Origin of the sequence: Niveibacterium sp. COAC-50 (assembly GCF_013184235.1) — a bacterium.
In the GTDB taxonomy this organism is placed as follows: Bacteria; Pseudomonadota; Gammaproteobacteria; order Burkholderiales; family Rhodocyclaceae; genus Niveibacterium; species Niveibacterium microcysteis.
Genome location: NZ_JABCJM010000004.1, coordinates 168788 through 226458 on the forward strand (window position 1 = coordinate 168788; position 57671 = coordinate 226458).

56 protein-coding genes (2 of these 56 running past the window's edge) are annotated in these 57671 nt (G+C 66.0%); 34 read left to right on the forward strand and 22 right to left on the reverse strand.

What is annotated here, in order from left to right:
* The 3 genes in view from HH302_RS16340 to HH302_RS16350 are tightly spaced (at most 6 nt apart) and all read left to right on the forward strand, a layout consistent with a single transcriptional unit that may run on beyond the window.
* Positions 1–2, forward strand: partial view of a hypothetical protein gene (locus tag HH302_RS16340; protein WP_172203483.1) — a 2-nt sliver only. The gene continues 364 nt to the left of window position 1, outside the view; a 2-nt sliver of its 366-nt coding sequence is all that appears in the window; its start codon lies off the left edge, out of view; only part of the stop codon is in view: it crosses the left edge, with 2 bases visible at positions 1–2.
* 6 nt (positions 3–8) lie between these two features.
* Positions 9–1052: a 4Fe-4S binding protein gene (locus tag HH302_RS16345; protein WP_172203314.1), complete on the forward strand. Its 1044-nt coding sequence runs from the start codon at positions 9–11 to the stop codon at positions 1050–1052.
* A gap of 3 nt (positions 1053–1055) precedes the next feature.
* Positions 1056–3044, forward strand: a complete 1989-nt coding sequence (locus HH302_RS16350) for a nitric oxide reductase activation protein NorD (RefSeq protein WP_172203315.1) — start codon at positions 1056–1058, stop codon at positions 3042–3044.
* A gap of 42 nt (positions 3045–3086) precedes the next feature.
* Here the strand turns inward: HH302_RS16350 and HH302_RS16355 are convergent, their stop codons facing one another.
* Positions 3087–4817, reverse strand: coding sequence for a S9 family peptidase (locus HH302_RS16355; protein WP_172203316.1), 1731 nt, complete (start codon positions 4815–4817; stop codon positions 3087–3089).
* Between the two features lie 642 nt (positions 4818–5459).
* Here HH302_RS16355 and HH302_RS16360 point away from each other — a divergent pair.
* On the forward strand, positions 5460–7202 hold the full coding sequence (locus HH302_RS16360; protein WP_172203317.1) for a MalM family protein: 1743 nt from the start codon (positions 5460–5462) through the stop codon (positions 7200–7202).
* A 12-nt stretch (positions 7203–7214) separates the two neighbouring features.
* Here the strand turns inward: HH302_RS16360 and HH302_RS16365 are convergent, their stop codons facing one another.
* Complete coding sequence (locus HH302_RS16365; RefSeq protein WP_172203318.1) at positions 7215–7913, reverse strand: glutathione S-transferase N-terminal domain-containing protein; 699 nt, start codon at positions 7911–7913, stop codon at positions 7215–7217.
* A gap of 159 nt (positions 7914–8072) precedes the next feature.
* Here HH302_RS16365 and HH302_RS16370 point away from each other — a divergent pair, with 159 nt between their 5' ends.
* The 8 genes from HH302_RS16370 (at position 8073) to HH302_RS16405 (ending at position 14737) form a co-directional block, all read left to right on the forward strand.
* Positions 8073–8489, forward strand: coding sequence for a YciI family protein (locus HH302_RS16370; RefSeq protein ID WP_172203319.1), 417 nt, complete (start codon positions 8073–8075; stop codon positions 8487–8489).
* A gap of 88 nt (positions 8490–8577) precedes the next feature.
* Positions 8578–9063, forward strand: a complete 486-nt coding sequence (locus HH302_RS16375) for a VOC family protein (protein WP_172203320.1) — start codon at positions 8578–8580, stop codon at positions 9061–9063.
* A gap of 11 nt (positions 9064–9074) precedes the next feature.
* Positions 9075–9431: a YciI family protein gene (locus tag HH302_RS16380; RefSeq protein ID WP_172203321.1), complete on the forward strand. Its 357-nt coding sequence runs from the start codon at positions 9075–9077 to the stop codon at positions 9429–9431.
* A gap of 37 nt (positions 9432–9468) precedes the next feature.
* Positions 9469–9636 carry a hypothetical protein gene (locus HH302_RS16385; protein ID WP_172203322.1) on the forward strand — a complete coding sequence of 56 codons (168 nt, stop codon included), beginning with the start codon at positions 9469–9471 and terminating at the stop codon, positions 9634–9636.
* Between the two features lie 6 nt (positions 9637–9642).
* A complete protein-coding gene (locus HH302_RS16390; RefSeq protein ID WP_172203323.1) occupies positions 9643–10929 on the forward strand; it encodes an RNA polymerase sigma factor in 1287 nt (428 codons plus the stop codon).
* Positions 10930–11042: 113 nt separating this feature from the next.
* Positions 11043–12476 carry an alkaline phosphatase gene (locus tag HH302_RS16395; protein WP_172203324.1) on the forward strand — a complete coding sequence of 478 codons (1434 nt, stop codon included), beginning with the start codon at positions 11043–11045 and terminating at the stop codon, positions 12474–12476.
* A gap of 29 nt (positions 12477–12505) precedes the next feature.
* Positions 12506–13882 (forward strand): alkaline phosphatase, encoded by a 1377-nt coding sequence (locus HH302_RS16400; RefSeq protein ID WP_172203325.1) that lies wholly within the window; start codon positions 12506–12508, stop codon positions 13880–13882.
* Between the two features lie 168 nt (positions 13883–14050).
* On the forward strand, positions 14051–14737 hold the full coding sequence (locus tag HH302_RS16405) for a hypothetical protein (RefSeq protein ID WP_172203326.1): 687 nt from the start codon (positions 14051–14053) through the stop codon (positions 14735–14737).
* 36 nt (positions 14738–14773) lie between these two features.
* Here the strand turns inward: HH302_RS16405 and HH302_RS16410 are convergent, their stop codons facing one another.
* Positions 14774–16786, reverse strand: a complete 2013-nt coding sequence (locus tag HH302_RS16410) for a methyl-accepting chemotaxis protein (RefSeq protein WP_172203327.1) — start codon at positions 16784–16786, stop codon at positions 14774–14776.
* 265 nt (positions 16787–17051) lie between these two features.
* On the opposite strand from HH302_RS16410, the gene HH302_RS16415 reads away from it, so the two are divergent.
* A complete protein-coding gene (locus HH302_RS16415; RefSeq protein WP_172203328.1) occupies positions 17052–17777 on the forward strand; it encodes a uracil-DNA glycosylase family protein in 726 nt (241 codons plus the stop codon).
* Positions 17778–17861: 84 nt separating this feature from the next.
* Positions 17862–18320: a thioesterase family protein gene (locus HH302_RS16420; protein WP_172203329.1), complete on the forward strand. Its 459-nt coding sequence runs from the start codon at positions 17862–17864 to the stop codon at positions 18318–18320.
* Positions 18321–18337: 17 nt separating this feature from the next.
* On the opposite strand, the gene HH302_RS16425 is transcribed toward HH302_RS16420, so the two are convergent.
* Positions 18338–19738, reverse strand: coding sequence for an ATP-binding protein (locus tag HH302_RS16425; RefSeq protein ID WP_172203330.1), 1401 nt, complete (start codon positions 19736–19738; stop codon positions 18338–18340).
* A complete protein-coding gene (locus HH302_RS16430) occupies positions 19735–20400 on the reverse strand; it encodes a winged helix-turn-helix domain-containing protein (RefSeq protein ID WP_172203331.1) in 666 nt (221 codons plus the stop codon). The genes HH302_RS16425 and HH302_RS16430 overlap by 4 nt, the downstream gene beginning before the upstream one ends.
* A gap of 102 nt (positions 20401–20502) precedes the next feature.
* Between HH302_RS16430 and HH302_RS16435 the strand changes: the two genes are divergently transcribed.
* From HH302_RS16435 to HH302_RS16455, 5 genes are all read left to right on the forward strand, one after another.
* Complete coding sequence (locus HH302_RS16435; RefSeq protein WP_172203332.1) at positions 20503–20913, forward strand: DUF1924 domain-containing protein; 411 nt, start codon at positions 20503–20505, stop codon at positions 20911–20913.
* 1 nt (position 20914) lies between these two features.
* A complete protein-coding gene (locus HH302_RS16440; RefSeq protein ID WP_172203333.1) occupies positions 20915–21388 on the forward strand; it encodes a cytochrome C in 474 nt (157 codons plus the stop codon).
* A gap of 16 nt (positions 21389–21404) precedes the next feature.
* The gene (locus HH302_RS16445; protein WP_172203334.1) at positions 21405–22022 is read left to right on the forward strand and encodes a cytochrome b/b6 domain-containing protein; all 618 of its coding nucleotides are present in this window, start codon (positions 21405–21407) and stop codon (positions 22020–22022) included.
* Positions 22023–22127: 105 nt separating this feature from the next.
* The gene (locus HH302_RS16450) at positions 22128–23855 is read left to right on the forward strand and encodes a DUF1800 family protein (protein ID WP_172203335.1); all 1728 of its coding nucleotides are present in this window, start codon (positions 22128–22130) and stop codon (positions 23853–23855) included.
* Entirely contained in the window at positions 23852–25210 is a 1359-nt protein-coding gene (locus tag HH302_RS16455; RefSeq protein ID WP_172203336.1) for a DUF1501 domain-containing protein, read from the forward strand. Before HH302_RS16450 ends, HH302_RS16455 begins: the two co-directional genes overlap by 4 nt.
* A gap of 27 nt (positions 25211–25237) precedes the next feature.
* On the opposite strand, the gene HH302_RS16460 is transcribed toward HH302_RS16455, so the two are convergent.
* From HH302_RS16460 to HH302_RS16500, 9 genes are all read right to left on the reverse strand, one after another.
* Complete coding sequence (locus tag HH302_RS16460; RefSeq protein WP_172203337.1) at positions 25238–25801, reverse strand: DUF1415 domain-containing protein; 564 nt, start codon at positions 25799–25801, stop codon at positions 25238–25240.
* The gene (locus tag HH302_RS16465; RefSeq protein ID WP_172203338.1) at positions 25802–26362 is read right to left on the reverse strand and encodes a hypoxanthine-guanine phosphoribosyltransferase; all 561 of its coding nucleotides are present in this window, start codon (positions 26360–26362) and stop codon (positions 25802–25804) included.
* Positions 26363–26390: 28 nt separating this feature from the next.
* Positions 26391–26933, reverse strand: a complete 543-nt coding sequence (locus HH302_RS16470; RefSeq protein ID WP_172203339.1) for an adenine phosphoribosyltransferase — start codon at positions 26931–26933, stop codon at positions 26391–26393.
* Positions 26934–27064: 131 nt separating this feature from the next.
* Positions 27065–29143 carry a GGDEF domain-containing protein gene (locus tag HH302_RS22775; protein WP_172203340.1) on the reverse strand — a complete coding sequence of 693 codons (2079 nt, stop codon included), beginning with the start codon at positions 29141–29143 and terminating at the stop codon, positions 27065–27067.
* A gap of 57 nt (positions 29144–29200) precedes the next feature.
* Positions 29201–30490: an NCS2 family permease gene (locus tag HH302_RS16480; RefSeq protein WP_172203341.1), complete on the reverse strand. Its 1290-nt coding sequence runs from the start codon at positions 30488–30490 to the stop codon at positions 29201–29203.
* A 122-nt stretch (positions 30491–30612) separates the two neighbouring features.
* A complete protein-coding gene (locus HH302_RS16485; protein WP_172203342.1) occupies positions 30613–30933 on the reverse strand; it encodes a YqjK family protein in 321 nt (106 codons plus the stop codon).
* On the reverse strand, positions 30933–31319 hold the full coding sequence (locus HH302_RS16490) for a phage holin family protein (RefSeq protein ID WP_172203343.1): 387 nt from the start codon (positions 31317–31319) through the stop codon (positions 30933–30935). The genes HH302_RS16485 and HH302_RS16490 overlap by 1 nt, the downstream gene beginning before the upstream one ends.
* A 41-nt stretch (positions 31320–31360) precedes the next feature.
* Positions 31361–31672, reverse strand: a complete 312-nt coding sequence (locus tag HH302_RS16495; RefSeq protein ID WP_172203344.1) for a YqjD family protein — start codon at positions 31670–31672, stop codon at positions 31361–31363.
* A 95-nt stretch (positions 31673–31767) separates the two neighbouring features.
* A complete protein-coding gene (locus HH302_RS16500) occupies positions 31768–32568 on the reverse strand; it encodes an exodeoxyribonuclease III (protein ID WP_172203345.1) in 801 nt (266 codons plus the stop codon).
* Between the two features lie 76 nt (positions 32569–32644).
* On the opposite strand from HH302_RS16500, the gene pyrE reads away from it, so the two are divergent.
* The 10 genes from pyrE (at position 32645) to HH302_RS16550 (ending at position 44350) form a co-directional block, all read left to right on the forward strand.
* Positions 32645–33292 (forward strand): orotate phosphoribosyltransferase, encoded by a 648-nt coding sequence (pyrE, locus tag HH302_RS16505; protein ID WP_172203484.1) that lies wholly within the window; start codon positions 32645–32647, stop codon positions 33290–33292.
* On the forward strand, positions 33282–33905 hold the full coding sequence (locus HH302_RS16510; protein WP_172203346.1) for a hypothetical protein: 624 nt from the start codon (positions 33282–33284) through the stop codon (positions 33903–33905). The genes pyrE and HH302_RS16510 overlap by 11 nt, the downstream gene beginning before the upstream one ends.
* 50 nt (positions 33906–33955) lie before the next feature.
* Positions 33956–35242, forward strand: a complete 1287-nt coding sequence (locus tag HH302_RS16515; protein WP_172203347.1) for a hypothetical protein — start codon at positions 33956–33958, stop codon at positions 35240–35242.
* Between the two features lie 52 nt (positions 35243–35294).
* The gene (locus tag HH302_RS16520; RefSeq protein WP_172203348.1) at positions 35295–35681 is read left to right on the forward strand and encodes a hypothetical protein; all 387 of its coding nucleotides are present in this window, start codon (positions 35295–35297) and stop codon (positions 35679–35681) included.
* Positions 35682–35710: 29 nt separating this feature from the next.
* Positions 35711–36973, forward strand: coding sequence for a hypothetical protein (locus HH302_RS16525; protein WP_172203349.1), 1263 nt, complete (start codon positions 35711–35713; stop codon positions 36971–36973).
* Entirely contained in the window at positions 36939–37412 is a 474-nt protein-coding gene (locus HH302_RS16530; RefSeq protein WP_172203350.1) for a hypothetical protein, read from the forward strand. Before HH302_RS16525 ends, HH302_RS16530 begins: the two co-directional genes overlap by 35 nt.
* A 130-nt stretch (positions 37413–37542) precedes the next feature.
* The gene (locus tag HH302_RS16535; protein WP_172203351.1) at positions 37543–39642 is read left to right on the forward strand and encodes a molybdopterin-dependent oxidoreductase; all 2100 of its coding nucleotides are present in this window, start codon (positions 37543–37545) and stop codon (positions 39640–39642) included.
* The gene (locus HH302_RS16540; RefSeq protein WP_172203352.1) at positions 39639–41417 is read left to right on the forward strand and encodes a DUF885 domain-containing protein; all 1779 of its coding nucleotides are present in this window, start codon (positions 39639–39641) and stop codon (positions 41415–41417) included. Before HH302_RS16535 ends, HH302_RS16540 begins: the two co-directional genes overlap by 4 nt.
* 30 nt (positions 41418–41447) lie before the next feature.
* On the forward strand, positions 41448–42242 hold the full coding sequence (locus HH302_RS16545; protein WP_172203353.1) for a TIGR00266 family protein: 795 nt from the start codon (positions 41448–41450) through the stop codon (positions 42240–42242).
* 125 nt (positions 42243–42367) lie between these two features.
* The gene (locus tag HH302_RS16550; protein WP_172203354.1) at positions 42368–44350 is read left to right on the forward strand and encodes an acetoacetate--CoA ligase; all 1983 of its coding nucleotides are present in this window, start codon (positions 42368–42370) and stop codon (positions 44348–44350) included.
* Here HH302_RS16550 and HH302_RS16555 read toward each other — a convergent pair.
* From HH302_RS16555 to gatC, 8 genes are all read right to left on the reverse strand, one after another.
* A complete protein-coding gene (locus HH302_RS16555) occupies positions 44342–44770 on the reverse strand; it encodes a GNAT family N-acetyltransferase (RefSeq protein WP_172203355.1) in 429 nt (142 codons plus the stop codon). The two genes, HH302_RS16550 and HH302_RS16555, sit on opposite strands and share 9 nt — an antisense overlap.
* Positions 44771–44965: 195 nt before the next feature.
* Positions 44966–46123, reverse strand: coding sequence for an ABC transporter substrate-binding protein (locus HH302_RS16560; RefSeq protein ID WP_172203356.1), 1158 nt, complete (start codon positions 46121–46123; stop codon positions 44966–44968).
* Positions 46124–46457: 334 nt separating this feature from the next.
* Positions 46458–47918, reverse strand: coding sequence for an Asp-tRNA(Asn)/Glu-tRNA(Gln) amidotransferase subunit GatB (gene gatB / locus HH302_RS16565; protein ID WP_172203357.1), 1461 nt, complete (start codon positions 47916–47918; stop codon positions 46458–46460).
* A 57-nt stretch (positions 47919–47975) separates the two neighbouring features.
* On the reverse strand, positions 47976–48578 hold the full coding sequence (locus tag HH302_RS16570) for a hypothetical protein (protein WP_172203358.1): 603 nt from the start codon (positions 48576–48578) through the stop codon (positions 47976–47978).
* On the reverse strand, positions 48575–49204 hold the full coding sequence (locus HH302_RS16575; RefSeq protein ID WP_172203359.1) for a LysE family transporter: 630 nt from the start codon (positions 49202–49204) through the stop codon (positions 48575–48577). Before HH302_RS16575 ends, HH302_RS16570 begins: the two co-directional genes overlap by 4 nt.
* Positions 49201–50673, reverse strand: coding sequence for an Asp-tRNA(Asn)/Glu-tRNA(Gln) amidotransferase subunit GatA (gene gatA, locus HH302_RS16580; RefSeq protein WP_172203360.1), 1473 nt, complete (start codon positions 50671–50673; stop codon positions 49201–49203). The genes HH302_RS16575 and gatA overlap by 4 nt, the downstream gene beginning before the upstream one ends.
* A 27-nt stretch (positions 50674–50700) precedes the next feature.
* A complete protein-coding gene (locus tag HH302_RS16585; protein WP_172203361.1) occupies positions 50701–51687 on the reverse strand; it encodes an aldo/keto reductase in 987 nt (328 codons plus the stop codon).
* A gap of 13 nt (positions 51688–51700) precedes the next feature.
* Positions 51701–51988 carry an Asp-tRNA(Asn)/Glu-tRNA(Gln) amidotransferase subunit GatC gene (gatC, locus tag HH302_RS16590; protein WP_172203362.1) on the reverse strand — a complete coding sequence of 96 codons (288 nt, stop codon included), beginning with the start codon at positions 51986–51988 and terminating at the stop codon, positions 51701–51703.
* 233 nt (positions 51989–52221) lie between these two features.
* On the opposite strand from gatC, the gene HH302_RS16595 reads away from it, so the two are divergent.
* From HH302_RS16595 to rodA, 5 genes are all read left to right on the forward strand, one after another.
* Positions 52222–53265, forward strand: a complete 1044-nt coding sequence (locus tag HH302_RS16595) for a rod shape-determining protein (protein WP_172203363.1) — start codon at positions 52222–52224, stop codon at positions 53263–53265.
* A 105-nt stretch (positions 53266–53370) separates the two neighbouring features.
* Positions 53371–54285 (forward strand): rod shape-determining protein MreC, encoded by a 915-nt coding sequence (gene mreC, locus HH302_RS16600; RefSeq protein ID WP_172203364.1) that lies wholly within the window; start codon positions 53371–53373, stop codon positions 54283–54285.
* 1 nt (position 54286) lies between these two features.
* The gene (gene mreD / locus HH302_RS16605; protein ID WP_172203365.1) at positions 54287–54808 is read left to right on the forward strand and encodes a rod shape-determining protein MreD; all 522 of its coding nucleotides are present in this window, start codon (positions 54287–54289) and stop codon (positions 54806–54808) included.
* Between the two features lie 16 nt (positions 54809–54824).
* Positions 54825–56705 carry a penicillin-binding protein 2 gene (gene mrdA, locus HH302_RS16610; RefSeq protein ID WP_172203366.1) on the forward strand — a complete coding sequence of 627 codons (1881 nt, stop codon included), beginning with the start codon at positions 54825–54827 and terminating at the stop codon, positions 56703–56705.
* Positions 56702–57671 carry the 5' portion of a rod shape-determining protein RodA gene (gene rodA, locus HH302_RS16615; RefSeq protein ID WP_172203367.1) on the forward strand. 158 nt of this gene lie beyond the right edge of the window, so 970 of the gene's 1128 nt are visible here — the first part of the coding sequence; it begins with the start codon at positions 56702–56704; the stop codon falls past the right edge of the window. The genes mrdA and rodA overlap by 4 nt, the downstream gene beginning before the upstream one ends.

A 57671-nucleotide genomic window follows, 5' to 3' on the forward strand; every position in this document is an offset into this window, starting at 1 on the left:
GATACCCCATGAGCGCTCCCGCCGCCGCGCCACGCCGCGTGATCCCGATTGCCAGTGTCGACGCCCCGCGCCGCCACCGCCTGCAGACGCGTCGCACCCTGTTCCAGGCCGGCTTCTTCGTGCTGTTCATTCTCGCGCCGGTATTCAACCTGTTGCGGTACGACCTTGTTGCCGGTCATGCCTGGTTCCTCGGCATGCCGTGGCATATCGGCCTGGATGACTTCGCCGCGGGGCGTATCGATGCCGCGCAGGCTGCAGCGCAGGTGCTGCTCAAACTGCTGCTGCCGATCCTTGCCACCGCGGTGGCGGTGCTCGGTGTCGCATGGCGCTGGGGCCGGCTCTACTGCGGCTGGCTGTGCCCGCATTTCTCGGTGGTCGAAACGGTGAATCGCTTGATGCGCCGCGCCAGTGGCAAGCACAGCGTATGGGACGCCCACCCCGGCCCGCTGCTGCAAGACGGCGGCGAGCGCTGGCTGATCCGCCCGAACGGCAGCACCGAGCGGCTCGACGCGCGCTGGTGGTTCGTCGTCGTGCCATTCGCAGTCGGCTTCGCGTTCATCTGGGCGGTGGTGCTGCTGACTTATCTGCTGCCGCCCTTCGAGATCTATCACAACCTCTTCACTGCATCGCTGACCCGTAACCAGGCGCTGTTCATCGGCGTCGCCACGCTGGTGCTGACGGGCGAATTCCTCTTCGCGCGTCACCTGTTCTGCCGCTATGGCTGTGCGGTGGGCATGCTTCAAAGCGTGGCGTGGATCGCGAACCGCCGCGCCATGGTGGTCGGCTTCGCGCGCGAACGCGCGGCGGACTGCGCCACCTGCCCGCAAACGCTGGGGGCTGGTGAAACCGCGTGCGCCGACGTCTGCCCGATGCGGCTCAATCCGCGCGACCTCAAGCGCCGCATGTTCGCCTGCACACAGTGTGCGCAGTGCGTGGTGGCCTGCAGCGAAATCCAGGCCGACACCCCCCGCGGCAGCCTGCTCGAATGGACCAGCGGCGACGCCGCGGCGCACCGCGAAGGCGGCTTTGCCCACAAGAAACACCAGGAGTGAGCGATGGAAGAAGTCGTAGGCGCCGCATGGCACCGCTTCATCACCCGAATCGCGAACCGCAGCTACCCCGAGGCCGCGGTGCAACTCGACGAAGTCGCCAACCTTGCGGGCCCACTGCTGCGTGCATTCGGCGGCGAGCCAGGCCTGCGTGTGGCAAGTGCCGGCGAAACCCGCCACAGCGCACGTCGCCGCTTGATCGACCACATCGCCGCCACCGGCGACAAAACCACCCACGCCGCGCTGGACAGCGAAACCCTGCGCCTGCCGGAACACATCGCGCTGTTCCCGGAACGTGCCCGTAATCGCGAGCTCTACCTGTGGTTGATCGCACTGGCCGGCGAAGTCAGCCGCCAGCCCTTGTCGGCGCAGGCCGCCGCTGCGGACGCACCGGCACCCTCAGCCCGGCCCGATGCCACGCTCTGGGCTCGCGCCCGCGACATCGCGCGAGTGCTGGTGCTGATGCGCCCAATCGAATGGGACAAGGCCGACACCCGCACCCATGCCGCGCGCGACGCTTGGTTGCAGCTCAACCAGCAGGCCGTGGCGGCAGTCCTCGCGCGCTACCCGGGCCTCGCGGCGCGCTACTGCCGCCTGGTCGATGCACATCTCGCGCAGCGCCCAGATCCGGCCAAGCTGCCGCCGGACGAAGCCGCCGCCGAACACGCGATCCGCGCCGCGCTCCTCACGCCCGGCAGCGTCACTGCGCTGCCAGCTGCGACGCGCGACCCGCACCCGGTGCCCTTGTGGCTGATGCCCGCGCTGGACACGCCGCCCCCGCAGCCCCTGCACGCCGAATCCGAAGCCGAAGATGATGCGCAACCCGGCAACGAGGCAAACGCCGCGCTGCGCGAACGCAAGCAGGCGCGGCGCGAAGAACTGCCGGACGGCCGCGACGGCTTCGTGCTGCCCTTCCGCGCCGAGAGCCTGCTGTCGTGGGCCGAGTATGTGCGGGTCAACCGCGCCACCGACGAAGGCGATGAGGATGCTGCCAGCGCGGCGCGCGAGATGGACACCCTGGCCGTGGCGCGCGGCGGCGAAACCTCCACCGCCAAAGTCCGCTTCGATCTCGATCTGCCCGCCGCGGCGCAGGACGATTTGCCGCTCGGCCCCGGCCTTGCCTTCCCCGAATGGGACTGGAAGCGCCGCGCGCTGATCAGCGACCGCGTACGCGTGCAGCCCATGCGCGCCCGCGACGCCAGCAACACCGAACTGCCCGAAGCGCTGCGTCGCGCCGCGCGCCGGTTACGCGCGCAATTCTCCGCGCTGGCGCCGCAGCGGCGCTGGCTGCGCGGCCAGCAGGACGGCCCCGAGCTGGACCTCGACGGGCTGGTGCGCTGGCAGGCCGAACGCGCCGCCGGCTGCGTACAGCCGGAGCCCGGCGTGTACGCCGCGCCGGTGCGCGCCGCGCGCGACCTCGCCTGCCTCGTGATGGCCGATCTGTCGCTCTCCACCGATGCGCATGTCAGCGACACCCACAAGGTCGTGGACGTCGTACGCGAAAGCCTGCTGCTGATGGGCGAGGCCCTCGACGCCACCGGGGACCCGTTCGCCTTCTACGGCTTCTCGTCACTCAAGCGCAACCATGTGCGGGTGCACACCATCAAGGAGTTCGACGAGGAATACGACGGCGCCGCGCGCGGCCGCGTGCAGGCCCTCAAGCCCGGCTACTACACCCGCATGGGCGCCGCGCTGCGCTTTGCCACCAAGGTGCTCGGCGAACGCCCCAACGCCATGCGGCTGCTGCTCTTGCTGACCGACGGCAAGCCGAACGATATCGACCACTACGAAGGCCGCTTCGCGATCGAGGACACCGCCGCCGCAGTGCGCGAAGCCCACCGCGCCGGCCTGCGCCCCTTCTGCGTCACGATCGACCGCGAAGGCGCCGACTACCTGCCCCACCTCTTCGGCCCGCACGGCTTCGTCGTGATCCGCGACCCGCAGGAACTGCCGCAACGGCTACCGCAGCTCTACGCCCAACTCACCGCGGGTTAGCGACGAGCTACGGAGCCGCTGCACTCGGCAAAGCATTGGCCCTCAATGGGCTCCAGCACTTGGGGTGCCACGTAGGTTCTGATCCAGAAACTTTTCCACCCGCGACCAGAAGTCGATGCGTACCGGCTCGTGGAACCAGCCATGCCCCTCATCGGCGTAGAAAAGCCACTCGACCTTGTCGTTCACACCTCGTATAGCACTACGTAGCGCATTCCCGTGATCCACGGGAACTCGGCTATCAGCACCACCATAGGCCATCAACAAGGGCTGATGGATCTTCTCTGCTACCGAGACCGGCGACATGCTGATCAGCGTGTCCTTTTCGCTATCAGGATCTCCGACCAGAACAGGCAGGCCATACTCCCGCGTCTCGTCGCTCGCATCGGACAGTGTGTATCGGAACATGTAAGTGATGTCGGTCACTCCAAGCCACTCCACGCCGCAGCGGAATAGCTCCGGATTTTGAGCGAGCCCCATCAGTACTGCGTATCCCCCATAGCTCGCACCGGCAATACAAATCCGCTTGGGGTCCGCAAGACCTTGCGCGATCGCCCAGTTCGTAGCGTCGGCGACGTCACGTTGCATCGCCTTTCCCCACTGCTTCCAGCCAGCCTTGAAATGAGCGAACCCGAAGCCGGTGCTGCCTCTGAATTCGGGCTCGATGACCAGATAGCCGCGCGAAGCGAAAAACTGCGCCTCTGTTGACCACTCCCACGTCGCGCCACGGGCCCAAGGACCACCATGAACCAGAACGATGGCCGGGTGTGGGCCAGCCCCCCCGCCCGCAGGGCGCGTCACATACACCGGAATTGACAGGCCGTCCGAGGCCTTGAACCTTGAGAACTCCCGACTTCCGACCTGCTCGGGCTCGATATCCGGCAGAACGGATCCCAACGCGGTCAGACGGTCTGTTTTCGGATCAAACAAAAGGTACTGTTCCGGCTGGCGGTCAGATACCGACTCGACGAGATACACGGGCGTGGCCGCGCAATCGCCGCATCGCACGGTATTGATGGTTTGCGGAAGCTTCTCATCGACCCTGCGCTGAATTTCGACCATACCCGGATCGACCCACGTGGTGCTCCACGCATCACTTAAGTGGCGAACGCCAAGTAGCTTGCTCGTCTTCGCATCAAAAACGGGATGGCCGTCGAAGTCAAAACCTTCAATCTCAACAAAAGGCTCAGCGGCGGGGCGCAACGTGGCGGGATCGAGTTGATGGACCGCCGTCGTGCCGCCGCTTCGCTCCACGACTCCATAGACCTTCCCATCCATATCCACCGTAATGGGCGTAACGCCAACGCCCTTGTACATGTCGTACTCGGTGACTTTGCTCCACTGCTCATCAGCCCAACGGTAGATCGTCCGTATCCCCTTCCAGCTGCAGATAACGTACTTCACGGTGCCATCAACGCCAACAATCCAGGAACGAATATGCGGCGGCTGAGTTCCCGTCGTCATCGGGTATGAGCGTTCGTCCAGTGTGTCTAGCGCATAGAGCTTCGAACTATCGCTGCTCCAATCAAGATGATTGATGAGGTATTCCTTCATGATCACGTAGGAGCTGCCGTCCCCCTTGGTGCCGAGTATCCGGGCCGGTCCAAGTTGAATACGACGCTCGCGAGTGCCATCCCGATTCACCGCAAACACGCTGACGCCAAACGTATCCCCCTGCTTGTCCGCGGTGCGATAAAGCAATCGGTCATTGTTTATCCACTCAACGCTGATGACGTCCATATTGCGAAAGTTCGCAAGTGTCGTGGTCTTCTTCAAGTTCCCCGACTCGGCGACAGCAAGCGCAATCCTTCCATTTGCATTTCGGACGCGGAGTGCAAGGTAGTCCCCCGATGGAGAAATGGACGCACTGGACAGCGCCGGTACTGCAAAGAACGCCTCGACAGAAGGCTTTGCGGGCGGCTGTGCGGCAAAGGTGGGGGGGCTAGCCAATAGGGCAGCAAAGCCTGCCGCAAGGAAACGACAAATAGTCATGGGTAGCGAAACCGTTAGCGGAGTGGATGCCCGACAACTCAGGACTCCATAAATGGAATCAACCATACGCAGCACGGAAACAGAACCGGCTGCCTTTGCAGGCATAAAAGCTTAGCGCCGCCGCCAAGCCAATCCATCAAAGACGTATTCCCCTGTGCGGCATGGTGCACATTCGGCCTTAAGCGTTGCGGCAATTCCACTGAGTCTTTTTTGCGAATCACGATGGCGAGTCGTGGCGTTCGCTCACGCTGAACTGCCGTCGATCGAACGCCCGCCGAACGTCCACAAGAGGCCCCATTCAACGAGTGGAGCGCTCGGCCCCTCTGGCTGACCGCGCGCAAACCCGCTTTAAGCACGGCTTGTTCACCTAGGTTGGCGCTCCCAAAATGAAAGCGAAGCCTCGCTTTGGGGAATGAGGACAGAGCCGTGTGGCGCGGTGTGTGGGCGATGTTGATCGTGGGCCTTGCCGGTTGCGCTTCGGTCGATATCCGGCCGGGCAGCGACGGCGGTACCTTGTTCGAGACCCATGCCCGCGTCCCTGCCGAACTGACCGCGGCGCTGGCGGCAGCCCCTGACTGCTGCGCCTCACTCGCCAAGTTGCCTTACGCGACGCTCGCAGAGGCCGGCACACAGTCGCTGACGATCAGCCCCGCATCCCCCGCCCATGCCTTCGATAGCGGCAAGAGCTTCTTCGCCGCATTTCGTATCGCCGAGCTCAAACGCCCGGCCGAGATCGTGGTCGCGAGCCAACGCAGTGCGGAGCCGGGCTCAATGCTGCAGCGCTGGCCGGACTTTCGCATGCTCGCGTTCGAACCCACGCTGATGGTGCTTGACGCACAATTCCAGATCCGCCGCCGCATCACCGCCGCCGCACCCGACGGCGCCTGCGCCACCCAAGCCCTGGCCGATGTGTTCGCGGCGCGGTTGGATCTCATTGAGCCACCCGATGACGCCGCCTATCTGATCGTGCTCACCACCGCCGACGCGCTGGCGCGCGACGGGCAACAGGTGTGCGGCGTGGTGCGGCACGGTTTGAGCCCGGTCGGCACCCTGCGCGTTGACGTGAGTCGCATCGAGATCGACGAGCGCCAACTGCGTTTCCGCGTGCCGGTGAGCTGGCACCCGGGCTTGCGTGATGCCGGCGCACTCAGCTTGTTGGGCAGCCTGGTCGACGAGAGCGGCTGGCTGTGGTTGGGCGAGAAGCATCTCTACTTCCTGACCCGTCATGGCGACGTGCTACGCCCGCAACTGAGCCTGCCCTACACCGCATTGCGGCTGGCACACAGCGATGCGACGCAGCATCCGGCAATGCTGGTCGTAGCCACCGAAGAGGCCGGCAAGCTGCGCTTCGAGGGCTTCAGCGCCGCACCGGCGGCGCGCGATGCGCTGACAACGGCTGCGGCCTGGTTGGGCGATCAGGTGCCGCTTGGGCGCATTGACGAATCGGTCGCCATCAGCGTCGCAGATACATTGCCGGTGATTTCGGTGGAGCCGGGTTCAAGCGGATTCCTCTCACGCCTGAGCGATGCGGCACTGGTCGGCGGAAGTCTGGTCGCCTTGCCGTGTGCGTTGTGCCAGACCGGCGCCTGCACGCCGGAGATGCTGCTGTCCTGCGCGGCCTTGTTCTCGACCGGCGCGGTTGCAGGCGGCGTAGTCGCGAGCGGCCAGGAGTTGCTCGAGCGTGCGCAAGGGCGCAGCCAGGGGCCGGCCGAAGTGCCGACGCACGCTGTGATCACATTGCACAAAACGCCGGCGCTGGACGCCGCATCCCTGCGCGCCTGTCTGCAAGCCGCACTGTCTCAGGGCGAGGCGGCACCCTGGCGTGACCAGGGCATCACTGGCCACCCGCAATTGAAAGCCTCGGCCGCACCGGCGGCACCGGCGCTGCAACTCGCACTCGAAGGCATCGCTTTCGTGCCCGAAGGGGCGCAGCCGACCAACTTGGATGAGCTACCGGTGCGCCTGCACCTGCGCGGCCACTGGGACTGGGTCCGCGCAGGTGACGCGTTAGCGCAGCGACTGCCGCTCGCCTGGCAGAGCGAACTGCACCCACTGCGCACCTGGCTTGGCGACACCCCGCCGGTGCTGCGCGACACGCTGGACGCGGCCTGCCGCGAGATTGCCGCGCAGAGCCTTGCCACCGCAGCGGCGCAGTGGCGGCGGCACTGAAGCCGCAGCCGATCAGGCGGGAATCGTCAGCCCGCGCGCCACCGCCGGGCGCGCCAGGAAGGCATCCAGCACGCGGCGCACGTTGGGGAAGCGTTCGAACTCGACCAGCTCGCCGGCACCGTAGAAGCCGATCAGGTTGCGCACCCAGGGCAGGATCGCGATATCGGCAATCGTGTATTGGTCGCCCATCACCCAGTCGCGCCCGGCGAGGCGCTCGTCGAGCACCTTGAGCAGGCGTTTCGATTCGGCAACGTAGCGGTCGCGCGGGCGTTTGTCCTCGTAATCCTTGCCGGCGAATTTGTGGAAGAAGCCGAGCTGGCCGAACATCGGGCCGATGCCACCCATCTGGAACATCAGCCACTGCAGCGTCTCGTAGCGTGCGGCCAGATCATCCGGCATCAGCTGGCCCGACTTCGCCGCGAGGTAGATCAAAATCGCTCCGGACTCGAACAGCGCCAGCGGCTTGCCGCCAGGGCCGTCCGGATCGAGGATCGCCGGGATCTTGTTGTTCGGATTCAGCGACAGGAACTCCGGCGACATCTGGTCGTTCGTCTCGAAGCTCACTTTGTGCGCCTCGTACGGCAGGCCGGTCTCTTCCAGCGCAATCGAGACCTTCACGCCATTGGGCGTTGCCAGCGAATAGAGCTGGATGCGTTCCGGATGCTGCGCGGGCCATTTGTGGGTGATGGCGAACTGGCTGAGGTCGTTCATGGGCATTCCTTGAAGCGGGTATCGAGACATCCGAGTTTGCCATGGGCGAGGACACCCTTGCAGGGTGAGGATATCGGCAGCGGGTGTCGATTTCGTGACCGCTCGCGCGTCGTACGGATGTGCCCGGCGCGCCGTGCCGGGATCTAACCGGAGCCCACCATGCGATACCTCATCCTCGTCAAAGCCTCCCGCGACTCCGAGAACGGCGCAATGCCGGACGAATCGCTGATCGCGCAAATGGCCGCCTTCCACGAAGACCTCGCACGCGCCGGCGCGCTGCTCGATGCCTCGGGCCTGTACCCAAGCGCCGAAGGCTGGCGCGTGCGCTACGGCGAAGCCGGCAGCGAACTGCTCGTCGGCCCCTTCGCGCCAGCCGAATCACTGATTGCCGGCTATACCTTGATTCAGGCCCGCAGCCGCGAAGAGGCGCTTGAATGGACGCGCCGCTTCCCGAACCCGGCAGGCGGGAGCCGCCCCGCAGAAATTGAAGTACGCCCGCTGATGGGCCTTGAAGCCTTTCCGCCCTCCGATGCGCTGTCCCGTTTCGAAGCGCTTGGCATCGGCAGCAAGAATTGAGCAGCAGGATGTCGAATTACGCGATGCTCGTGCGTCGTGCAAAAGGAGCCGCTCGTGCTCCCACCCAACCCCAGGCAAGGAGAGCCCCATGAACACCCCTCACACTGCAGTGCAAAAGATCCCCGCAGGCATGCACAGCCTCACGCCGCATCTGGTTTGCCGTAATGCGTCCGAGGCAATCGCCTTCTACGAACGCGCGTTTGGCGCCGTGACGCTCGGACGCCTGCCGGGCCCGGACGGCAAGCTGATGCACGCCATGCTGAAGATCGGCGACTCGGCGCTGATGCTCAACGACGAGTTCCCGGATTTTGGCGCGGTCGGGCCACAAGCCGGCACGGTATCGCCAGTGACGATCCATCTGTTCGTCGAAGACGTCGATGCCACCTTTGCGCGTGCCATCGAAGCCGGCGCACGTGTCACGCTTCCGGTGGCCGACATGTTCTGGGGGGATCGCTATGGCAAGCTGGTGGATCCGTTCGGCCACCAGTGGTCGGTCGCAACGCATATCCGCGACCTGACCCCCGAACAGATCGCGGCCGCAATGCCCCAGGGCTGCCCGGACGCCACCGCCTGAGGCGACGAACGATGAGCTACCTATTGATGATTGTGGAGAAGCGCGGCGCGCGCGCCGCCAACTCGCCCGAGCGCGCGCGTGAGCTCTACGACAGCATGATGGCCTACGCCGATACGCTGCAACGCGAGGGCGTGCTGCGCGCCGCGCAATCGCTGCGCATCGACGACCACGCGGTGCGGATCAGCGCCGCCGAGGGCGAGCTTCAGGTGCGCGACGGCCCCTTCGCTGAAGCCAAGGAAATGGTGGGCGGCTTCTTCTGGCTCGACGTCGCGGATCGCGAGGCGGCGATCGCCATCGCCCACCGCTGCCCGGCGGTGAACTGGGCCACCGTGGAGGTACGCGAATGTGCGCCCTGCAATGCGGACTGAGCCCGGCTCGCGCCGCGCACCCACCGTAGGCAAGCACATGCGCCCTGTCACCGTACTGCTCGTCATTGCCACGCTCGCCGCGCTGATTGCCGCATTGCTGGCGCATGCGGCCTCACACCGCGGCGCCTTCAGCGTCGAGCGGGCCGCGCGGATCTCCGAAGATGCGGCGGCCGGCAGTGGCGCAGTGCGCGCGGTGCGGGTGTAGCCGCCCATGGCCGAGCACGACGCGCACCGCACCATCGCGGCGATCTGGCACATCGAAGCCGCCAGCGTGATCGGTGCGGTGGCGCGCATCGTGCGCGATGTCGGCCTGGCCGAGGAATTCGCGCAGGATGCGCTCGTCGCCGCGCTGGAGCACTGGCCACAGGCCGGCATCCCGGACAAGCCCGGCGCCTGGCTGACGACAGCGGCAAAGCGCCGCGCGCTGGATCACCTGCGTCATGAGCAGATTGCCGCCGGAAAGGCCGAAGACGTGGCGCGCGAACTGGACTTTCAGCATGCCGTCGCGAGCGACGAAGCCGACGCAGCGCGCGAGGCCAAGCTCGATGATGCGCTGCGCGGCGGCGTGGGCGACGATGTGCTGCGCCTGATCTTCACCGCGTGCCACCCGGTGTTGCCGCCCGAGGCACGCTGTGCGCTCACGCTACGTGTGATGGGCGGCCTCAGCACCGATGAAATCGCCCGCGCCTACCTCAAGCCGGAAGCGACGATCGCACAGCGCATCGTGCGCGCCAAACGCAGCCTTGCGGCGGCCCGCGTGCCCTTCGAAGTGCCGCGTGGCGAGGCGCTGGCGGGCCGCCTCGCATCGGTGCTGGAAGTGATCTACCTGATCTTCAACGAGGGCTATGCCGCCACCTCGGGCAGCGACTGGATGCGCCCTGCGCTGAGCGAAGAGGCTCTGCGCCTGGGGCGCGTGCTTGCAGGGCTGATGCCGGACGAGCCAGAAGTCTTCGGCCTTGTCGCGCTGATGGAGATCCAGGCCTCGCGCTTTGCTGCACGGCTATCGGCCTCCGGCGAACCGATCCTGCTGCAGGATCAGGATCGCAGCCGCTGGGATGCCTTGCTGATCCGGCGCGGCCTGCTTGCGTTGGCCCACGCCGAAGCGCTGCAGCCAAACGCTGGACCCTACACCCTGCAGGCGGCGATCGCTGCCTGCCATGCGCGCGCCGCGCGCGTCGAAGACACGGACTGGGCGCGCATCGTCAGCCTCTACGACACCCTGGCACAGCGCAATCCGTCGCCGGTGGTCGCGCTCAACCGCGCGGTGGCGTTTTCGATGGCGTACGGCCCGGCCGACGCACTGCCGCTGGTCGACGCACTGCAGGCCGACCCGGCATTGCAGGCCTATCACCTGCTGCCGGCGGTGCGCGGTGATCTGCTCGAACGGCTCGGCCGCCTGGCCGAGGCCGCCACCGCGTTCGAACACGCCGCGAGCCTCGCGCGCAACCAGCGCGAGCACACACTGCTGCAGGCCCGCGCCGCGCGCTGTCGCGGCTAGTCCCGGCCGGGGCGCGGTCGCGCCTGTCATCTTGTCGTAACCCGCGCGACAGTTTTACTGTCATCTGCGCAGCCTACCCTCCGCGTTCCGTTTCATCTCTGGAGCTTTGCGCAATGCGCTTCCACACCCTCACGCTGTCGCTGCTTGCCGCCGCCACCCTGGCGGCCTGCGGTGGCAAGGACAGCACACCACCGGAACCGCCGGTGGTCGCGAAACCGACCCCGACCAACGTCATCTTCTTCCTCGGCGACGGCATGGGCATCGCCACGACCACCGCCGCGCGCATCTATTCGGTGGGCGAAGACGGCCAGCTGACGATGGACACGCTGCCCGAAACCGGCTTCGTGAAGACCTTCTCGAACGATGCGCAGGTCACCGACTCCGCGCCGTCGATGTCGGCCTACATGACCGGCGTGAAGATGAACAACGAAGTCATCTCGATGTCGACCGACACCGTGGCGAAGAACCCGAATGCGGATTTCACCAGCAACTGCGGCACCGCCAACGGCACGCCGGTTACCACGCTGCTTGAGCTCGCCAAGGCGGCTGGCCGCGGCACCGGTGTCGTAACCACCACCCGCGTCACGCATGCCACGCCGGCTGCGACCTACGCGCATGTTTGCCACCGCGACGCGGAAGCGGATATCGCCGCCGCGATGGTGCCGGCTGGCAAAGGCTACAACACCAAGCTGGCGGACGGCATCGATGTGGTGCTGGGCGGCGGCAAGCAGTTCTTCCTGACCACCGACGCCGGCGGCAAGCGCGCCGACAAGCGTGACCTGACGGCCGAGCTGAAGACCGCGGGCTACACCGTCGCCACCGACCGCGCCGGCTTCGACGCGATCGACGCGACCAAGGCCGGCAAGTTCGTCGGCCTCTTCACCTCCAGCCACATGAGCTACGACCTTGACCGCGATCCGGCCAAGGAACCCAGCCTCGCGGAGATGACGGTCAAGGCGATCCAGCGCCTGAAGCAGAACGAGAAGGGCTTCTTCCTGATGGTGGAAGGCGGCCGTATCGACCATGCGCTGCACGAGACCACCGCGAAGAAGGCGCTGCAGGACACGATCGCCTTCGACAACGCGATCAAGGCCGCGCTGGACGAGATGAAGAAGACCGACCCGACGCTGAAGAACACGCTGGTCGTCGTCACCGCCGACCATGACCACACCCTGGTGCTCAACGGCTACGCCAAGCGCACCGGCAAGACCAGCGCCGGCAACCCCGGCGTGCTGGGCCTGCTGCGCAACTACAGCGACGGCAGCGTGGCCAAGGATGCCGACGGCAAGCCCTTCACGATCATCGGCTTCGGCAACGGCGAGAACCGCCCGGCGGGCAATCGTTCGACCTTCACCGACCTGACCGACGACGTCGTGTTCGCCAGCACCTACCACCAGGAAGCGGCGGTGCGCATGGGCACGGGCTCTGAAACCCACGGCGGCACCGATGTGTTCATCGGCGCGACCGGCAAGAGCGCAGAGAGCTTCGGCGGCTTCGTCGAAAACACCGCCGTGTTCGGCCTCGTCAAAGCGGCGGCCGGCCTGTGACCGCCCCAGCATCACCGCAAGGATTCAACATGATCAAGAAAACCCTGATCGCCGCGCTGCTGTGTGCAGCCGGCACCGTGCATGCGGCCGGCGAGGCGAAGAACGTGATCTTCTTCCTCGGCGACGGCATGGGCCCGACCACCGTCACCGCAGCCCGCATCTACAAGTACGGCGAAACCGGTGCGCTGAACATGGAAAGCCTGCGCCGCACCGCGCGCATCAAGACCTTCTCCAACGACGCGCAGACGACCGACTCGGCGCCGTCGATGTCGGCCTACATGACCGGCGTGAAGATGAACAACGAAGTGCTGTCGATGAGCAGCGACACCGTCGCCAAGGCACCGGCCGCCGACGGCAGCAGCACCTGCCCCGCAACCGGCAACGGCACGCCGGCCACGACGCTGCTGGAACTGTCCAAGGCCGCCGGCAAGGCTGTTGGCGCCGTGACGACGACCCGCGTGACGCACGCCACGCCGGCCGCCACGTACGCCCACATCTGCCACCGCGACGCCGAGAACGACATCGCGGCGCAAGCGGTGCCGGGCGGCGTCGGCTACAACGCGGCGCTGAAGGATGGCCTCGACGTGCTGATGGGTGGCGGCCGCCGCCACTTCCTGCCGAAGGCCAATGGTGGCAAGCGTATCGATGGTCGTGACCTCGTCACCGAGTTCAAGGCTGCCGGCTACACCTACGCTGACACCGGCACCGCGCTTGCCGCGATCGACGCCAGCAAGACCAGCAAGCTCGTCGGCCTCTTCCACATGGACCACGTCGATTACGAACTGGACCGCGTCAAGAAGAACCTCGACCAGCCGAGCCTCGCGACGATGACGACCAAGGCCATCGACGTGCTCGCCAAGAACCAGAAGGGCTTCTTCCTGATGGTGGAAGGCGGTCGCATCGACCACGCACTGCACGGCACCAACGCCAAGCGCGCGCTGGAAGACGCGGTAGCCTTCGACGATGCGATCAAGGCCGCGCTCGACGCCATGCAGGCGAAGGATCCGGGCCTGAAGAACACGCTGATCGTCGTGACCGCTGACCACGACCACACGATGACGATCAACGGCTATTCGAAGCGTGGCAACCCGATCCTCGACATCTCGCGTTCGTACAAGGACAACACGCCGAACCTGGACGCCGACGGCAACACCTACACCACGCTGGTGTTCGGCAACGGCCCGACGCGCAAGGATGTGCGCACCAGCATCGTCTCCGGCGCGGCCGACGCGACGCAGGCACTGCACGACGACTATCTGCAGGAAACCGGCGTGCGCATGGGTTCCGAAACCCACGGCGGCGGCGACGTGATGCTGATGTCCACCGGTGCCGGCAATGCGGGCTTCAAGGGCACGATGGACAACACCAAGGTGTTTGGCCTGGTGCGCAGCGCGCTGGGGCTCTGATCGCGTAGTCCGGCCGACCACGCGGCCGCGCCTGTCAGCGTTGCAGCAACAGACCTCCTCTCCCTGTTGCTGAAACGTACCGCAGGCGCGGCGCGCGCGAGGCCGTGGCGTGATTCCGCCGGCGTTGGCTTTGGCCTCGCCGGCAACTTTGTTTTTGGGTGAAAGCTGATGAACAAATCAATCCTCTGCGCGCTGTTCGGCACACTGCCGCTGATCGCCGCCGCCGGCACGGCACCGCTGGTTGCCACAGTCCAGGTTGAATCGCGCTGGATCACCGCCGACGGCGTCGAGAAGACCACCCGCTTTGCCGAGCGCCTGGTCCGCAGCGACAGCCATGTGTGGACCGAACGCATCAAGCCCGCCGGTACGCCAGCGGCCGAGGCCGGCGAGCACGCTCACGCCGGCGAAGCACATCTGCACCCGTCCGATCTGGCTGGCGCTGCCAAGCTGGTCGGCCGCGACAAACAGGGCAAGGTGAGCCTGAGCTTCATTCGTCCTGACCTGAAGACGCGGGTCGACATGAGCCCGCGCGACTACGACGCGGTGGGTTTCGACGGCAAGTGGGAAAGCGCCTGGTCGCTGATCGACCCAGCACTGGTCACGCGCCTTGCACCGAGCAAGCGTGAGAGCACCATCGCCGGTGCCCGCTGGTACGAGCAGCGCGCCAACGGCGAATACATGCGGGTGCTGTGGTCCGATTCGCTGAAGCTTGCGCTGCGCGTGGAATCCGGCCGCGACGATGGCAGCCGCGCGTCGCGCACCGTAGTGAAGCTTGAGCCGGGCGCTGTGCCGACGCAGCCTTGGAACAGCCTCGCCGCGTACAGCCGCAAGGACTACACCGACCTGCTGGACTGACCGACCGGGCGGGGCATGCGCCCCGCCTCGCACCGTTCAGAGTTTGAAGTGGCGGATCTCCGCCTGCAGCTCCTCAGCGAGCGCTTCGAGGTGCCGTGCGGTGCCTGCGTTGTCCGCCACCGAGGCACTCGTTTCTTCCGCCATCTGTGCGATTTGCTCGACCCGCTGCGCCAGTTCAGTGGCTGCACTGCTCTGCTCGCGCAGCGCCATTGAGATGTCCGTTACCGCCTGCGTCACCTGTCCGGCACCCCGGTGAATCGCCTGCATCGACACACCGGCCTCTTCCGTCAACCCGACACCCTGCTCGACACGCTCGACACCAGTCTTCATTGATTCCACCGCACTGCGCGTGCCGCGCTGGATCGCCTCGATCATCGTGGTGATCTCCTGCGTCGACTTGGCAGTGCGTTCGGCCAGCTTGCGCACTTCGTCGGCCACCACCGCGAAGCCGCGGCCCTGCTCGCCGGCACGAGCGGCTTCAATCGCGGCATTCAACGCCAGCAGGTTTGTCTGGTCCGCCACTTCCTTGATCACACCGACGATCTTGCTGATCTCGTCGGAGTGCCGGCCCAGCTCTTCCACCACCTCGGCTGCATGCGCGACCGCCTCGGCCACGCCACGCACTTCGCTGACGACCCGTGTCACCACTGCCGCCCCTTCGTCCGACAGGCGCCCTGCCTCGGTTGCAACGTTGCCGGCATCGTCCGCGCTGCTGCTGATATGCGTGATGCCGACCGTCATCTGTTCGACCGATGCGGCCATGCTGGAAGCGGCGTCCGCCTCCTGCTGCGATGCGGTGGAAATCTCGGAGGCGGAGCGCGCCATTTCCTGCGAAGCCTGCGTCACCCGATCGGCCCCCTCGCGGGTCTTCCGGATCAGGCCCGAGAAGGCGTCGGCCATGTCGTTGAAGCTGCGCACCAACTGGCTCATCTCGTCACGTGTTGTGGCCGGCACCCGCGCAGTCAGGTCGCCCGCCGCCATTCGGCGCGCCTCGTTCGAGAAGTTCGTGATCTGCTCGACGATCGCAAAGTAGGCGCCGAGCCACAGCCACATCGCGAACGCGAGCAGCACCGACACGCTGGCAAAGTCGAACACCATCGTGCGGGTCATGCGTGCAATCCGCGCATCGATCAGGGTCGAGATCGTCGGCAGGATCACCGTGAACATCTTGTCGTAGCCCTTGTCGATCGTGCGCGTGGTCAGATCGAAGTAGGCTTTGGGGTCGGTCGCAAACGCGGCACTGATGATGTCCTGCCGGATCACGTCGGCGACCTCCTTCACCGCGCCGCCCAACTCGTCGCCGGCGCCCGCGAGCTTGTCACGGGCGTCACCGCGCGCCGCCTTTTCAAGCCCGATCTTGTAGAGCCGCATCTGCGAATCGATCTGGGCCAGCAGCGCCGCCATCTCGATCTTCTGCTGTTCGGAGATTTCCTTCTTGGTCAGGATGGCGGTACCGCGTGCGCGGCTCTGGCCGAGGCTCTCAAGCACGCCCGGCAACTTGTTGACGACAGCGTCGATCAGATAGAAAGAGTCGGCCTCCGGGTCCAGCATCAAACCGTAGTCGTCGGCCACCGTCACCTGAAAGACAATCGTGTCAGCCAGCAACTGCGTGTGTGCGACCAGGTTGTCAGGCGGCGCCATCTGCGCCCAACCACCCCGTATCTGCCCCCACTTGTCCTTGACCGACTGCCACGCCGGGCTCTTGCCAAGCGTGCGTTCGTCGAAGGCCTTGTCGAGACTGCCGATCAACTCGCCGATTTCCTTCTCGCGTCCGGCGCGGGTCTCTTCCAGCGCCTTGTTGCCAGACAGCACCGCCGTCGATGAACCACGATGGATCTGCAATGCGCGAATCAGCTTCTGCGTCTCCTGCAGTCGCTCCAGGCCCACCAGTTCGTCGCGCGAGTAGCGGATCGAAGCGCTCAGTGACGTGAAGAGGTGGAACATCAGAATCAGGATCGCGAGGGACGTCATGCTTCCCATCACGAGGTATTTCTTCGGGTAACTGAGGCGGTTCATCAGCGAGATTGCCGGACCGAACAGGGCTTTCATGACTCGCGCACTCCCTTCCGAGGCTTCGTCGGATCAATTCAACGGTAAGCGGCATCCGGCGCCGCATCTTGAGTCCGGAATATCCACAATGCGGGGGCGACGATCATTGTGCTTGCGGGCAAGATCTGCTATCCCGATGCCGGCCAGCGGACTTCCCCCGAGCCGCGACCGCGGCTTTAACTTTGGTTCACGAAACCCCGCAGTGCAAACCCCGGCGCCGCCACAGGCCTTAAACTCCCGCCTTCGCTTGCAAACCGCCGCCGCCATGACTGACCTCGCCCCCCGCCTGATTGCCGCTGCCGACACCCTTTCCGCCGCCTGCGATGCGCTGCATTTCGCCGCGCCGATCAGCCATGTGTACAACCCGCTGGACTACGCTCGCGAGGCCAACGCCGAATACCTGCGCCGATTCGCGAAGGGGCGCAAGCGCGTGATCTTTCTCGGCATGAACCCGGGGCCCTTCGGCATGGTGCAGACCGGTGTGCCGTTCGGTGAGATCGCCGCGGTGCGTGACTGGATGGGTATCTCTGGCGGCGTTGTGAAGCCTGCGTTGGAGACACCGAAGCGGCCGATCGAAGGCTTCGCCTGCACCCGTTCGGAGGTCAGCGGCCGCCGCCTGTGGGGCTTGTTCGCGCAGCGTTTCGGCACCGCCGAGGCGTTCTTTGCCGAACACTTCGTCGCCAACTACTGCCCACTCGCCTTCTTCGAGCAGGCCCGCAACGCCACACCGGACAAGCTCCCGGCCGCAGAACAGGCCCCCCTGCTGGCTGCCTGCGACGCGCATCTGCGAACAATGGCCGAGATTCTCGAACCGGAGTGGCTGATTGGCGTGGGCGCCTGGGCGGAAACTCGCGCGCGCACCGCATTGGCGGGGTTGCCGGTGAAATTCGGCCGAGTGCTTCACCCCAGCCCGGCCAGCCCGGCCGCGAACCGGGGCTGGGCGGAGGCGGCCAGCAAACAATTGCGCGACCAAGGGGTGTGGCTGGATTGATGCACTGCAAAACTTCGTCTGGCAAACGAATCGAATCACTGCTAGATTTTGCAGTGCAGCATTTCTCGCCAGCAGGAGTCCCCGATGCGCAGCGTTTTCTCCCACCGCTTCACCGTGCCCAAAAGTGCAATCGACCTCAACGGCCATGTGAACAACATCGAGTACCTGCGCTGGATGCAGGACGTTGCCACCGCGCATTCCGCCTTTTGCGGCTGGGACATTGAGCGCTACATCGAGACGCAGAGCAGCTGGGTGGTGCGCAGCCATCACATCGATTACCTGCGCCCGGCCTACGCGGGCGACGCACTGACGCTGATCACCTGGATCGCGGGTTTTTCCGGGCAGACATCCCCACGCCGGTACGTGCTGCGGCGCGACACGGACGACCAGATACTGGCCCGCGCGGAGACGCTGTGGGTCTACGTGGACGGGCGCAGCGGCCGACCGGCGGAGATCCCGGAAAGCTTCCGCGAGTGTTTCGACGTGATCACGGACGAAACGTTGGCGCTCGCGGTTGCACGCGGGCGCCCGGTGCCGGCCTGATCGGCGCTCCGCACCGCTCAGGCGTCGATCAGCACTTCGACCTTCAGACCACCCTCGTCAGCGCGTGCGAACGCAAGCTCGCCGCCATGCAGCGCGGCGATGCGACGCACGATCGACAAACCGAGCCCCGCGCCGGTCGTGCCGGCCATCGCCTCGCCACGAACAAATCGCTCACCCAGCTGCGCCATCAAAGCCGCATCGACACCCGTGCCAGCATCCGAGACCGAGAGCCGTACGCGCGCACCTTCGCGGCCAAGGCGTAACGTGACATCGGAGCCTGGCGGCGCATGGCGCACGGCGTTGTCGATGAGATTGCGCAGCAGCGCTCGCATCAGTTCCGGCTGCACCTGCGCGGGGAGCTTGTCCGGCGCCTCCAGCGCAAGCTCCACGTCGCGCGTCAGCGCTGCCGCTGCCCGCTCGGCCGCAAGCTCGCGCGCCAGCTGAGCTAGATCGACCGACTCGCGCCGCACCGAATCCAGCGCATCCAGCCGCGCGGCGGCCAACAGTTGCTCGACCAGCCGGGCCATCCGCTGCACCCCGGCAAGCGCCTGCCGCAAGCGCGACGCGCGAACCGCTTCATCCGGCGCGGTTTCCACCGACTGAATCTGCGCTGCAACGGCCGCCAGCGGGGTACGCAGCTCATGCGCCGCGTCGGCGGTAAAGCGGCGTTCGTTCTCGAAGGCCCGCGCGACACGCGCAAAAAGCCCGTTCAGCGCAGCGACCAGCGTGGCCAGCTCGCGCGGCCGCGGCCCTTCGGCCAACGGGCTGAGCTGGTCGGGTGCGCGCTGCTGCAATTCGCCCGCCAGGCGCGAGAGCGGGCGCAAGCCCAGCGCGATGGCGCCCCAGGCGAGCAGGATCACGCCAAGGAAACCGATCGCCAGCGGTGTAAAGCCGTGCTCGCCGATCTCATGCACCAGGCGTTGTCGCACCTCGGCGTTCTGCCCGACGATCACGATGCAGCCGCTTCGCTCGAAGCGGAAGAATCGCCACGCACCGCCGGCCCACCGCGCATCGGTAAAACCCTCGCTGCTCGCCGGCAGCCATTCATCCGGCGCATGGGGGCTGCGCGCCAGCTGACGTGGCTGCGGCCCGGCGCTCCAGACCTGATACACCAGGACCTGGCGGAAGCGCCGCCCAAAGCGGATTTCACGTGGCGCACCGCCATGCAGCGCATCGGCAGTATCGTCGTCATGGTCGTCAGCGTCGTGTTGCTCACCACTGTGCGGCGCCGCCCCATCGCCCTGGTGCGCTACGGCGACCAGCATCTCGGCCGTCTGCACGAGTTGCCCGTCGAAGAGCTCTGCGGCCTGGCCGGTGGCGGCACGAAACACCAGCCAGCCAATGCCGGCGCCGCCAGCGGCCAGCGCCAGCGTCACGATCAAGACGACGCGTGCGGTCAGCGACAGGCGCGGGCTCATGCGCGCTCCACCATGTAGCCGATGCCTCGCAAGGTGCGGATGAAGTCTGCGCCGAGCTTGCGGCGCAGATGGTGGATATGCACTTCGAGCGCGTTGCTCTCGGCGCCACCGTCCCAACCGTACATCGCCTGTTCGATGCGCTCACGGGTGACGACCTGCCCTGCATGGCGCAGCAGCAGTTCGGCGATATCGAACTCGCGCCCCGAGAGTTCGATCTCGGCGCCGTCTTTCCAAGCACGGCGCGAGGCGGGTTCCAGCACGATATCGCGGCAGGCGAGGCGCGCCTGCGCATGGCCGGCCGCGCGTCGCACCAGCGCGCGCAGGCGGGCGGCAATCTCGCGCAGATCAGCGGGCTTGACGAGGTAATCGTCGGCGCCCGCGTCGAGGCCCGCCACGATGTCCTCCGCGCTGTCGCGTGCGGTCAGGATCAGCACCGGCAGGCGCAGACCGTTCGCACGTGCGCTGCTCAACACCGCAAGGCCACTCCGGCCGGGGAGGCCCAGATCGAGCACCACGGCGTCCAGGCTCTGCGCATCGGTCGCCAGCGCGGCCTCGGCGGCCACGCCATCGCAGACCCACTCGCAGCGCACATCCAGGTCCGCCAGGCCGTCGCACACCGCCTGCCCGAGCGGCTTGTCATCCTCCACCAGCAGCACCCGCATGGCGCCTCCCATTGATCGTTGGCGGCACTGTCGCCGATACGGCTTAAGCCCCCCTTAAGGCGCACCGGCTGCAATGGGCGCACCCAACCGAGGAGACTCAACATGAAATCACTTCCCATTGTCGCGCTGCTCGCCGCGGGGCTGCTTTGCGCCACCGCAGCGACAGCGGCCGACACGCCGCAAACGCTGCAAGCCGCCTACGCGGCACAGGCGGGGGCCGGCTTCGCCGCATCCGCGGAACGCGGTCGCGCCTTGTTCACAAAGCGCCATGGCGTCAGCGCCGATTTCCCGGCTTGCACGCAATGCCACAGCAACGATCCGAGCGCCGCCGGCAAGCACGCCATCACCGGCAAGCTGATCGAGCCGATGGCGGTACGCACCAATCCGCAGCGCTTCACCGATGCCGCGAAAACCGAGAAGTGGTTCCGCCGCAATTGCCGCGAGGTTGTCGGCCGCGAATGCACCGCGGGCGAAAAGGCCGATGTGATTGCCTACCTGCGCGCGGGGGCATGACATGAAAAGCAAGCTCCTGCTCGGTGCGCTGCTCGCCGGCCTGATCGCACCACCCTCCCAAGCCGGCTCCGTCACGCTGCCGAGCGGCGCACCGCCCGTGTGGCAGAGCGAATGCAGCAGCTGCCATGTGGCCTACCCTCCGCAGCTTCTCGCAAAGCACGGCTGGCAGAACGTCATGAACGGACTCCAGAAGCACTTCGGCAGCGACGCCAGCCTCGCGCCGGCCGACGCCAAGACCATCCTGGCCTTCCTTGAACGCAACGCCGCGCCGGACGGCGAACGCTTCGACGCGGCCAGCGGACGCATCACCGACACCCGCTGGTACGGACGCAAGCACCACGAGATCCCGAGCAGCGCGTTTCGCTCGCCCGAGGTGAAAAGCGCGGCGAACTGCCAAGCCTGCCACGAAGGCGCAGACAAGGGCCGCTTCAGCGAACACGCCCTGACGGCCGTTGGCCGTCGCTTTGAAGACTGATCCAAGGAGGCCCGTAATGAACGTTCGTATCTGGGATCTGCCGGTCCGCATCGGCCACTGGGCGCTGGCCGCCAGCGTGGCAATCGCATGGCTCACCGCGGAGCAGGAAGCTTGGCAGCGGGTGCATATCGTAGCCGGCGGCGTCGCCGGCGCAGTCGTGCTGTTCCGCCTGCTGTGGGGGGTGGTCGGGAGCAGGTCGGCACGTTTCCGCACCTTCGTACGGAGCCCCGCGGCCGCCATCGCCGAGCTGCGCGACCATCTCGCCGGCCACGCCGCACCGCGCGCCACCCATACCGTGATCGGTGGCTGGGCCGTCATCGGCCTGCTCGGGCTCGCCCTCGGCGCCGCAATCACGGGCGTGCTCAACTACCGTTTTGACGAAATCGAAGCACTTGCCGAGCTGCACGAAGCGCTCGCCGAAGGCCTGCTCGCGCTGATCGTGGTGCACCTCGGCGGGGTGGTGGTGATGAGCCTGCTGGAGCGCCAGAACCTGCCGCGCAGCATGCTCACCGGCCGCGCACCCGCGCCCGCCGGGGCCGAAGTCCGCAACTACCCGCTCGCCGCGCTGACGCTGATCGGGTGGACGACCGCTATCGTTTGGGCGCTGCTGGTCTGGCTTGGCATCGCAGCGTAAGCGGCCGACGCGTGCGCGAAAGGGTGACGTCAGCCGATGCCATCCGCATGGTTTTGAATGGCTCGGGTATGCTCGTGAAAAAAATCACCCAACCCGAGCAGACCCATGCAGAGACAACGCCTGCGCGGCCTAACCGCGCTGATCGCGGCCAGTGCTGCGCTGATGCTTGCCGCCTGTGGCGGCGGAGGCGGCGGCAGCAGCACGACCGCCCCGGTCCCCACGCCACCTCCCGCGACCGGCGAAACGCCGATGACCGCCCAGGAGGCTGTCCGCCTGCTCGACCAGGGCGGCTGGGGCGCCTCGGAGGCCGCCATCACGGAGGCCACCCAACTTGGCCCCAAACAATGGCTGCTGACCCAGTTCGACGCACCGGCCTCCACGTTTGCGAACTATTCGGCTGAGATTCACACCGCGGGCCTCAAGGATTTCTGCACCGAACGCATGCTCGGCAGCAACTGCTGGCGCGACTACTACTCGGCCGAACCGCTGTCGCGCGAGTTCTACCGCCAGGCTCTGAGCGGGCGCGATCAGCTGCGGCAGCGTACCGCCTGGGCGCTCTCGCAGATCTGGGTCGTTTCCGGCCACGAGGTGGAGGGCACCTACGGCCTGCGCGACTATCAGCAGATGCTGCGCGACAACGCCTTCGGCAATCTGCGCGAACTGCTTGGCAAGATGGCGCTGCACCCGGTGATGGGCGCTTATCTGAACATGGTGAACAACGAGAAGGACGCGCCGAACGAGAACTTCGCGCGCGAACTGATGCAGCTGTTCACGATCGGGCCCTGTGCGCTGACACCCGGCGGCGAGCTCGACGGCGGTAGCTGCCGCGCGACCTATGACAACACCGGCGTGCGCGAAGTCGCCTACGCGCTGACCGGCTGGACCTACCCGGCGGGCGGTGTCAGCCCGTGGGGCAAGTGGGACTGGACCAACGCCACCTTCCTGCGCGGCGAAATGCTTGCCGACCCAGCCCAACACGACCAGACGCTGCGCAGCCTGCCGGGCGGCGCAACGATCCCGGCGACGCGCACACCGCGCCAAGCCGCCGATGCCGTACTCGACGCCTTGTTCAGCCACCCGAACTTCGCGCCCTTCATCGGCAAACAGTTGATCCAGCGACTCGTCACCAGCAACCCGACGCCGGCCTATGTCGAGCGTGTTGCAACCGCCATTGCCAGCGGCAGCTCGAACGGCATCGGCAGCGGCAAGCGCGGTGACATGAAAGCCACACTGGCAGCGATCCTGCTCGACCCGGAGGCGCGCGACACAGCCCGCGCCGACGACCCCGGCTACGGACGCCTGCGCGAGCCGACGCAATTCACGATCAACCTGTTGCGTGCCGCCAACGGCACCACCGACGGCGCCCCCTTCTACTGGTGGATCGGCGCCTTGCTGGGTCAGATGGTCTACACCGCGCCCTCGGTCTTCAACTACTTCCCGGCCGACTATCCCTTGCCGGGCAAGCCCGACCTGGCGCCGGAGTTCGGTGTTGCCAATGCGTCCACGGCAATGACGCGCTACAACCTGGGCGACGGGCTGTTCTACTGGAGCAACGGCGGCGGCATTACGCCCGACAGCTCGATCCCCGGCGCCACCGGTACGCGGACCAACGTCACGCCATTCGAATCGTCGGCCGACGAGCCCGCCGCGCTCTTCGACCGCATCGATCGCGTGCTGACCGGCAACCGCAGCAGCGCCAGCACCCGCGCCGCGGTGATCGACGCCATCGCCGCCTGGGATGCCAAGAGCTACAAGGACAGCTACCGCCGCGAGCGGGTACGCACCGCCTTCTACCTGCTGCTCGCCTCGCCCGACTATCAGGTGCAACGATGAAGCGCCGCGACTTTCTTCGCTCCGCCGCCCACGCCGGCGGACTCTCCGCCGCAGCCAGCATCGGCCTGCTTGGCAGCCTTCAGGCACAGGCGCAATCGGCGCCCGGATACAAGGCGCTGGTGTGCGTATTCCTCTACGGCGGCAATGACGGCCTGAATACGATCATCCCGCGCGACGCCACGCGCTACGCACAGTACGCCGCGGTGCGCGCGAAGCTGGCGGTGGCGCAGTCGTCCCTTGTCGCGATCGGCAGCGACTATGGGCTGCATCCGTCGCTTGCGCCGCTCGGCCCGCTGTGGGCCGCGGGTGCGTTGGCGCCCGTGTTCAATGTCGGCCCGCTCGCCGTGCCACTGACCAAGGCCGATCTGAAAACGAAGACGCTGCCGGACAACCTGTTCTCGCATTCCGACCAGCAAACGCTGTGGGAATGCGCCGGGCGCAGCGTGCTGGCCCGCACCGGCTGGGGCGGCCGACTCGCCGCACAGGCGGGTGTCGGGCCGGTGCTCGCCCTCGGCAGTGCGGGCCGCTTCGGCAGCAGCGACACCGGCGCGGCGCTGGCCCTGCCGGGCCCTGGCGACGACTTCTCGCCCAGCGGCTGGTTCGGCGGGCCGAACGCGAGCCGACGCGCAGCACTCGAAACAATGGCGCGCGCCAATTACAGCAACCGCCTGATGCAGGCCTACGGCAGCATCCAGAAGAGCGCGCTGGACACCAGCGCGACCCTCGGCCCGGTACTCAAGACAACGCCCGCCAGCGGTTCGACGGACGCAATCGATATTGCCTTTGGCAATCTCAGCGGCGCTACCGACACCCCGCTCGCCAAGCAGCTCTATCAGGTGGCCAAACTGATCCGCTACGGTGCGACGAACGGCAGCGGGCGGCAGGTATTCGTGGTCGCGCAGGGCGGTTACGACACCCATGCCGACCAGCTGACCCGGCATCCGAAGCTCCTCGCGGAGCTCGGCGCAGCGCTGGCGGCGTTCTACGACGCCACGGTGCGGATCGGCCAGGCCAGTGCCGTCACCAGCTTCACGATGTCGGACTTCGGCCGCACCTTCCTGCCGAATGCAAGCAGTGGCACCGACCACGCCTGGGGCAATCACCATCTGGTGATCGGCGGCGCCGTGGCAGGCGGCAAGACTTACGGCCGCTACCCCGACCTGGTGCTCGGCGGTGCGGACGATGTCGGCGTGGAGAGCTGGGAGCGCCAGGGTCGCTGGATTCCCGCGTCGTCGGTGGAGCAATACGCCGCGACGCTGGCCCGCTGGTTCGGGCTCAGCGCCGCGCAAATTGCGGCAGCGTTGCCAGGGCTCGCGAACTTCCCGCTCAGCGACCTCGGCTTCATGAAGCCCTGAGGCGGCGCCGTCGAACGGCGCCTCGGCTCACTTCTCCGGCGTGTCCGGCCCGACGCCGAGCGCCGCCCAGCCCTCGGGCCCCAGCTCGCGCAGCTTTTCCATGTTGCGCTCGTAGATGTCGGCGGCGTCCGGGAAGGCCTCCACCGCGCGATCGATGCTCGCCTCGCGCAGCAGATGCAGGGTCGGATACGGCGAACGATTCGTGGCATTGCTGATATCGTCCGGGGCCGCATCGGCGAACTGGAAATCCGGGTGGAAGCTCGCGATCTGCAGTTCGCCATCCAGCCCGAGCTCGGCCAGCGCGATGTCCGCGACGTCGAGGAAGTCGTTGAAGTCGTAGAAGTCCGTCAGCACCTGTGGATGTACCAGCAGGGTGGTGTCGATCTCCTCTGCCGGCGTGTCGGCCAGCAGCTGCAACTCGGCAATCAGCGCGTCGAGCAACGCATCGGTGGTCTGCGCCTCAGTGACGGTGATGCGCACCTGGTTCTTGACCCACACCGACTTGGCAAAGGGGCACAGGTTGAGCCCGATGACGGCTCGCTCCAGCCAGCGTTGCGTCGCTTCGACGACCTGATCCCGGCTTGCAGGCACTCAGTACCCCTTCAGGGCGTAGATGCCCGGCGCATTGCGCCAGTAGCCCTTATAGTCCATGCCGCAACCGAACAGGAAGCGGTCCGCAACATCGAGCCCGGTGAAATCGGCGCGCATGCCAGGGAAGGCCTTGCGGTCGTGCAACTTGTGCACCAGCACCGCAGAGAAAACCTGCCCTGCGCCTTCGGCCTTGAGGTACTCAAGGATTGCCGACAGCGTATGGCCTTCATCGAGGATGTCATCGAGCACCAGGATCGTGCGGCCACGCAGATCCTGAGTCGGGCGCACCCGCCAGTCGAGCAGGTTGCCCTGCAAGGCGTGGCCATAGCGCGAGGCGTGCAGGTACGACACTTCCAGCGGGAAGGGCAGGCGCGGCAGCAGGCGGCCGGCGAGGATCAGACCACCGTTCATGACGCAGAACACCAGCGGATTGGTGTGGCGCAAGCGAGCGGTGATGCCTTCGGCGAGGCGATCCAGCGCGGCTTCGACGCCTTCATCCGGCACGAGGCAGTCTGCCTCGGCCATCGCACGCTCGATTTCCTTCATGTCGACGACAGGCATGTGTGTTCTCCTAGTTTCGTAATCAGTTTCAGTGGCCGGCGAAATCGACCAGTGTGAAGAGCTTCAGCCCACCTTCGCGCAATAGCGCTGAGCCGCCCAGTTCAGGCAGATCGACGATGGCACAGCCTTCGACGACAACGGCCCCGAGCCGCTCCAGCAGACGCTTGCCCGCCATCATGGTGCCGCCCGTCGCGATCAGGTCGTCGATCAGCAGCACGCGGTCGCCCGGCTTGCAGGCGTCGCTGTGCATCTCGACCGTCGCGCTACCGTATTCGAGTTCGTACTCTTCGGAAATCGTCGTGTAGGGCAGCTTGCCCTTCTTGCGGATCGGCACGAAGCCCACGTTCAGTTCGTGCGCGAGGATCGCGCCAATGATGAAGCCGCGCGCATCGATGCCGGCAATCAGGTCGATGTCCTGATCCATGTAACGGAACACAAACTGTTCCACGAGGACGCGCAGGGTCTTCGGATCCTGCAGCAGCGGGGTGATATCGCGAAACTGCACGCCGGCTTGTGGCCAGTCGGGCACCGTACGGATACGGTCACGCAGGTAATTCGGGTCAAGCAGCATGGAAACTCCAGCGACGGCAAACGCAACGTCGGCAAACAAAAAACAAAACGGAATAGTTCGGGTGCTCTGCAGGCAGGGCGAGCGTAGCGACCGTTCCTGCGCCCTTGGTAGACGGCTGACCAGCGCAGTGTTCAGTTGGGCGAGTAGTTACGGCCCCCGAACGGGATAACCTTGTCGACCAGGCTCGCACCGCCGCGGCAGGCGTCGGATATCACCAGGCCATTCGCGATCACGCTATCGAAACTCTCGGCAAGGCCGCGCCGAACTTCGCTCCACGGCGCAACCAAAGCCAGCACCCCGAAACCCGCATTGCGGCCACTGCCCTTGGCACGATAGAGCGCCTGGTCAGCAATCGCGAGGTGTCCCTCCCAGCCTTCATCGACCGCTTCCGGATCAAGCGGGAACGGTACGAAGCCCATCGACGCCGTGACCGGCACCGGGCCGATCGAGGTACCGAAGGGCGTGTCGGAAATACTGCGCAGGATCCGCTGTGCCAGCGCCGGGAGCTGATGCGCCGAAACGCCGCGCAACACGACAAGAAACTCCTCGCCGCCCCAACGTGCGAGCCGATCGCCGTCGCGCAGCAGCGCCTGAACGCGTTGCCCGAACTCAATGATGATCTCGTCGCCAATCGCATGACCCAGTCGATCATTGATCGCCTTGAAGTGGTCAATGTCGAAGAGCAGCAAGGCCATCGGGGAGACCTCCGACGACACCGTCTGTGTCTCGATCCAGGCACGCATCGCACGACGGTTGAACAGTCCGGTCAGCGAATCACGCTCCGCAAGGAAGGCCAGCTGGCTGTTTGCCTCAACGAGGCGTGCGTTGACTCGCTGTGTGCGACGGAACATCAGGCCGATGGCAACACCGGCCGCGATCGTCAGCCCCGCCACGATGCTCCAGAACATCGCGCGCTGCCGCTGCGTTTCCGCTGCGGCGGTAGTGCGCACGTTGTCTTCGCGCAGGCGCAGGATTTCAGTCTGCTTGCGCTCGGCATCAAAGCGCTCCTGCATCTCCGCGACCAGCCGCGCCCGCGAGCGCCCTTCGTTGGCATCGCGCACCACGCGGTAATCCCGATAAGCCGCCGTCGCGTCCTTCATGCGGCCAACTCGCTCGTAGGCCTTAGCCACCTCGTAGATCGCGTTGGCGAGGAATGCGTCCTCGCCCGAACGCCGGAAGACGGCGATCGCCTCTTCGAGCTGGCGGATCCCCTCAGGTGCCCGGTCACCGCCGATCAGCGCCAGACCATGATTCATGTAGGCCAGCCCACTATGCTCCGGCTCGTCAAAACGCATGGCCACGTCGACCGCCTGCTTCGACACCTCGATCGCGCGGGCCCATTCCTTCTTGTTGAGGTACCAGTCGGAAAGATTGACCAACGAGATTTCTTCGTCGAACGCGAGTTCGAGACGCTCGGCCATGCGGTGCGCCCGGATCAGCATCGGAAGATCCGACGTGTTGTCTTCAATCGGGCCGGAAACAATCGCGCGCAGAATTTCGATCTCTGACAGCAACCACTGGTCGCCCGTCGGTTCGATCGTGCGACGCGCTTCTTCGACATACTGACGCGCCCGCGCAATGTCGGGCACGTAGGTCTGAACGACCGCAAGTGACTTCAGGATCAGGCCGCCAAGCGGCACGTCACCCGCCTTTTTTGCGGTCTCGAGCGCCGCCAGCAGCGTGCGCATCGCGTCTTCGTTGCGCCCAAGCCGGACGTAAGCCATGCCCAGCGCCTGCTGGGCACGCGCCATCAGCACCTGTACGCCGAGCGGCTCGGCCACCGAAACGGCACGCCGGGCAGCTTCATACTGCTGTTCAGGTTGCCCGCGGTAGTAGGCCAGGCGAGCCTTGAGGACCAGCGCGCGAACGAGCATCTGGTCGTCGTGTACCGCTTCGGTATGCGCGATCAGCTGTGCGAGCTGCTCACTGGCCGCGCGGAACTGGCCACGTTCGATCAGCACTTCCGCCTGCAGGCGCTGGGCCTCGCGGCGGGCCGATGCAGGCGCGGTGGTCAGTGCGCCACGCATGGCATCGAGCTGATTCTGGATTTCGCGCGTCGACACGTCGCGTCGCGCGGCAAGCGCCTGGACATCCTCGGCGATCCCCGCCAGGGCAGCGCCGGAAGCGAGCACGCAGGCCAGCGCGCAGCTCATCAGGATGCCCTGGAATATTGCCGCGCCCGCCCTCCGCACTTCGCTTGCCGTGCTCACACCCTGTCTGCCTGACCCGGGGGCCGACGCGTCCGCCGCCGCCCGATTTCGCCTTGCTTAGAGCAATGCGAACTTGCCAACGAATACAACGGCAATCACCCAGACTGCCATCGGTACTTCCTTTGCGCGCCCAGCCAGCAGCTTGATGCCAGCGTACGCGACGAAGCCAAATGCGATGCCGTGCGCGATCGAGAAAGTGAAGGGCATCGTGACGGCGCACACCACCGCCGGCGCCGCCTCGGTGAGGTCTTCCCAATCGATCTCGGCAAGCCCGCGCGTCATCAGGATCGCAACATAAATCAAGGCAGGGGCAGTTGCATAGGCCGGCACGGCACCCGCCAGCGGAGCGAGGAACAGCGCCGCGAGGAAAAGCAGTGCAACCGTGACCGCGGTCAGGCCGGTACGGCCGCCCGCGGCGGTGCCGGCAGCGCTCTCGATGTATGCGGTCGTCGACGAAGTGCCCATCACCGCGCCAGCAGCGATCGCGGTCGAGTCGGCCAACAGGGCGCGATTCAGGCGCGGCAGCCGACCATCCTTGTCGAGCAGGCCGGCGCGATGGCACACGCCAATCAGTGTGCCGGAGGCATCGAACAACTCCACCAGGAAAAAGGTCAGCACCACCGTAACCAAACCCGCATTGAGCGCAGCCCCGATATCGAGCTGGCCAAAGGTCGGTGCCAACGACGGCGGCGCGGAGAACACGCCGGAGAATTTGGAGTAGCCGAGAGCGATCGAGGCGACCGTCACCGCAAGGATGCCGAGAATGATGCCGCCGGTGATGCGGCGCGCCTCCAGCGCGACGATCAGCAGAAAACCGCCGATCGCAAGCAGCGGCCCAGGCTGATGCAGGTCACCCAAGGTGACGAGCGTCGCAGGATTACCCTGGATCAGCCCAGCGTTCTTCAGGCCGATAATCGCGAGGAAGAGACCGATACCGGCCGAAATCGCCAGCTTCAGCGAATGCGGGATCGCGTTGACGATCCATTCGCGCACCTTGAACAGGCTGACGAGAATGAACAGGCAGCCGGAAATGAAGACCGCGCCAAGCGCAGCCTGCCAGGTGAAGCCCATGCCCTGCACCACGGCAAAGGCAAAGTACGCGTTGAGGCCCATCCCCGGCGCCATCGCGATCGGGTAGTTCGCGTACAGGCCCATGATCATCGACCCCAGCGCCGCCGCAAGGCAGGTTGCCGCGAACACCGCGTCGTGCGGCATGCCGGCAGCCGATAGGATGCTGGGGTTGACGAAAATGATGTAGGCCATCGTCAGGAAGGTAGACAGGCCTGCGAGAAGTTCAGTGCGCACCGTGGTGCGGTGTTCGCTCAACTTGAAGTACGACTCGAGCATCGTGGGCTCCGGGGGGTCAGGAATCCGCGATTCTAGCGTCCGGACCAGACAAACCCCAGCCCCTGCAAAGCGCACGGCTGCGCTGGATCAAGCCGGCCGGCCCCACCCAGGCAAAGGCCGGTTCAACGACGCTCGATGCGCTCGATCAATCCATCGAGCCGATCGCGATAACCGCGATAGACCTGCCACAGCGACCACGCCTGGCCGGCGTACTTCAACAGTCGGGAGGGGCGACGCACGGCCAGCACCGCGGCTGCGACGAGGACGATGACAGCCCCATGGCGGCGCGCCCAGCTGGCCGCTGCAACCACCTTGTCGGCGGCGCCAAAGGCCGGTGCCAGGGCACCAAGATCAGCGACCAGCCTCGCGCGTTCGCGACCGGAGCGCTCGACCAGTTCAGCGCGCCGTAGGGCCAGCCGCGAGGCCAAGCCGGTCGGCGCCATCAGTCGTGGCGCCCACGCAGCGCATCGCGGTCGCGCTCGAGTTCGGCGATGCTGTCCTTGAACAGGCGGGTGCCGCCTGCGAGTTGCCGTTGCGCCTGCGTGGCCGTCCAAGCGGCGAGGCCCAGGAAAAGCAGTGAGTCCACCCCAAGCGCCAGCAGGCGATGGCTGTCCCACAGCCATACGGTCACGAAGACCGCCAGCGCAAGCAGGCCAAAGCCGGTAAACAGCGCAGCCAGGATCAGGTGAAAGAGCGCGGTTCCAAGCCGCAGCCCTTCCTCTTCAACCTCGACTGCAAGCAGCGCGAGCCGGGTCTGCGCCGTACCGAGCGCCGCATCGCCGAGCCGGCCCAGTCGCTCGGCGATTCCGCCACCTTCGTCACCGGCCATTGCGGCCTCCCGCTTGTGTGCGTCGCACCTCAGTCATGCAATCAGCGACGGCCCGCAAGCAAACCCACCAGGAAACCGACTCCAGCGGCGATCCCGATCGACTGCCAGGGGTTTTCGTGCACATAGTTGTCAGTGGCTTTGGCGACTTCCTTGGCCTTGGCAACGGCTGCGGCCTCAAATTCGCCCACCTGGGCCCGCGCTGAGGCAAGGCGTTCACCCAGGCGACCACGTACGTCGGAGAATTTCCCCGAGGCGTCGTCAGCGGTCAGTTTCAGGAGCTGCTCGGCGTCGCTGATCACCAGCTTGAAATCCGCGATCATCTTGTCGCGCGTGGCTTGCGTCATCTCGCTCATGGCTGTCTCCGGTAGCGGTCACAACGATTGCGGCGCCCGCCGCAATCCTGCCCCAGCTTACTCCCGGCGCGTCATGCGCGGCAATGCCGGGCGCATCACACCTGCAAGGCAAGCTCGTAGTCGACCGTCAGCGGCGCATGATCGCTGAAGCGTTGATCCTTGAAGACGATCGCCTTGCGTGCCAGCGCGGCAATACCCGGCGTGGCGATCTGGTAGTCCAGGCGCCAACCGACGTTCTTGGCCCAGGCTTGCCCACGGTTCGACCACCATGTGTAGCAGGCGTCGGTCGTATCGGGGTGAAGGCGTCGGTACACATCCACCCAACCCTGCTCGTCGAACAGGCGGCTCAGCCAGGCCCGCTCTTCCGGAAGGAAACCGGAGTTCTTCTGGTTCGACTTCCAGTTCTTCAAGTCCGCTTCGCGGTGCGCGATGTTCCAGTCACCGCAGACGATCACCTCGCGCCCGCTGGCACGCAGGGTGGCCATGTGCGGCAGGAAGACATCCATGAAACGGAACTTCGCCGCCTGACGCTCTTCGGAACTCGAGCCAGACGGCAAATACAGCGAGATCACCGAGAGGGGGCCCATCGCAGTCTGCAGATCGATCTGAAGGTAGCGACCCTCCGCGTCGAACTCGGCTTGCCCCAGCCCTTCCACCCAGCCGGTGGGTTGCGCGCGCGAGAACACGCCCACGCCGCTATAGCCCTTTTTCTCGGCGCAATGCAGCCGCGCATGCCAGCCCGCGGGCGAGCGCAGGTCTTCAGCCAGATCGGCTTCCTGCGCCTTGATTTCCTGAAGACACACGAGGTCGGCGTGCTGTTCCGCGAGCCATTCGTAAAATCCTTTGCTGGCAGCGGAACGGATGCCGTTGAGGTTGAGTGTGATGACGCGTAACATCGGCGGGGCCATTTGTCGGAATATTTTACGAACTGACAGGCGCGGCAAAAGCGCCAAAACTGAAATTAGGACCACTGTGGATTTTAGCCGCGATTTTCTTGCCCTCGCCGTCGCAAAAGGCGTTCTGCGTTTCGGTGAATTCAAGACCAAGGCAGGCCGTCTGTCGCCCTACTTCTTCAATTCTGCACTGTTTGACGACGGCGCATCGTTCGGACAGCTCTGCGGCTACTACGCCGATGCGGTCGCCAGCTCGGGCATCGCGTTCGATACGCTGTTCGGCCCTGCCTACAAGGGCATCCCGCTGGTGGCGGGCACCGCGATCCGGCTCGCCGAGCGTGGCCACAACGTGCCGTTCTGCTTCAACCGCAAGGAAGCCAAGGATCATGGCGAAGGCGGCACGCTGGTCGGGGCACCGCTCAAGGGCCGCGTGCTGGTGCTCGACGATGTGATTTCGGCCGGCACTTCGGTACGCGAATCGGTCGAGATCATTCGTGCCCAGGGCGCTGAGCTCGCCGGCGTGGTGATCGCGCTGGATCGCATGGAGCGCGGCACCGGCGCGCTCTCCGCGGTACAGGAAGTGCGCAGCCAGTTCGGCGTTCCGGTCGTCGCCGTCGCCACCCTGGTCGACCTGATTGGCTACCTGGGTAGCAACCCTCAGCTGACAACACATCTCGATGCCGTGCAGGCCTATCGTCGCCAATGGGGCATCGGCGATGCGGCCTGATCGGCTGCTTCTGCTCCTCTCGCTATTCGCCGCGTCGGCGGCCAATGCCGCCGGCGAACGCGTGTTCTGCTGCGAGGACGGTGCTGGCCACAAGGTCTGCGGCGACCCATTACCACAGGCTTGCTACAACCGTGCGTACAAGGAAATGTCGCGCAGCGGCGTGACCAAGCGCGATGTGGAAGCCCCGCTGACGCCCGAAGAGCGCGCCCGCAAGGCGCTCGAAGACAAAGCCCGGCGCGACGCGGAAGCGCGTGTCGCCGAGCGCCAGCGGCGCGACAAGGCACTGCTCGAAAGCTACAGCTCGGCAAGCGAAATCGAAGCGCGGCGGGACCTGACCATGCAGGGCGCCACGCAGGAAATCAACAACCTGCGTCGTCGCGAGCGTGAGCTCGTCGCCGAACGCAAGTCACTCGACACCCGCATCGCCGCATTGAAGGGCAAGCCCGCCCCGGCGGGCTTGCGCGAAGACATCACGGCCACCGATTCCGAACTGGCCGCGCTGCGCAGCGTAATCGCACAGAAGACACGCGAGGCGGATCTGATCCGTCAGCGCTTCGACGACGACCGCGCTCGCTTCATCGAATTGACCAGCGGCAGCACGACGCCCCGCTGACCCCTCGTCCGCGACCATGAGGGTCGCGACGATCACCGCTCAAGTTTGCCGTGCACCATGCCGTAAGCATCGACATGGCCATGCAGCCTTACGCCCTCCTCTTTGCCTGCTGCATCGCATGCCCGGTGACGGCCCAGGCAGTCGAGGTGTCGTCCGAAACGGCAGGCGAACTGCGCTTGAACGGCTTCGCAACATTGGTTGCCACACGGGCCGACAGCGGCGGTGCGGCCGACTACCGTAGCGCGAACTACCTGAGCGCAGGCTCGGACCGGACCCGCGAGTGGGACTTCCAGAACGATTCGATCCTCGGCCTGCAAGCCTTGTGGTCGCCGCCGGTATCCGGCGTCACCGTCGTCGCGCAGGGCGTACTCGCGAATGACACGCACGACGACTTCAAGCCGCGCATGGACTGGCTCTTCGTCGGCTGGCAACCATCGGACGCGGTAAAGATACGTGCCGGGCGAACCCCGTTCCCCGCGATGATGGATTCCGAGGTGCGCTGGCTCGGTCATGCACGACTGACCACCACGCCGCAGCCCGAGACCTATTTTCATCTGCCGATGACGTCGCTTGACGGTGCATCGCTGCGCTGGCGCCACGACATCGAGGGTCGCTACCTGCAACTGCGCGCCGGCTTCGGGCAGACGGACTTCGACACCGCGTCGCGGACCGGCGTTTCTTCAGTCGATTTGCGTCGTGTCGCGGCCGGTAGCGTCGAACTGGGCGGCGAGGTCTGGCGGGCCTACCTCGGCGGCTTCCGCACCCAGGCAAGGGTGCACTCGGCACCGCTGGCGTCGCTGCATAACGCACTCGCCGCATTGGCACCCAGCCAACCCGTCGCGGGCGAAATGGCGGCGGCCTACCCCACTGATTGGTTCCCGGTTTCGCAGGTCAGCCTTGGCTTCGAATACCTCGGCGCGCCGTGGTCATTCAAGACCGAGGCGGTGCGGCGCAGCTCCGATACCTTGCTGATCTACGCGGTACGGGGCTGGTACGCCGTGGGCGGCTACACGATCGGCGCCTTCACGCCCTTTGTAACGGCCGGGCGCCAATGGCAGAACAGCGATCTGTCGCCGAAGCAATTGCCAACCGGCACGCCCGGCGGCGCGGCGCTGTCCGCCTTCTACAACGCCACGCTGATCGGCCTGGCGCAACGGCGAATCGGCGCCGGCGTGCGCTACGACCTGCCGGGTGGCGCAGCGCTCAAGCTGCAGTACGACCGGCTCAAGCTGGACGAGGCCAACTCGCGCGGCATGTTTGTCAACCCGCAACCCGGATTCATTGGCCGTACCGACCCGATCAATGTGCTCTCGCTCGCGCTGGACTATCAGTTCTGACTCGCTGCGCGGGCTTCTGCTGGCATGTTTGCTGGCGACCTGCGGGGATGTCGTGGCCGCCGATCCCAACGGGGTCGGCGCCATCGCGGTCGTGGTGCGCAGCGATTCATCGATCCGCCTGATGACGCGCGACGAGGTCTACGCCATGTTCGTGCTCGACAGGCGTGGCGACTTCCACCCGATTGACCTGCCCGAGAGCGACCCGACACGCGGCGCTTTCTACATGCGGCTGGCGCAGAAGAACCTAACCATGATGCGTGCGCTTCGCTCGAAGCTGGTATTTACTGGCGCCGGCCGCCCGCCACAGCAACTCGACATGCCCTCGCTGCTTGGCCGCCTGGCCGCTGACCACAAGGCGATCGCGTACCTGCCGGCCGCCGATCTGCCATCCGGCACGCGCAGCGTGGCGATTCTGCAGCCGGACCCCTCGGCGCCCTGAACGACCCCGCATCAAACAGGAGGACCGGCATGCATCGATCGCCACGAGGACGGATCACGCTTGCCGTCTCGGCCGCGCTTGCCGGCCTTGCTGCGCACGGCGCGAGCGCCAGCGATTGGGGTGAGCTGCGCATCGATGGATACGCCACCCTCGCCGCGACACGCGCCGACACCGATGGCTTGGCCGACTTCCGTGCGGCGCAGTTCCAGAGCGTCGGAAGCGGCCGCACCCGCGACTGGGACTTCGCAAACGACTCCAACTTCGCGCTGCAACTGACCTGGGATCCCCCTCTGCCGACGTGGCGCGTGGTTGCGCAGGTGATCGCCGCGAACGACACCTACGACGACATCAAGCCCCGCGTTGATTGGCTGTATGCAGGGTGGGCGCCGCGCGACGACATCCTGCTTCGGCTCGGACGCTACCCGATGCCTTCCGGCATGCAATCGGAAACCCGCTGGGTCGGGAACAGCCGGCTGGAGGTACGGGCACCACTCTCGGTGTACTTCCCGATGCCGCTGACCTCGCTCGACGGCGCGGACCTCAACCTCACCAGCAACTGCGGCGGCGCCCGCGTACGCAGCCGGCTCACCTATGGCACCAGCAAGGTCGATCTGCAAAGCCGCATTGGTGACGCAGCGGTGACGGTACGCGATCTCGTCAGCCTGTCGTTCGATGCTTCACAGGGGCCTTGGCGCGGTTACATCGGCGCCTTTCATGCCGATGTGAAGAACGTGTCGCCGGTATCCAGCCAGCTCAACGCGGTACTGACCCAGGTGTCGGCCAGTTACCCGCCGGCTGGAACGCTCGCTTTCAACTACAACACCGGCTACAACAGCACCTGGCAGTTCGATTTCGGCTTGGAGTATCAGGACGCCCCATGGACCGCGCGTGCCGAAGCGATCTACCGCAAAAGCCCAACCAAGCTCGTAGCGCAGCAGTTCGACTGGTATGCGAGCGCCGGTTACGCAATCGGGCGTTTCACGCCGTTTCTGGCGGCTGCGCAAATCACTTTCGACGACAACTATGGGCCGGAGCCCGTGCCGACGGCACCGCCCGCCGCCGTGGCCGCCGTCCGCGCTTACAACGCATCGCTGACAACGCTGGAAAGCACGATTGTGAGCGCCGGCATTCGCTGGGATCTCGATCGCGGCTTTGTGCTCAAGGCGCAGTACGACAACCATACCCTGGACGGCGCCAAGTCGCGCGGCGTCTTTGCCAACGCCCAACCGGGCTTCGACGGCCGAAACACGGCGATCCATGTCTTCACGCTGGCGCTGGACTACCAGTTCTGACCCTTGGCGTCGCGACGCCTTCTGCCGGCAAGCGGCCGCGCTCGCCCTGATCGCGCTCGGCTGTCTGGCGGCCAGCGCACAAGCGATCGAGGTGGCGATCGTGGTGCGCGCCGATTCAGCGCTGACCGGCCTCAGCCGCGATGACGCCTACGCCATGTTCGTGCTGGACCAACGCCGCGGCTACACGACCTTCGACCTGCCCGATACCGACCCGGCTCGCGAAGCCTTCTACCAGCACCTTGCCGGCAAGAACCTCGCGATGATGCGCGGGCTGCGTGCTCGGCTGGTGTTCTCCGGTCAAGCGCGCCCGCCACGGCAACTCGGCAGCGCAGAGCTGATCCCGCATCTGCTCCACGATCCAAAGGCCGTCGGCTATCTGCCGATCGAACTCGTTCCACCCGGGTTGCGGGTGCTGCTACCACTGGGCGACATCCCTTAGCGCGGCGCGCTCGTCGTAACACGGCAGCACGCCACGCGCGGGCACGACGCACGCGGGTGTGACTCGCGCCCGCCGGAACACATAGAATCTCGCTTTCCGGCTACCCGCCGGCCCCCCCGGAGCGAGCGCCATGAGCGAAATCACCCCCACTGCCGGCAAGCGCGTCGTGCGCGCCGCCTGCCCACACGACTGCCCCGATACCTGCGGCATGCTCGTCACCGTTGAGGACGGTCGCGCAACGAAGATCCAGGGCGCCCCCGATCTGCCGATCACCAACGGCGCGCTGTGCACCAAGGTTGCCTTCTACCTTGAACGCACCTACTCCGAGCAACGCCTGCAGTACCCGATGAAGCGTGTCGGCAAGAAGGGCGAAGGCAAGTTCGAACGGATCAGCTGGGACGAGGCGCTCGACACCATCGCCGCCAAGTTCAAGGCAATTGCCGCGGACGACCCGCGCGCAATCACGCCATACAGCTACGCCGGCACCATGGGCCTGGTGCAGGGCAGTTCGATGGATCGGCGCTTCTTCCACCGCCTGGGCGCGAGCTTTCTCGCCCGCACAATCTGCGCCGAAGCCGGTTTCCAGGGTTACAAGGCAACCATCGGCGCGACGCTCGGCACCGACCCGGAAGCCTTCGCGGATGCGCCCTACATCATCATCTGGGGCGCCAACCCGGTCGTCTCGAACCTGCATCTGTGGAGCCGGGTGCAGGAAGCCAAGCGGCGCGGCGCGCGCGTCGTGTGCATCGATCCGCTGCGCACCCAGACCGCCGAGAAGAGCCACTGGCACCTGCAGCCCTACCCCGGCACCGACGGCGCGCTGGCGCTGGCGATGATGCATGTGCTGGTGCGCGACAAGCTGCTCGACCACGACTACATCCGCGACTACACACTTGGGTTCGAACAACTGGCGGAGCGGGTGCGCGCGTGGACACCCGAACGTGCCGCACGCGAAACCGGGCTCGCCGCCGCCGACATCGAACAGCTCGCGCGCGAATACGGCAGCGCCAAGCCCGCTGCGATCCGCGTCAACTACGGGCTCAATCGCTGCGCAGGCGGCGGCAGCGCAATGCGCGCGATCACCTGCCTGCCCGCACTGACCGGTCACTGGCGCCACGCCGCCGGCGGCGTACTGTTGTCGACCTCCGGCACCTATGCGGTAGACGGCGCAGCGCTGGAACGCCCCGACCTCTACCCGGAAGACCCGCGCTTCCCGCCGCGCACGATCAACATGAGCACGATCGGCGACGAGCTGCTGTATCGCGACGACCCTAAAGTGCGCGCGATCATGGTCTACAACTCGAATCCGGTTGCGGTGGCGCCGGATTCGAACAAGGTGCGCGCCGGTTTCGGCCGCGAGGATCTGTTCGTGGTGGTGCACGAGCTGTTCCAGACCGACACCGCGGACTACGCCGACATCCTGCTGCCGGCGACAAGCCAGCTCGAACACTGGGATGTGCACAAGAGCTACGGCCATCTCAACGCGCTGGCCAACGTGCCCGCAATCGATCCGCTCGGCGAGGCACGGCCCAACACCTGGGTGTTCCGCGAACTGGCGCGCCGCATGGGCTTCACCGAGGCCTGCTTCACTGAGGACGACGAGGCGATCGCGGCGCAGGCCTTCCGCAAGGATCACCCGCGCAACCAGGGCTTCGACTGGGAAACGATGAAGCGCGACGGCTTCCAGCGCATGGCGCTGCCAACGCCGTTCGCCCCCTTTGCCAAGGGCGGCTTCCCGACGCCTTCGGGCAAGTGCGAGTTCTACTCCGCCTCGCTTGAGGCACAGGGCCACGACCCGCTGCCGACCTACGTGCCTCCGCACGAGGGGCCAACCTCCAACCCGGCGCTGGCGGCAAACTACCCGCTCGCCTTCATCAGCCCACCTGCGCGCAACTTCCTCAACACCACGTTTGCCAACATCCCGCGCTTCTTGAAGGCCGAGGGCAAGCCCTGGCTCGACATGCATCCGCAAGACGCCGCCGCGCGCAACCTGGCCGACGGCCAGCGTGTGCGCATCTTCAACGACCGCGGCGCCTTCCACGCAACGTTGAGGGTGGATGCCGCACAGCCCGGTGTCCGCGCCGGCGTGGTCAGCGCGCCGTCGATCTGGTGGCAGAAACTCTCCGGCGACGGTGAAAACGCCAACGCGGTGACCTCGCAAGCGCTCACCGACCTGGGCAACGGCCCGACCTTCTACGACTGCCTGGTGCAAGTGGAGGCCGCAGCGTGAAGAAGCCCGAGATGCGCCATTCGGTCGCCGCCGCGCTGATCGCCAGCCTGTTTGCTGCGGCGCCGCCAGCGAACGCCGATGTGGCGCCGGTTGTGCCCACCAATCCCGCCTCGCGCGCCGATGCGAGCTTCGACACCTTCAAGCAGGGCTTCATCGACGCCCTGCTGACACAAAACCCGGAATGGGCCTTGCAAGTCGGCCAGTATCGCGACGCGCAGCGCCTCGCCATTCCGGACCCCGCGGCAGACCTTGCGTTCGCACAGAAATGGCTCGGGCAACTCGCGCGCCACCCGGTCGGGCAATTGTCCGAATCGAACCGCGTCGACCGCGCGTTGATCGAGAACCAGCTACGCAGCATCCAGTGGTACCGCAGCCAATTCCGCAACCTGGAATGGGATCCGAGCGAATGGAACATCGGCGAAGGCTTCTCGATCCTGCTGACGCGCGACTACGCGCCGCGCGACGCCCGCCTGCTCGCGATCTCGGCCCGTCTCGCACAGGTGCCGGCTTACTACATGGCAGCCCGGCACACAGTCCGTCGCCCGACGCTGGAACACACGCGACTCGCGATCCAGCAAAGTCAGGGCGTACTCGATCTGCTTGGCGCGCCGCTCGAATCGGCGATCAACGACTCGACGCTCGACGAAGCGCGCCTTGCCGAGCTGCGCACGCGCGCGTCGCTCGCGCGGCAAGCGGTGCGTGAATGGATCGCCCATCTCGAAACGATGCTGCCGCGCCTGACGCGCGGCGAGGCACGCAGCTTCCGCATCGGGCCAGCGCTGTATGCGCGCAAGTTCGCCTACGACATCCAGACCGATCTGACACCGACGCAGCTCTACCGCGCCGCGCTGACCGAGAAGGAGCGCCTGCATGCGAAGATGGATGCGCTCGCCGCAACACTGTGGCCCAAGTATTTCGCCGATACGCCGCTGCCTGCCACGCGGCTGGAGCGCATCAGCCAGCTGATCGGCAAGCTCTCGGAACGTCACGTCGCGGCGGCAGACTTCGTTGACGAAGTGAAGCGGCAGATCCCGCAGCTCGAAGCCTGGGTGCGCGATCACGACCTGCTGACGCTGGACCCGGACAAACCGCTGCAGGTGCGCGAGACACCGCTGCACAAACGCGGCGTGGCTGGCGCTTCGATCGATGCCCCCGGGCCTTTCGATCCGGCAGCGACCACCTGGTACAACGTCGATCCGCTCGACAACGAGCCCGCCGCCGAGCAGGAAAGCACCCTGCTCGAATACAACCACTGGATGCTGCAGATCCTCAACATTCACGAAGCGGTGCCGGGCCACTACGCGCAGCTGGTCTACGCCAACCGCTCGCCCAGCCTGGTGAAAAGCCTGCTCGGCAACGGCGCAATGATCGAAGGCTGGGCGGTGTACGCCGAGCGGATGATGCTCGAATCCGGCTGGGGCAACCACGAGCCGGAGATGGAGCTGATCTACGCGAAGTGGGCGTTGCGCGTGGTGTGCAACACAATCCTGGACTACAGCGTACATACGCTGGGCATGACCGAAGCGCAGGCGATGCGCCTGCTGCGCGATGAAGCCTTCCAGCAAGAAGCGGAAGCACAGGAGAAATGGCGCCGTGTGCAGCTCACCCAGGTCCAGCTGACCAGCTACTACAGCGGTTTCGCCAGCATCTACGCGCTGCGCGAGGATCTACGCCGCCGCGAGGGTGAAGCCTTCAACCTGAAAGCCTTTCATGAGCGCTTCCTGTCTTTCGGCAGCGCACCGGTGAAATACATTCGTCAGATGATGTTGCACTGAAGCGGCACGAATCCAAAAGGAGAGACCACCATGGCCATGGATGTTGTGGACTACGAGATCAAGGGCGACGCGATGCAGTTCGTCGAGATCGAACTCGATCCCGGCGAGGCGGCGATCGGCGAAGCCGGCGCGATGATGTTCATGGAAGACGGCATTGAGATGGACACCATCTTCGGCGACGGCTCCAGCGCGCAGCAGGGCCTCTTCGGCAAGCTGATGGGAGCAGGCAAGCGCCTGCTGACCGGCGAGTCGCTGTTCACCACGATCTTCCACAACGAAGGCAGCGGCAAGAAGCGCGTCGCCTTCGCGGCCCCCTTCCCGGGCCACATCGTGCCGGTGGATCTGGCGAAGATCGGCGGCACGCTGATCTGCCAGAAGGATTCCTTCCTCTGCGCGGCGCGCGGCGTCTCGATCGGCATCGCCTTCCAGCGCAAGCTCGGCGCGGGCCTGTTCGGCGGCGAGGGCTTCATCATGCAAAAGCTCGACGGCGATGGCATGGCCTTCGTGCACGCCGGCGGCACGCTCGTGGCGAAGGAACTGCGCGCAGGTGAAACGCTGCGGGTCGACACCGGCTGCGTCGTGGCCTATGAATCGAGCGTGGACTTCGACATCCAGTACGTCGGCCGCATCAAGAGCGCGCTGTTCAGTGGTGAAGGCCTGTTCTTCGCCACGCTGCGCGGCCCCGGCAAGATCTGGCTGCAATCGCTGCCGCTATCGCGCATGGCCAACCGCATCGTGATGGCTGCACCAGCGGCGGGCGGGCAGTCGCGCGAGGAAGGCTCGGTACTGGGCGGCCTCGGCCGCCTGCTCGACGGCGACAACTGATCGCCCTCGATCCGCCGCGCGCTCCGGCGCCGGCGGATCGCGCCAGATAGTCGCCGCAGCGCCTGACGCCACCGTGCCAGTCCGCGCATGATTCGCCGATCTGCATTCATGAACGGAGACGACGGATGGAAGATCTGATCGCCTGGCGCCCTTCCGACGCAATGATCAAGGCCGCACGCATCACCGCGTTCGGCGATTGGCTGGCCCGCGAGCGCGGGCAGCGCTTCGATGACTACGCGCAGCTGTGGCAATGGTCGGTGGACGAACCCGATGCGTTCTGGTGCGCCGTGTGGGACTGGTTCGACATCCGCGCCGATGGGCCGCGCGGTCGCGCGCTGGCTGATGCCGCGATGCCGGGCGCCAAGTGGTTTCCGGGCGTGCGCCTCAATTACGTCGATCAGGTGTTCCGCCACGCCAATGATCAGCGCCCTGCGATCGTGTTCCGCAACGAGGCGGGGGCGGCACGCGAAGTCAGCTGGGCGCAACTGCAACGCGAAGTCGCCGCGCTCGCGGCGTCGCTGCGCGCCATGGGCATCGGGCCGGGCGACCGCGTTGTCGCCTACATGCCCAACATCCCGGAAACGGTCAGCGCCTTCCTCGCTGTCGCGAGCCTCGGCGCTGTGTGGTCGATCTGCTCGCCAGACATGGGCCGCGTGGCGGTGCTGGACCGCTTCCGCCAGATCGCGCCGAAAGCGATGCTGGCCGTCGACGGCTACCGCTACGGCGGCAAGACGCACGACCGACGCGAGCTGGTCGCCGAACTGCTCGCCGAGCTCCCCACGGTGGAACACCTCGTGCTGCTGCCGCAGCTCGATGCAGCGATCGACGCGACGCGCTTCCGTAACGGCGTCAGCTGGGCCAGCGTCACGCAGGGCGATGCGCCGCTCGTCAGCACGCCAGTACCCTTCGACCACCCGTTGTGGGTGGTGTATTCCTCCGGCACCACCGGGTTACCCAAACCGATGGTGCATGGGCAGGGCGGCGTGGTGCTGGAGCATGTAAAGCTCGCCGGCCTGCACCTGGATCTCGGCCCGAACGATCGCTACCACTGGTTCAGCAGTACCGGCTGGATGATGTGGAACGCGCAGATCGCCGGCCTGCTCGTCGGGGCGACGATCTGCATTTACGACGGCAGCCCCGGCTACCCCGATCTGACCGCGTTGTGGCGCTTCGCTGGCGAAACCCGCGTGAGCTATTTCGGCGCCGGCGCGGCCTTCTATGCTTCCTGCCAGAAAGCCGATATTCACCCCGCCGAAGTGGCCAATCTTTCCGAACTGCGCGGGCTTGGCTCGACCGGCTCACCGCTGTCGCCCGAGAACTACCAGTGGCTGTACGACGCGGTGCGCAGCGACATCTGGATCAGCCCGATCTCGGGCGGCACCGATATCGTCAGCGCCTTCGTCGGCGGCGTGCCGACGCTGCCGGTGGTGCGTGGCGAAATGCAGTGCCGCTGCCTCGGCGCGCGCATCGAAGCCTTCGACGAAGCGGGCAAGGCCTTGCATGACGAAGTCGGCGAGCTCGTCTGCACTGTGCCGATGCCCTCGATGCCGCTCTACTTCTGGAACGATGCGGGCAACCGACGCTACCTCGACAGCTACTTCGATGTGTACCCCGGCATCTGGCGCCATGGCGACTGGGTGCGCATCACGCCGCGCGGCGGCGCGGTGATCTATGGCCGATCGGATGCCACGATCAACCGCCACGGCATCCGCATGGGCACGAGCGAGCTGTATCGCGCAGTGGAAGATCTGCCGGAGGTAATCGATAGCCTCGTGGTCGACCTCGAATACCTTGGCCGCGAATCCTACATGCCGCTGTTCGTGGTGCTGAGAGAAGGCGAAACGCTGACGCCCGCGCTCGAATCCGCGATCCGCGAGCGCATCAAGCAGGCGCTGTCGGCGCGCCATGTGCCGAACGACATCTTCCAGGTCGCCGCCATCCCGCGCACGATGTCCGGCAAGAAGATGGAATTGCCGATCAAGAAACTGATGATGGGCCAGCCGCTCGAAAAGGTCGCCAACCCGGACACCATGGCGAACCCGGAAAGCCTCGCATGGTTCGTCGACTTCGCGCGGCAGCGCGCAGCGGCCGGTGCTGCATCAGCCTGAGGTGTAGATGCCGGGCTGGTGGCGCTCCATGTAGCGATCGGGCGCCGCCAGCGCGGTGAAGCCGTAGCGTGCGTAGAGGCCGTGCGCGTCGCCGGTCACCAACACGATGCGGCGCAGCCCCTGCAGATCCGGATGCGCGACCACGGCATCCATCAACTGCTTCGAATAGCCCTGCCCACGGTGAGGCGGCAGCACGAACACGTCGGCCAGATAGGCGAACGTCGCCCTGTCCGTAATCATGCGACCGAACGCGATTTGCGCCTCACCAAGGAAGCCGCCGAAGCACAGCGAATTCGCCACAGCTCGGTCGAAAACCGCCCGCGGCAGCCCCTTCGACCAGTACGCCTCCTGCGACAGAAAGCGATACACGGCGTCGAGATCAAACTCGGCCACTACGGTCGAGATGCGCAGCGCCGTCATGGCCGCCCCCCGACAGCGCTCGCCGTATCCGCGCGCGCCACCCGGCGGTCGACGGCGACCAATCGAATCCCGCCGGCGCTGCAAATGTTGCACCCAGCAATGACAGGCAAGAAGCGCGGCATGGCGGCATCTCCAGAAAAGAAGCTGCATGCTACGGGGCCGCGCCGCGGCGGGACAAGCGGCACGGCTGCCGCGTCAGCGCACCAGCTCGCCCTGCCTGCCGACGATGGCCACCTCGACGAAGCGCGAGCCTTGCCGTGACGCACCGCCAAATGAGATGTCAAAGCCGCCGATGTCGAAGCCCCGCAGCCCCTGCAGCGCTGCGCCCAGGCGCGCCGCGTCGGCATTGCTGCCAGCACGCCGCAGCCCTTCGATCAGCACCTGCGCCGATACATAGCCTTCGAGCATCACGGAATTCACCGTCAGCGCGGCCGCGTCGTCCTCGCTCACGCCGCCCTGCTTCAGATCGTTCACGAAGCGTCGCATCAGCGCTGCGCTGGCGTTTCCCGCCGCTGGCACGGTCTGCGTGACGAGCAGGCCGCGGGCGCGATCGCTGCCCACCCGCTCGGCAATCCAGCGCCCGTCTGCCGACGAGAGCGTCATCATCACCGCGTGGCGCGGATCGCGCTGGTAACTCGCCACCATCGCCGCCACCAGCGTGGGGTCGGTCACCGCGAACAGCACGGCCTGATGCGGCACGCGAAATGCAGCGTCGATGGCGTCGCGCACGTTCGGCAGCTCGCGCACCGCACCGTTGGCCTTGTAGTCGTAGGCGACGCGGGCAACCAGGCGAATGCCATGTTGCGCCGCCAGCGCATCGGCCAGCGCGAGCAGCTCGCTGCCAACCTCGTCGCGCTGATGCACCAGCACCAGTTCGCGCATGCCCGACATCTCGCAGTGCTGGAACAGGGCCTTGATCTCGTCGCGATAGCTGGCTCGGGTCACGAACACTTGACCGGGCCCGGATTCCAGCACGCGTGCAACCCCTGCACGCGGCCCCACTAGAGGCAGGCCGAGCGCCTCGGGCAGGCGCGCTTGCAGTAAGGCCAGGCTGGCCTCGTTGCTGCTCAGTCCGAACAGCGCGATCGGTTTGGTCTGCTCGACCAGCGCACGGATCGCGGCGAGCGCCTTGTCCGGCTGCTGTTCATCGTCCCGCACGACCAGTCGCAGCTTGCGCCCTGCGACGCCACCGCGCGCGTTGGTCGCGTTGAACGCCACCATCGCGCCGGTGCGCAAGTCATTGCCAATCTGCGCGCTGGTGCCGGTAAAGCTCGCCACCTGCGCGACAACCCAGTCACCGGCTGCCGATGTGGGCCCGGCCCACAGCATGCCGATCGTGATCAGCCATGCCACCCATGTCCCTTGCTTCGTCCCCGCCACTCCGCCTCCCGGAAGTCGATCCCCCGGCCGCCCCCGCGGCCGCGGTTGATGCATGCCCCACAGCCATGCCACGGGGAGCGGGATGATAGGCACCGCTCAAGAGCGAAACCGATACCCCTTCCCTCGACGGAATTGCCCTTTTTCAGTGCGCGATGACGACCGCACCGCGAGCCCGCTGCAAGGCCGCTCGCGCTGAGTGCGGCCCCGGACTGTGAGATTGACGGCAGAGGGACGGGCGCCGAAAAGCAAACGGCCGGGCCGCGACTCGCGTCGCGCCCGGCCGTCTGTTTGAGCCGAATGACTGCCGTCAGGCGCCCAGCTTCTTCTTCAGCAGTTCATTGACCTGCGCCGGCGAAGCCTTGCCCTTGCTCGCCTTCATCACCTGACCAACCAGCGCGTTGAAAGCCTTCTCCTTGCCGGCGCGGAACTCCTCCACCGACTTCTGGTTGGCCGCCAGCACCTCGTCGATGATCGGCTCGATCGCAGACAAATCGGTGACCTGCTTGAGGCCCTGTTTCTCGATCGCCTCGTCAGCACTCGTCGCGTCGCCATTCCACAAGGCATCAAAAACCTTCTTGGCGGCCGAGTTCGAGATCGTGCTGTCGGCAATGCGTGCGAGCATGCCAGCCAGCTGCGCGGGCTTGACCGGCGCATCAGTGATGTCGCGGCCTTCCTTGTTCAGACGCGCGGCCAGCTCACCCATCACCCAGTTGGCCGCGGGCTTTGCCGATGCCGCGCCGACGATGGCAACGGTGTCGACGTAGTACTGCGCCATCTCGCGGCTAGCGGTGAGTGTTGCCGCATCGTAGGCGGAGAGCTGGTACTCGCCACGGAAGCGTTCCTGCAGGGCGGCCGGCAGCTCGGGCAACTCACCCTTCACGCGTGCGATCCATTCGTCGGAGATCACCAGCGGCAGCAGATCGGGGTCGGGGAAGTAGCGGTAGTCCTGCGCATCTTCCTTGCTGCGCATTGCGCGGGTTTCGCCCGCATCCGGGTCGAACAGCACGGTGGCCTGCTGGATCGTGCCACCGTCTTCCAGCGTTTCGATCTGGTAGGCGATCTCGGCTTCGATCGCCTCCTTGAGGAAGCGGAAGCTGTTGAGGTTCTTCACCTCGCGGCGCGTACCGAGCTTCTCGGTGCCCTTCTTGCGTACCGACACGTTGGCGTCGCAACGGAAGGAGCCTTCCTGCATGTTGCCGTCCGAAATATCGATCCAGCGCACCAGCGAATGCAGCGCGCGGGCGTAGGCCACGGCTTCGTCCGACGAGCGCATCACCGGCTCGGTGACGATCTCCAGCAAGGGCGTGCCGGCGCGGTTCAGGTCGATGCCCGACATGCCGTGGAAGTCTTCGTGCAGCGACTTGCCGGCGTCTTCCTCAAGGTGCGCGCGGGTCAGCTCGATGACCTTCTCGTAGGCCTTGTCGCCCTCGCCGACCTGCACCGTGATCGTGCCGCCCTGGACCACCGGCAGCTCGTACTGGCTGATCTGGTAGCCCTTCGGCAGGTCGGGGTAGAAGTAGTTCTTGCGCGCGAAGATCGAAGTCGACGCGACCTTGGCACCGATCGCTAGCCCGAAGCGGATCGCCCGCTCGACCGCGCCGCGGTTCAAGACCGGCAGCACGCCCGGCAGCGCGATGTCGATCGCCGAGGCCTGGCGGTTCGGCTCGGCGCCGAAGGCGGTGGAACTGCCGGAAAAGATCTTCGATTGCGTCGAGAGCTGAACATGTGTCTCCAGCCCGATCACGACGTCCCAGTCGGCTCTGCTCATTTCGTGTCTTCCAATCCCGGCGCTGCACTACTTGCAGCGCCGCGTCTCAAATCAGGTTCAGTTACAACGGTTGACCCGCCGGTCGTACAGGATCGGCAGGATGTAATCCATCGTCGATGACGGTTTGCAGTACTGCTCGCAGTTGCTGTAGGCCAGCGTCACCTTGGGGCCCTGCTCCCACATCCGCAAGGTACAGCGGCCGCTGCGCGCCTTCAGCTCGACCGAAGGCATGCGCTGCGTCTGCGTGAAATCGGGCAGCGCAAATTCGCACACACCGCCCAGCGGCGTCGCCAGCCGCGTGCGCAGGTAATGCACATTGCCGTCAGCGACTTCGATGTCGGCCTGCGCGGTGTGGTGCCGTTCGTCGTGCGCCGCGCAGCGGAACGTCACATTGAGCGGCTTGGCTTCCATTGCCTTCTTGGGCCGCCCGACAGCGGGCGCGGCGGGGCTGGGTGGCGTCGGCTTCAGCGGCACCGCGGGCAGCGGGCGATCCGCACCCTTGCCGCTCGGCGCCTTCTCGGCCATCACCGGCGGCTTGGCCGGTTCGAACACTTCGTCCTCACCTTTCTTGCCAACCTTCTCCGTCGCGCAAGATGCCAGCAAGGCGAGACTCAGCGCCACCGCCACACGACGCGCCACCAGCGACACCCGCGCGCTCATGCTGCGCGTTTGAAGTTCGCCAGCAGCAGCCCGACACACACGAACAGACTGCCGAAGAAACGGTTGGTCCAGCGAATGTGATTCGGGTCGCGCAGCGCCGCCAGCACACGCGCCGCGAGCAAGGTGTAGCCGCTCATGACGACCGCGTCGGTGAAGAACAGCGTGCCGGCGCAGATCAGGTACTGCAGCGCCTGCGGCGCATGCGGGTCGATGAACTGCGGCAGCACCGCAAGCATGAAGATGATGCCCTTCGGATTGCTCGCATTGACCAGGAAACCGCGCAACACCAGCGCGCCGCGCGCAGCCGGCACCACCTCACCGGCATCCTCCACCAGCGGCTTCGGCTCTGCCCGCCACTGCTGCACGCCAAGCCAGATCAGGTAGGCGACACCGAACCACTTGATCGCCATGAAGGCCACGTTCGAGGCCGCGAGGATCGCGCCCAGGCCGAGTGCAACGACCAACACCAGCAGCCCGACGCCGGCCTGCAAGCCCAGGATGTTCCAGGCCCCGCGGCGGAAGCCGTAGCGCAGGCCCGCAGTCATGCACGACAGCGCGCCGGCACCCGGCGACAGGCTGATCAGCCACGACGCCGCAAAGAACGCGAGCCAGGTCTCGAATTTCACAGCGCGGGTGCCTTGGTGTGGAAGTCCGTCGCCTGCTGGAAGCGGTGCGCGATTTCGAGCATCCGCGCTTCATCGAAGTAGTTGCCGATCATCTGCAGCCCAACCGGCAGCCCACCGGCACCGAAGCCGCAGGGAATCGACATCGCCGGCAGGCCGGCGAGGTTGATCGCGACGGTGTAGATATCGGCGAGGTACATCTGCACCGGATCGTCCGCCATCTGGCCGATCGGCCACGCGGTGGTCGGGCTGGCCGGCCCAAGCAGCACATCGCATTGCGACAGCGCGGCCTTGAAGTCTTCCGCGATCAGGCGGCGCAGCTTGAGCGCCTGCAGGTAGTAGGCGTCGTAGTAGCCATGCGACAGCACATAGGTGCCGACCATGATGCGGCGCTGCACTTCGCGGCCGAAGCCTTCGGCGCGGCTCTTGCAGTACATGTCCATCAGGTCGCGGTATTCCGCGGCGCGGTGGCCGTAGCGCACGCCGTCGAAACGGCTGAGGTTGGAGCTCGCCTCGGCCGGCGCGATCACGTAGTAAGCCGGGATCGCCAGTTCGGTCTTCGGCAGGCTCACTTCGACGCGCACCGCGCCGAGCTTTTCCATTTCGCGGATCGCGGCTTCGATCGCTTCGCGCACATCGGCGGCGAGGCCCTCACCGAAGTACTCCTTCGGCACGCCCAGGCGCACGCCGGCGAGCGGCTTGGCCGGGTCGGCCGGCGCCTTCGCGAGCAGGCGGGTGTAGTCCTCGGTCTCGCGCTCGGCGGAGGTCGAATCCTTCTCGTCGAAGCCAGCGAAGGCATTGAGCAGGATCGCGCAGTCCTCGGCGCTCTTCGCAAACGGACCGCCCTGATCGAGCGACGACGCATAGGCCACCATGCCCCAGCGCGACACGGCGCCGTAGGTGGGCTTCAGGCCGGTCACGCCGCACAGCGAGGCGGGCTGACGAATCGAACCACCGGTGTCGGTACCGGTGATCGCCGGCGCCAGGCGCGCCGCCACCGCTGCCGCGGAGCCGCCCGATGAGCCGCCCGGTACGCGCGACACATCCCACGGGTTCTTCACCGCGCCGTAGGCCGAGTGCTCGTTGGTCGAACCCATCGCGAACTCGTCGCAGTTGGTCTTGCCCAGCATCACCGTGCCGGCTGCCTTGAGGCGCGCTACGACTGTGGCGTCGTAGGGGCTGACGAAGTTCGACAGGATCTTCGAGCCGCAGGTCGTCAGCACGCCCTCGGTACAGAAGATGTCCTTGTGCGCGATCGGGATGCCGGCGAGCGGGCCCACTGCCCCGGCAGCGCGTGCGGCATCGGCGGCCGCCGCCTGCGCCAGCGCGCCATCACGGTCGACCGTGATGAAGGCATTGAGCGCCGGGTTCAGCGCGGCGATGCGGTCGAGGAAAGTCTGCGTCAGCTCGACGCTGGAAAACTGTTTTGCCGAGAGGCCGGCAGCAAGCTGTTTGAGGCTCAGTTCAAGCACGTTGGATCCGTGTGGCAGTGCCCGCGATCACCAGAGGTGGTGTACCGAAGGCTTGATCAATCGTTCGTAGATATCGCGCACCGCCGCCATCTCGGCCTCGGTGAGCGCACGCAGTCCTTCGACTGCGAGGTTGGCGTCGAGCTGGTCGGGGCGGGATGCGCCCGGAATCACTGTCGACACTTGCGGGAACATCAGCACCCAGCGCAGCGCCCAGAGCGCCAGCGGCGTGTGGTCCGGGAACACCCGCTTGAGTTCCTCGACCGCCTGCAGGCCCAGTTCGTACGGCACGCCCGAGAAGGTCTCGCCCTTGTCGAACGCAGCGCCGTCACGGTTGAAGTGGCGATGGTCTTCCGCGCCGAAGGTGGTCTCGCGGCCGAACTTGCCCGACAGCAATCCGCTCGCCAGCGGCACCCGCACGATCACGCCGATGTCGCGCTTGGCTGCCTGTTCGAAGAACAGCCCGGCCGGACGGTGGCGGAACATGTTGAAGATGATCTGCACCGTGGTCACGTTCGGGTACTCGATCGCCTTCAACGCCTCCTCGACCTTCTCGACGCTGACGCCGAGGTTGAGGATCTTGCCCTCGCGCTTGAGGTCGTCGAACAGGCCGAAGATTTCGGGCCGGTAGAACACCTCGGTCGGCGGGCAGTGCAGCTGGATCAGATCCAGCGCGTCGAGGCCGGTGTTCTTCAGGCTGGCCTCGACAAACCCGCGCAGGCGCTCCACGGTGTAGCCGGCATTCACATGCGGCGAAATCTGGCGGCCGCATTTGGTCGCCACGAACACGCGCTCGCGCCGCGCGCGCACGACACGGCCGACCGCGGCTTCCGACATCCCGGCCGAATACACGTCGGCGGTGTCGATGAAGTTGATGCCGGCGTCGATCGCGCGATTCAGGATCGTCTCGGCGTTGGCGTCCGAAAATGCATCGCCCCAGCGGCCACCGACCTGCCAGGTACCCAGCGCGATCTCGGAAACATCAAAACCGGTCTTGCCCAGCCTGCGTTGCTGCATGGCAGCCTCCCGCTTACTCGATGACCTTCGGAACCAGGTAGAGACCGTCTTCCGCCTGCGGCGCCACCGCCTGATAGGCGTCGCGACGATCGGTTTCCGACACGCGGTCTTCGCGCAGGCGCTGCGCAACGGCCTGGGGGTGATAAAGCGGTTCGACACCGGTGGTATCGACAGCCTGCATGCGTTCAATCAGGCCGAAAATCCCGTTGAGCTTTTCCTGCGAGGCCGCGGCCTCCTGTTCGTCCAGCTCGAGCCGGGCAAGCCGCGCGATGCGGTGAACGTCGTCGTGAGTCAGCGACATGGCCGGAATTTCATTCAAAACAAGGAATTGAATAGGTTATCATAGACCCTTTACCCGCCCTAGCCGGACGGGTGCTGGGCACCGCCGAACGGCGGTTTGCTGCCAAGCGTGGGCTCATTCGCTCGCGGAACGGCCGCCCCGGTTCGCGACATCCGCAACCGGCCATGCGCCACAAGGGCGCACCCCGCACCGCCCCGGGCACACCCCCAGACAAAACACGGATTTACTCAGACATGTTCGGATTCCTGCGTTCCTATTTTTCGAACGATCTCGCGATCGACCTCGGCACTGCCAACACCCTGATCTACGTCCGCGGCCGCGGCATCGTGCTCGACGAACCGTCGGTCGTTGCGATCCGCACCGAAGGCGGCCCGAACGCCAAGAAGACGATCCAGGCCGTCGGTGCGCAAGCCAAGCAGATGCTCGGCAAGACGCCGGGCAACATCACCGCGATCCGCCCGATGAAGGATGGCGTGATCGCCGACTTCACCGTCACCGAGCAGATGCTCAAGCAGTTCATCAAGAAGGTGCATCCTTCTTCGATGCTCGCGCCGAGCCCACGCATCATCATCTGCGTGCCCTGCGGCTCGACCCAGGTCGAGCGCCGCGCGATTCGCGAATCGGCGCTCGGCGCCGGCGCCTCGCAAGTGTTCCTGATCGAAGAACCGATGGCCGCAGCGATCGGCGCCGGCCTGCCGGTGGCGGACGCAACCGGCTCGATGGTGGTCGACATCGGCGGCGGCACCACTGAGGTGGGCGTCATCGCGCTGGGCGGCACGGTGTTCGCCAACTCGGTGCGCGTCGGCGGCGACAAGTTCGACGAAGCGATCGTCAACTACATCCGCCGCAACTACGGCATGTTGATCGGCGAAACCACCGCCGAGAACATCAAGAAGGAAATCGGCTCGGCCTTCCCGGGCTCCGAAGTGCGCGAAATGGAAGTCAAGGGTCGCAACCTGGCCGAAGGCATCCCGCGTGGCTTCACGATTTCCAGCAACGAGATCCTCGAAGCGCTGGCCGATCCGCTCAACTCCATCGTCTCGGCCGTCAAGAACGCGCTCGAGCAGACCCCGCCGGAACTGGGTGCCGACATCGCCGAACGCGGCATGGTGCTGACCGGCGGTGGCGCGCTGCTGCGCGACCTCGATCGCCTGCTGATGGAAGAAACCGGCCTGCCGGTGATCGTCGCCGATGATCCGCTGACCTGCGTCGTCCGCGGCTCGGGCATGGCGCTCGAAAAAATGGACAAGCTCGGCAACATCTTCGCCAACGAGTAAGCTCGCCGCGAAGCAAGCCACTTGGCAGCGCGCGCGTGAAGCGCGCGTTGCCCGTTCACCCCACGCCGCAGGCTTTCCGCACGCGAACCGAAGCGCCCAGACACCATGTCCGTCGTCGGTCACCAGCCTCCTCCATTTTTCAAGCGCGGCCTGCCAGCCTCTGCGCGGCTCACGCTCTACCTTGTGCTGTCGATCGGTCTGCTGGTCGCGGATTTGCGTTTCCGCTATCTCGAAACCGTGCGCCACGGCGTCACGGTGCTGACCTATCCGCTGCAGATCGCTGCTTCAACACCGGCCGAGTGGGCGAATCGGACCTACGACTATTTCTCGTCGCTCAGCAGCCTGCAGAGCGAGATCAAGAGCCTGCGCGCCCGCGCGCTGGATGATGCGAAACGGCTGCTACGCCAGCAGAGCCTGGAAAACGAGAACCATCAGCTGCGCGAGCTGCTCGCGATGCGTGAGCGTGTCGGCGCCCGCAGCATCGCCGCCGAAGTGCTCTACACCGCGCGCGATCCGTTCGCACGCCGTGTGATCATCGATCGTGGCGAGCGCGACGGCATCGAGCGCGGACTCGCGACGATCGACAACGCCGGCGTGGTCGGCCAGGTGACCCGCGTGTTCCCGCTGCAAGCGGAAGTGACGCTGCTGACCGACAAGGACCAGGCGATTCCGGTGAAGGTCGTGCGCACCGGCCAGCGCGCCGTGATGTTCGGCGCCGGCGGCGGCATGCTCGAACTGCGTTACCTCGCGGCCAACGCGGACGTCGAACCCGGCGACGTGGTCGTTACCTCGGGGCTTGATGGAATCTACCTGCCCGACCTGCCGGTCGCGAAAGTCGTGAAGGTCAATCGCGACGATGCACGCGGCTTTGCACGCTTCGTCTGCCAGCCGGTCGCCGGCATCGAACGCAGCGGTGCCGTGCTGGTGATCGGGCGCAACGTCAAGCCACTCGAAGACCCTACCGCCAACGATCCGGCCCCGGCCGCAACCACGCCGGGCGGCCGCCCGAAGAGGAAGTGACATGCAGCCGACGCACCGCTCCAGCCGAATCCTGCTGCCGGTCCGCATGGGCTGGGTGTGGATCACCCTGTTCCTCGGCCTGACCCTGAATCTGGTTCCTACCCGCGCACTGCCGGGCGTGCCGGACTTTGTCGCACTGGCACTTGCCTTCTGGTGCGTGCGCGAACCGCTGCGCGTCAACATGGGCGCCGGCTTCTGGCTCGGCCTGCTGACCGACATCGGCTACGGTTCGGCGCTCGGCCAGCATGCGCTGGCCTATGTGCTGCTCGCCTTCATCGCGAGCACGATGAGCCGCCGCCTGCTGTGGTTCCCGCCCGCGGCACAGGCACTGCAGATGGTGCCGCTGTTCCTGATGACGCAGATCGTCATGCTGGTGGTGCGCCTGATCGCCGGGGCGGAATTCCCGGGTTGGGAGTACTTCTTCACCACCTTCACCACCGCGTTGCTGTGGTTCCCCGCGCACTTCGTGCTGCTGCTGCCGCAGATGCAGCCGATCGAGCGCGACCAGAACCGTCCGCTCTGAGCGGCGTCGAAGATCGATGGAATTCAAGACACCCGAACAGGAGATCTCGCGCTTCCGCGGCCGTGTGCTGGCGGCGAGCGTGTTCGTCTTTTTCTGTTTCGGCCTGCTGGTTGCGCGCTTCGTTTGGCTGCAGGTGATCAAGCACGATTACTACAGCACGCGCGCGGAGGACAACCGCATCTCGCTGGTACCGATCGTGCCGAACCGCGGCCTGATCGTCGATCGCAACGGGCTGGTGCTGGCGCGCAACTACTCCGCCTACACGCTGGAGATCACGCCAAGTCGCATCAAGGATCTGGATGCCACGATCGACGCGCTCGCCGGCATCGTCGACATCCAGCCGAAGGACCGCAAGCGCTTCAAGAAACTGCTCGAAGAGAGCAAGACCTTCGAGAGCCTGCCAATCCGCAACCGCCTGACCGATGAGGAAGTCGCGCGCTTCGTTGCGCAGCGGTACCGCTTCCCGGGCGTCGATATCAAGGCGCGCCTCTTCCGCCAGTACCCGGAGGGGGAGTTCGCCTCGCATGTGCTGGGTTACATCGGCCGCATCAACGACAAGGAAAAGACGCGCATCGAGGAAGACGAAGATCGCGCGGCGAACTATCGCGGCACCGAGCACATCGGCAAGAGCGGCCTTGAGCAGAGTTACGAGGATGAACTCCACGGCACCACCGGCTTCGAGCAGATCGAAGTGGATGCCGGCGGCCGCGCAGTGCGCTCGCTTGCACGCACTCCGCCGGTGCCGGGTCGCAAACTCGTACTGACGCTGGACAGCCAGTTGCAGAAGATCGCCGAGGCGGCCTTCGGCAACCGGCGCGGCGCACTGGTGGCGATCGAACCGGGCACCGGAGGCGTGCTGGCGCTGGTGTCCAAGCCCACCTTCGACCCCAATCTGTTCGTTGACGGCATCGACCCGCAGAACTGGGATGCGCTGAACAATTCGCCGGACCACCCGCTGATTCACCGCGCGATCTACGCATCGTATCCGCCCGGCTCGACCTTCAAGCCCTTCATGGCGACTGCCGCACTGATGACGGGCAAGCGCACGCCGTCGCAGGCGATTTCAGACCCCGGCTACTTCTGGTTCGGCGGCCACCAGTTCCGCGACGACAAGAAGGGCGGCCACGGCTCGGTCGACATGGCCAAGTCGATCATCGTCTCCTGCGATACGTACTACTACGCGCTCGCCAACGACATGGGCATTGATTCCATCGCGCGCACGCTGGGCCAGTTCGGGCTCGGTTCGCGCACCGGCATCGACATCGGCGGCGAAGCGACTGGCGTGCTGCCCTCGCCGGAGTGGAAGAAGAAGCGCTTCAAGAAGCCGGAGCTGCAGAAGTGGTACGCCGGCGAAACCATCTCGGTTGGCATCGGGCAGGGCTACAACAACTACACGATGCTGCAGATGGCGCACGCGACCGCCACGCTCGCGGCCGGTGGCGTGATGTACAAGCCGCACCTGGTCAAGTTTGTGCAGGATCCGCGCACCAACGAGAAGCGCGTCATCGAGCCGGAGCCGATGAAGACGATCCCGATCAAACCGGAGCATGTGAAGGTAATCCATGACGCCATGGTGGGCGTGATCAAGTACGGCACCGGCGCGCGCGCCTTTGCTGGCGCCCCATACGTTGCAGCCGGCAAGACCGGTACCGCTCAGGTCTTCTCGCTCAAGGGCGGCAAGTACGAATCGCACAAGCTCGGCGAACGTCTGCGCGACCACGCGCTGTTCATCGCCTTCGCCCCGGTGGAAGCACCGAAGATCGCGCTCGCTATCCTGGTCGAGAACGGCGGCTTCGGTGCCGAGTCGGCCGCGCCGATCGCGCGCCAGGTGCTCGACTACTACCTGCTCGGCAAGGTGCCGGAAGGTGCGGCACCAGAACAACCGGGGGCGGAATGATCCTGCAACGCCTGTGGCGCCGCATCGCGGCGCCGATCGACCCATTCCTGTTCTCGCTGTTGATGATGCTAATCGGCTTCACGACCGTGGTGCAGTTGTCGGCCTCGCCCGATCGCATTCAGGCGCAACTGATCAACACGGGCGTGGCGCTCGCGGTGATGTGGGTGGTTGCCAACATCTCGCCGCAGCGGCTGCAAACGCTCGCGCTGCCGCTTTATGTGGTGGGCGTGCTGCTGCTCGTCGCGGTGGCGCTGTTCGGGCAGATCTCGAAGGGCGCGCAGCGCTGGCTGGATCTGGGCATCATGCGGATTCAGCCCTCCGAGCTGCTGAAGATCGCGATGCCGCTGATGCTGGCCTGGTACTTCCAGATCCGTGAGGGCTCGCTCGCGGTGCGCGACTTCGTCGTTGCGACCGTGCTGCTTGCGATTCCAGTCGGCCTGATCGCCAAGCAGCCCGACCTTGGCACCGCAATCCTGGTGCTGTCCGCCGGGCTGTTCGTGATCTTCTTTGCCGGCCTTTCGTGGAAGCTGATCGCGCCGGTGATGCTGGCCGGCGCAGTTGGCGTGGGCGCAATCGTCGCGACAGAAGACAAGATCTGCGCACCGGATGTGCAATGGCCTGGCCTGCGCGACTACCAGAAACACCGCATCTGCACCCTGCTCGACCCAACCTCCGACCCGCTCGGCAAGGGCTTCCATACCATTCAGTCCGAGATCGCGATCGGCTCCGGCGGCGTGCTCGGCAAAGGCTGGCGTAATGGCACGCAGACCCAACTCGAGTTCATCCCGGAACGCCACACTGACTTCGTCTTCGCGGTCATCTCGGAAGAGTTCGGCCTGATCGGCAACATCGGCCTGCTGTTCACCTTCCTGCTGGTGATCCTGCGCGGCCTGCTGATCGCAGCGAACGGGGCCACCGTGTTCGGGCGCCTGCTGGCTGGCGCGATCTCGCTGTCCTTCTTCACCT

Bases quoted from the DNA above. Each gene is read 5' to 3' on its own strand.
- HH302_RS16595 (WP_172203363.1), top strand. From the start codon at position 52,222: ATGTTCGGATTCCTGCGTTCCTATTTTTCGAACGATCTCGCGATCGAC.
- HH302_RS16555 (WP_172203355.1), bottom strand. From the start codon at position 44,770: ATGACGGCGCTGCGCATCTCGACCGTAGTGGCCGAGTTTGATCTCGAC.
- HH302_RS16430 (WP_172203331.1), bottom strand. From the start codon at position 20,400: ATGCGGGTGCTGCTGGTGGAGGATGACAAGCCGCTCGGGCAGGCGGTG.
- gatC (WP_172203362.1), bottom strand. From the start codon at position 51,988: ATGTCGCTGACTCACGACGACGTTCACCGCATCGCGCGGCTTGCCCGG.
- HH302_RS16455 (WP_172203336.1), top strand. From the start codon at position 23,852: ATGAAGCGCCGCGACTTTCTTCGCTCCGCCGCCCACGCCGGCGGACTC.
- mreC (WP_172203364.1), top strand. From the start codon at position 53,371: ATGTCCGTCGTCGGTCACCAGCCTCCTCCATTTTTCAAGCGCGGCCTG.
- HH302_RS16405 (WP_172203326.1), top strand. From the start codon at position 14,051: ATGAACAAATCAATCCTCTGCGCGCTGTTCGGCACACTGCCGCTGATC.
- HH302_RS16435 (WP_172203332.1), top strand. From the start codon at position 20,503: ATGAAATCACTTCCCATTGTCGCGCTGCTCGCCGCGGGGCTGCTTTGC.
- HH302_RS16445 (WP_172203334.1), top strand. From the start codon at position 21,405: ATGAACGTTCGTATCTGGGATCTGCCGGTCCGCATCGGCCACTGGGCG.
- HH302_RS16375 (WP_172203320.1), top strand. From the start codon at position 8,578: ATGAACACCCCTCACACTGCAGTGCAAAAGATCCCCGCAGGCATGCAC.
- HH302_RS16525 (WP_172203349.1), top strand. From the start codon at position 35,711: ATGCATCGATCGCCACGAGGACGGATCACGCTTGCCGTCTCGGCCGCG.
- mreD (WP_172203365.1), top strand. From the start codon at position 54,287: ATGCAGCCGACGCACCGCTCCAGCCGAATCCTGCTGCCGGTCCGCATG.
- HH302_RS16490 (WP_172203343.1), bottom strand. From the start codon at position 31,319: ATGGCCGGTGACGAAGGTGGCGGAATCGCCGAGCGACTGGGCCGGCTC.
- HH302_RS16385 (WP_172203322.1), top strand. From the start codon at position 9,469: ATGCGCCCTGTCACCGTACTGCTCGTCATTGCCACGCTCGCCGCGCTG.
- gatB (WP_172203357.1), bottom strand. From the start codon at position 47,918: ATGAGCAGAGCCGACTGGGACGTCGTGATCGGGCTGGAGACACATGTT.
- HH302_RS16495 (WP_172203344.1), bottom strand. From the start codon at position 31,672: ATGAGCGAGATGACGCAAGCCACGCGCGACAAGATGATCGCGGATTTC.
- HH302_RS16530 (WP_172203350.1), top strand. From the start codon at position 36,939: ATGTCTTCACGCTGGCGCTGGACTACCAGTTCTGACCCTTGGCGTCGC.
- HH302_RS16535 (WP_172203351.1), top strand. From the start codon at position 37,543: ATGAGCGAAATCACCCCCACTGCCGGCAAGCGCGTCGTGCGCGCCGCC.
- HH302_RS16500 (WP_172203345.1), bottom strand. From the start codon at position 32,568: ATGTTACGCGTCATCACACTCAACCTCAACGGCATCCGTTCCGCTGCC.
- HH302_RS16410 (WP_172203327.1), bottom strand. From the start codon at position 16,786: ATGAAAGCCCTGTTCGGTCCGGCAATCTCGCTGATGAACCGCCTCAGT.
- HH302_RS16420 (WP_172203329.1), top strand. From the start codon at position 17,862: ATGCGCAGCGTTTTCTCCCACCGCTTCACCGTGCCCAAAAGTGCAATC.
- mrdA (WP_172203366.1), top strand. From the start codon at position 54,825: ATGGAATTCAAGACACCCGAACAGGAGATCTCGCGCTTCCGCGGCCGT.
- HH302_RS16415 (WP_172203328.1), top strand. From the start codon at position 17,052: ATGACTGACCTCGCCCCCCGCCTGATTGCCGCTGCCGACACCCTTTCC.
- HH302_RS16510 (WP_172203346.1), top strand. From the start codon at position 33,282: ATGCGGCCTGATCGGCTGCTTCTGCTCCTCTCGCTATTCGCCGCGTCG.
- HH302_RS16380 (WP_172203321.1), top strand. From the start codon at position 9,075: ATGAGCTACCTATTGATGATTGTGGAGAAGCGCGGCGCGCGCGCCGCC.
- HH302_RS16480 (WP_172203341.1), bottom strand. From the start codon at position 30,490: ATGCTCGAGTCGTACTTCAAGTTGAGCGAACACCGCACCACGGTGCGC.
- HH302_RS16440 (WP_172203333.1), top strand. From the start codon at position 20,915: ATGAAAAGCAAGCTCCTGCTCGGTGCGCTGCTCGCCGGCCTGATCGCA.
- HH302_RS16400 (WP_172203325.1), top strand. From the start codon at position 12,506: ATGATCAAGAAAACCCTGATCGCCGCGCTGCTGTGTGCAGCCGGCACC.
- HH302_RS16425 (WP_172203330.1), bottom strand. From the start codon at position 19,738: ATGAGCCCGCGCCTGTCGCTGACCGCACGCGTCGTCTTGATCGTGACG.
- HH302_RS16370 (WP_172203319.1), top strand. From the start codon at position 8,073: ATGCGATACCTCATCCTCGTCAAAGCCTCCCGCGACTCCGAGAACGGC.
- HH302_RS16395 (WP_172203324.1), top strand. From the start codon at position 11,043: ATGCGCTTCCACACCCTCACGCTGTCGCTGCTTGCCGCCGCCACCCTG.
- HH302_RS16550 (WP_172203354.1), top strand. From the start codon at position 42,368: ATGGAAGATCTGATCGCCTGGCGCCCTTCCGACGCAATGATCAAGGCC.
- HH302_RS16485 (WP_172203342.1), bottom strand. From the start codon at position 30,933: ATGGCGCCGACCGGCTTGGCCTCGCGGCTGGCCCTACGGCGCGCTGAA.
- HH302_RS16345 (WP_172203314.1), top strand. From the start codon at position 9: ATGAGCGCTCCCGCCGCCGCGCCACGCCGCGTGATCCCGATTGCCAGT.
- HH302_RS16365 (WP_172203318.1), bottom strand. From the start codon at position 7,913: ATGAACGACCTCAGCCAGTTCGCCATCACCCACAAATGGCCCGCGCAG.
- HH302_RS16545 (WP_172203353.1), top strand. From the start codon at position 41,448: ATGGCCATGGATGTTGTGGACTACGAGATCAAGGGCGACGCGATGCAG.
- HH302_RS16390 (WP_172203323.1), top strand. From the start codon at position 9,643: ATGGCCGAGCACGACGCGCACCGCACCATCGCGGCGATCTGGCACATC.
- HH302_RS16465 (WP_172203338.1), bottom strand. From the start codon at position 26,362: ATGCCTGTCGTCGACATGAAGGAAATCGAGCGTGCGATGGCCGAGGCA.
- HH302_RS16585 (WP_172203361.1), bottom strand. From the start codon at position 51,687: ATGCAGCAACGCAGGCTGGGCAAGACCGGTTTTGATGTTTCCGAGATC.
- HH302_RS16350 (WP_172203315.1), top strand. From the start codon at position 1,056: ATGGAAGAAGTCGTAGGCGCCGCATGGCACCGCTTCATCACCCGAATC.
- HH302_RS16570 (WP_172203358.1), bottom strand. From the start codon at position 48,578: ATGAGCGCGCGGGTGTCGCTGGTGGCGCGTCGTGTGGCGGTGGCGCTG.
- HH302_RS16450 (WP_172203335.1), top strand. From the start codon at position 22,128: ATGCAGAGACAACGCCTGCGCGGCCTAACCGCGCTGATCGCGGCCAGT.
- HH302_RS16470 (WP_172203339.1), bottom strand. From the start codon at position 26,933: ATGCTGCTTGACCCGAATTACCTGCGTGACCGTATCCGTACGGTGCCC.